Consider the following 57,671-nt stretch of genomic DNA (forward strand, 5'->3'; position numbering starts at 1 on the left):
CGGCTGACCAGGCCGCAGAGTGTCGGCGGCAACTACCGTCGCTGTCCGTTGACGTACAATTCTCGCGCCAAAGAGGTGCGCAGCCCTTCACATAGATCGCGCGAACCTCGTCGAAGAAGCTGGTTGCAAGGGCTCGTAGGGCGTTTTCAACGCGTCCCGGCTCCAGATCCAGGCCATCGAACGGGGCGAGGAGCATAAGGGGGACCGTCGCCGCTGCCGCGCGATCAGCGCCCATCGGGAATGTCGACTCCGGGTGGCTCATTTCGTCGATTCGAGGGCTCTCGGCGGCGCGCAAGACGGCTTCGGCAGCCCAGCCGAGATCGGATTGACTAACTATTGCAAGCCCAAAGGCGTGAGAGTGCAATGCGGCGGCGGCAACAGAGACGAGCGCATCCTCGGGCCAGAGGACGTCTTCAAGAGCGGATGAGTCCGCCTCAATCGCACGTGCAGTTGTTAAATCGTTGGCCAAGTTGTCGACAGGCCAGCCATCGGGATAATCGTTGAAGGGCCCATACCGGTTCTGAAGGCCATAAAGCAGATTGGTTGTCTGAAGTTCCGCGTTACGCGGAGCCAAGCGTTGCTCGAGTGGTTCCGGTCTTTCGAAGTAAATCACCGGTCGGTCGCCGACGGAACTGGTTCGGTAGTTCTCGATGCGGAACTCCGCAGCCCAACTTTCCGCCACGGCCAGGTAGTCAGAGTCGGTGTCGCTCGAGGTGTCGCGAGCGGATGCGACTAGTCTGTCGCCGAGTAATTCGAGTTCTTCGATGCGCTCGTTATCACCGGTGAGTCGGGCGCTGGCCACCATCTCTCCGACGATTTCATGAAATGTATAGCGTCGTCGGTCGGAACCGGACAACTTGTCAGCATCGGGGTCCCGTACTCGAAACCCATAATCACCGGTGACACGCGCACTCTCTAAGCGCCACACTGCCGGAGAGACTAAGAATCCGTCTAATAGGCGGTCTGCCGCTTCCGGGTGACGGATCAGGAAGCCAACAACCAAGCCCGGGACCGCCAAGTTGTAGCAGTCCGTGAGCAGGAGCTCCACGATTCTCTGCGCGGGAACATCGAACTGCTCAAGCAGAACGTCACTGAATCGCTCGAGCGCGAGAAGCGCGCTCATGCAGGCGTAAGGGCCGACGCTGGTGCCGCGATACCAGGCCCAGACGTGGCTGTCCCCAACGAACCGTCGCTCGCCGACGCCTGGGATGTTGAGAAGGACTGCCTCAGTATCTCCTGAGGCGGCGGCACTGTCCCGATACGAGGACGATTTGGCGACGCGGAACCTCGCCGCATGGTCGAGCATCCGATTGATGAAGCCAATCGTCTCGAAGGGCCGGCTGCTGTTGAGCAGGCTGAAGAATGGCCCGTAGTGCCACGCCGCCGCGGGGGAATCCACCCCGATCCCGTGATTGAGGACCCGGATTCCGTCGTCGAGTTCGCGACGCCCTCTCCGGCGGTCGCGAGGGTTCGGCAACTCGATGTAGTACGCCTCGGCAAGATGTAGCAGCAGATCAGGGCGTGCCTTCGACATGCTGTGTGACACGGTGAATGACTCAACGGCGGGATGCAGGCTACCGGGTCGATCTCTTGCCACGGCACGGAGCCATGCGTCGGATCGATCGTCGAGATCTGGACCGAGCGTTGCGAGCGCCTCGATCGAGAAAGCGTCATAGCGCGGTGGATCCTCCGCTAAGATCGCGTCACGAACGGCTTGGCGGAGCCCGTCGGGCTGGAGGCAAGAGAGCGCCAACCCACGTAGCCACGCGAGAACCAAGTTGTCGATGGATCTTCGAATTTTGTCACGTGCAAAGTGCCCGGTCCGTTCAACGGTGAAGCGTTCACAAAACGCCACCCGGACTATTGGCGCCAGCGCGAAAGGATCTCCCACTGTGCCGTCGACGTAGCGCCCCTCAGCGAGTCGGAGAAGAGTTGCCAGCGCAGCGCCGTCACCCTTGGTCAAGGTATCCCAGAGTTCACGAATGGCCGCGTCCGCATTGCCGAGGGTCAGAAGCGCTTCGAATGGAACTTCTGACCATCGCACTCCGTTGGCATCGGAAATCAGTGAGAACTGCGTACTCAGCGTGCTCCAGGCGCTTATGGTGTCACTTGTTAGCAGCGCTGCTTGACACCCGAGACGCGTCGCGCGTATGGCCCAGCGTGGCGCGCCAGCCGTCGCCAATATCTCCCAGCCCTCGCGGATGAGAAGTCGGCACAGTGCGAAATCGCGGAACAGGTCGGTCGAGAACTCGTCGCCCGGGGTCAGAGCGGGATTATTTGGTGACCGTGTGACCCCAACCGATCGCAACTCCGCGGCAGCACTTCCGGGAACGAAATCTGCAGGTAGGCCGAGACTGCGCTTCGCGACAGACAAAGCTGCCTGTTCGCGGTCGTCCGGTGAAGCAGTTCCACTCGTACGATCCTCATCTTTGCGGATCAGACTGCGCCACACCGTACTGAACACGTCGGCTTCGCAGAGGAGGGCGGCGGGGTCGAGTTCTTCGCCCGCACGTAGAAGGGCGTCGACGAGGCCCGGGCGACCGAGTAACCAGCTCGTGCGTCCGTCGCTGCCGAGGCGCGCGAGCGGCATAAATGTCGCGGCGAGTTGATTGCGTTCGCCCTGGGTCAGTGGACCAAGCATCAACTCAGCGGGCGGAGTGCTAGTTCCGACCAGTTCGCGTGATCTCCTGAGGACGTCTGCGGTCCGCCTGGATCCGTCGGTACGAGTGACAGCTACGACTCCAGAGCCGGCTTTCAAAGCCGCCGTGGACAGTGCCTCCAACATGGCCGCTTTGCCTTCAAGGACCGCCTCAGCGCCGTCGATCACGATGAGCTTGATTGCTCGCGCTTCGCCGGCAGCTAGTACGTCATCAAGCGAAAAACCCTCGAGCGAGACCTCGAAGTCTGCCACGCTCTGGGGTAAGTCGCGCAAGCTGAGTGTGGTCACTGCGGCGCCCGCGCGGCGAAGCGCCTCCGCAACTCGGAGAGAGAGCGCAGTCTTGCCGATATCGGGATCACCAGTGATGACCAGTGAACCTCCCGAGCTGCCGACCGACCGCATCGCCGTCTCGACGCGCACGCGCTCGGACAGCCGCTCAAGTTCCAAGGTTCGAGATCCAACCCGTAATGCGGGGCTGATCGAGTCACGAAGTCGCGATCCCAGACGGTCGATTGCGAGCCAGGCACTTGCGAACCTCGGAGACCTTGCCAACGCGTAATCGCTCAAGCTGCGTCGGATAACCGGCTGAGTCAGCACCGCCGCTTGTGAAGCCCAAGTCCCCACGAGTTCCTCGATGCGCGAGAAAAGTGCGTCCGCCGTGGCTGGTGTGCCGTCGAGAAGAACACGTTGCAGCGCATTCACTGCCACAGTGCGGTCGGTGCGGTCAGTTCTCTCTAGGTGAAGTGAGCGAACGCTGAGGTTGGACAGGAGTCGCCACGAGAGTTCGGGGATGGTTACACCGGTCGCCGACTCAAGGTCGTCTGCAGCTCGCTCAACTAGACCCTCGATGTGCCCGTATCGGCCGCGAATATCGGCATTCGTGCGTCCTGGTTGCGCTAGTCGGCCTTGAAACTCCGCTGCGCTCGAAACTGAGCGGGCAAGCTCGGCGAGTTCTGCGATCTGGGTGACCGCCTTCGCGTTGGTGGATACCGCGAGTACAAGCCTCCAACGTCCCGCATCGACCGCAGTCCTATGGTCGAGGATCAGACTCAGGAAGTCTCGGAACAGTGGGACAGTGGCTGAATCACTTCTCGTGAGCGAGGGGCTTCTGCGCACAGCGATAGACGCTCGGTGAAGTTCGCCGTGAGCATCTCGACCTTCTAAGAGGATGTCGTCGACGTTGCTCGTGTCACTGGCTTGTAGGCGGATGGAGTCGAGTGAGTACGAGTCCCCTAATTCGGTTATGGCGTCGCCGGCGAGGAAGGCGGCAATCAAGCAGGCGGCGTATGCGTGCTCCAGTCGGACCCCACCGCCACCGGTCGAATAGGGACTGGACTGGGAGCTTTGCTCGGTATGTGGCATCTGCCTGCCTTCCTCCAACAATGCGCTGAATGCCGGATGAGACACCGCCATCCGCCACGATATCGCCTGCCCAGTATCCTCTGGGCTGCGAACCCAATGGCCGCGACGTTCTTGAGTGCGCCGTCCGCGGTAGTGGTAGGAACACCCCAACGAGCGGGCGACTTTCCTGTCCGACGATGGCGCGGCGCTAGATGCGAGCGGCATCAGCGCGGCGCACTCAGCTTACTGAGCGTCGCCCAAGAGTCTCGCGTGCTGTGGCCGTGGAGCGACAGTAACGACTCCGTCCAGCGACGCTGAACGATGGTTTGTCGCGTATGCACTGATCGATCGCTTCCACTCTGATTCAAGGAGTCAGGAGGCCTAGCGTCCTTCGACAGCCTCGGATCAACGGCTCGGCAACTCCCGTTGGGGCAGTTCAATGTTTAGGACGTGGGGAAGTTGGAGGTGACGCTTTCGGGTCGCAACGCTTGGGGCGCGTGCTCGGCCCTCAGAGTCACAGGGCCACGCAGGTCAACTCAGCATCAAGCTGATCCGAGAGTCGTGCTATAGGAGCAGGTCGACCGCGGGCTAGCCTGACCCGCGGCGGGGACGCGCGACGCATGAGCGAAAACGCCCACGGGCGGTCGCTGCCTACCGTCGAACGAACGAGCGCTCCCGGGGACCATCGCCGCTGTAGCCGCCACGAGTTCCCGCCCGCGCATCGACCAACACTGTCACGACCACTCTCCTCACCACTCTCCTCACGCCTCTTGCAGATCGAGGCGGCGCACCTACTGCCCGATGGTGGAGGTGACCCGGGTGACGGTGTCGATGCGCGTGATGAGCGCCGGGGACGGCTACCGGTACCTGCTGCGCAGCGTTGCCGCTGCCGACGGGGACCGTTCGCTTTCGACCCCGCTGACCCGCTATTACAGCGCGAATGGCACGCCTCCAGGCCGGTGGATGGGGAACGGTCTCCGGAGCATCGGTGAGTGCGGCCTCGCGATCGGTAGCGAAGTCACGGCGGAGCACCTGCAACTCCTCATCGGATCGGGGCGGGACCCCATAACGGGTACAGCTCTCGGACGGGCATATCCGGCCTACCTTGGCCACTCGGACCGGTCAACATCCGGGATTGGCGGGCTTTCTGAGCAGCCAGCGGCGGGCAGCAGACTGGGGGCGGCCCCTTCGAAGCCGGGCGAAGAAGATGTGGCCGCTCGTCGGCGACGTGCTGTCGCGGGGTACGACTTCACGTTCTCGATCCCCAAGTCGGCGAGCGTCCTTTGGGGAATCGCTGATGCTCAGACGCAGGCGAAGATCGCCGATGCGCACCATGACGCAGTTACTGCGGCTCTGTCTTTCCTCGAGCGGGAAGTGGCGGCGACAAGGACGGGGGCGAGCGGAGTTGACGGTGCCATCGCTCAAGTCGACGTGCGCGGGATAATCGCTGCTGCTTTCGATCACTTCGACAGTCGTGCTGGAGATCCGCATTTGCACACGCACGTCGTCATCAGCAACAAGGTGCAGACGGTCCTCGACGGGAGGTGGCGCTCCCTCGACGGCAGGCCGATGCACGCGGCGGTTGTCGCGCTTTCGGAACTGCACGAGGGACTCTTCGCTGACGCAATGACTCGCGCCCTCGGTGTGCAGTGGGAGATGCGCGAACGGGGGAGAGATCGACACCCCGCTTGGGCTATCGATAGCGTTCCCGAGGCCCTCGTCGCCGAGTTCTCGACAAGGTCAAGGCACATCGATGTGCGGACAGATGCTCTCATCAGCGAGTACGTGACAGCACATGGTCGTCGGCCGAACCCGACGACCATTATGAAGCTCCGTGCCCAGGCGACAATCTCTACTCGGCCCGCCAAGGAGGTTCACTCGCTTGCCGAGCTCACCGCGGAGTGGCGCGACCGCGCCGAACGACTACTCGGCGCGGATGCCGCGTCGTGGGTAAGCCGTTCAGATGAAGGTTGTCGTCCAGTTGTCCGATCTGCGGACATGACCAGCGAGGCCATCGACGCCCTGGGCGTGTGCGTGATGACCGCCGTGAGTGAGAAGCGCGCGACTTGGCGACATTGGAATCTGGTGGCCGAGTCGGCCCGACAGTCGATGCGCTACCGATTCGCATCCGCCAGTGAGCGTGAGGAGGTAGTTGATCGCATAACGGCAGCGGCCGAGCGCGCCTCGCTACAGATCACGCCGCCCGAATTGGCGATCAGTCCGCCCGAGTTTCAGCGAAACGACGGCACATCGGTGTTTCGTCCGAAGCATTCAGCCGCTTTTACCTCGAAGGCGCTGCTCGATGCGGAGGCCCGTCTGCTCGCCCGCGCCGACCGTACCTCGGGTCCGCGAGTTGAAGCGCCAGGGCTACGAGCAGTGGCGCGGGTGAGGCTTCCCGGCGGGGGAGCTCTCACCGTAGATCAAGCCGAGGCGCTCGGGAAGATCACGCAGTCCGGGCGCCTCGTCGACGTGCTTGTCGGGCCGGCCGGTGCGGGGAAGACGACCGCCATGGCTGCACTCAGGTACGCCTGGGAATCAGTGCATGGCGCAGGAGCGGTGATTGGGCTAGCACCCTCGGCAGCGGCCGCGCAGGTGCTTGCCGAAGACCTCGGTATCGGGACGGAGAATCTAGCCAAGTGGTGGCAGAACCATCTGACTCACGCGTCGACCTTTCGCGCCAACCAGCTCGTCATCATCGACGAAGCGTCGCTCGCCGGTACCCTCCCCCTCGACCGGATCACGGCAATCGCCGCCGACGCCGGCGCGAAGGTCCTTCTCGTCGGCGACCATGCCCAGCTTCAATCGGTCGACGCCGGAGGCGCCTTTTCCCTCCTTGTACACCATCGATCGGATCCGCCTGAACTCTCGAGCGTGCACCGCTTTCAGCATGCATGGGAGAAAGAAGCGACGCTCGGGCTGCGAGATGGCGATCCGGAGATCATTGATGTGTATGCAGCACATGATCGCGTGCGAGGTGGGAGTACCGAGGCGATGGCGGATGCAGCATTCGCCGGCTGGCGCGAGGATGCGCGCGCAGGCAAGGCCACCGTGCTAATCAGTAATTCGAGCGAGGCTGTCACCTTTCTCAATCAGCGCGCGCGAAGCGAACTCGTCCTTGAGGGGCGGGTCAACGCGCTTCGGGAGGTGGCCCTGCAAGACGGTGCGGCAGCTGGTGTGGGCGACATCGTCATCACTCGTCAGAACGACCGTCAGCTGAGAGCGGGACACGATTGGGTGCGCAACGGTGACCGCTGGGTCGTAACCGCGGTGGGCCGTCGCGGCGCACTTGAAGTGCGGCGCCAGGGCCGCCGTTGGGGGAGCGCTGTGGTGCTGCCTGCCGAGTATGCGAGACAGCATGTCGAGCTCGGGTATGCGGTCACCTCCTACCGGGCGCAGGGCCTGACGACAGATACTGCTCATGTGGTTGCCGCTCCCGGCATGACTCGGGAGAACTTGTACGTCGCGATGACGCGCGGACGCGAATCAAATATCGCGTACGTAGCCACAGACCAACCTGACAGTGCTCACGCCGGCCCACGCCCTAGTAGCGATGCCGCCACGGCCGAGAGCGTCCTTCACGGTGTCCTGCAGCACGTCGGAGCTGAGCGATCGGCGCACGAAACTGTCATCGCAGAACAGGACGCTTGGGGCTCGATCGCACAACTCGCGGCCGAGTACGAGACCATCGCAGCCGCCGCGCAACGCGACCGGTGGAGGGCGCTGGTCAGAGGCTGCGGACTCACCGACCAGCAGGCCGCGGACGTCCTCGAATCCGCTGCTTTCGGCCCTCTCACTGCTGAGCTTCGTCGCGCCGAGGCTTACCATTTGGACCCTGCGGACCTGATGAAGCGAGTTGTGCGCGGCCGGGGGTTCGAGGACGCTCAGGACACGCGGCCGTTCTACGTGCCCGAGTTGGTGCCGCGACGGCGCGGGGGTCCGGCGCCGGTACTGGTAGAAGGCCGGCACCGGACCTGATCGCGGGGTTGATCCCGCGGGCGCGGGGGCCAATGGATTCGGTCATGCGCCAAGCGCTCGACGAGCGCATCTCTCTGATCGAAGCACGGGCAACGGTGATCCTGAGTGAAGCTCTGCGAACCAGGGAGGCGTGGGCTCAGGCTCTGGGGACCCGACCACAGCAACCTCCACTCGCCGGTCCGTGGCGACGGCACGCGCTCACCGTTGCTGCTTATCGCGATCGTTACGGCGTCGGTGGAGTGAGGCCGCTCGATCAGGCGCCGGAATCCGCGGTGCAGGAGTTGGAAGCGGCGCTCGCTCGCGCCGCGGTTCGAGCGGCGCGGCGCCTTGCGGAAACGGAGGCGACCTCCCAACCACCCCGCATGGGCCTTCCGCCTGTCGATATCCGGTTCTAGAGTGCTGTCACAGCAACCTTCACATGCGGGTCACCGCTCGTCGCGATGACATGACTTGGCTCCCCAGCCAGTCGGTCCAGGGTTCTTGTTGCCGAATTTGAGAGGGCTGCAGCATGTTCGGGGGTCATACGGAGTGCCACCGCCCGCACACATTACCCGCTGCGTCGATTGATGCCCACCAACATCGTTATCGACACCATTCGCACCCGCCGCGGACCCAAGTGGGTCGTTCCGGCCATGCTGCTGGCCGTGCCGTAGGCGCTCGCCGCAGCCTTCTGCGCGGGACTCGCCGGCTAACCAGGTTCCGGCTGGCTGAGCGTTCTCACACACTGCTGTTCGTTTGGGACGCGATGAAGTTCCTCGTCGCGGGACCGGTCACGCTCATGCGGCTGCTTCGCGCCCTCGCCGGGATGCGCGGGCTCGATACTTCACGTCCACACACAAGTCGGTAGGACTTGAAGCAGGGACGGCCGACCCGCCGCTACCCACGTCGACCGGTTCCTGACACACCGCTGCCCAGCGCCGAAGGCAGGTCCGACGATTGCCTCAGCCTCGACCGACGGTGTACCGCCTGGTTGCGACAGGAGTGCCTCATGCGGTCGGCGTGACAGGAGGTACGGCCGTATTCCGTCACGCACCCGTTCTGCCAGGTCGTCAGGCAAACCCATGCCCACGCGAGCAGGGTGATGAACAGGCGATCGGCTTCTCGAGCCCTAGCTCGAGCCCGAGCCCTCCGCCGGGCTTTGATGCAGGGACTGGGCGCATCGTCGGGAGATGTCGTTCGATCAAGCAAGTGCGGGAAGTGGATGCCGAGCACACTGCGAACGTGTCGGTGGGCGACGTAGGACGACTTCGCGCCGCAGTCAGGGTGCCCGATCATGTCGGTGTCGTCCAGTACCGTGAGAACCACACCTGATTTAGAGAGTGGCGCGGATGTCACAGCGGTTTGCTTCACACCCGCCTGACTGGGGAGAGCACCGAGACATGACGAGTTCCAATGCCGCTGCGGGCAACTTTGCCCTCGGCACGTTGCGGACGACCACCAGCCACACGATCGGCTTTCCCCACCTGGTAGAGCTCTTGCGCGAGGTGCCGTCGGATGCACCCGCGGAGCTGTACCGCGACGCGGTCGCCGACGGCAACGTCCTCGGTCGTCCGACTCAGGCTGGCCGGCAGCGTTCGTTCCGCCACCTGCGTGAGCTGTACTTCCTTGACCCGCGTCGCCCGGAATTCATCGCACTCAGGTACTACTGGGACATCGACCCGTTGTCACGCCCGCTTCTGGCGGGGTTGCTGGCTTTCACCCGTGACGAGGTGCTCCGCGCTTCCTTCTCCGCGATTGGGGACCTGCCCGCGGGTTCGAGCGTGACGTCGGCTGACCTCACCGCTGCCGTTGCAGCACAGTTCGGCAATGAAATGGCGGAGTCGTCGCTTGGAAAGGCCGGCCGTAACACCGGTGCGTCCTGGACTCAGACGGGTCATCTCGCTGGTCGCGTCAAGAAGGCGCGCAACGAGGTGGAGGTTCGTCCGGCAGCCATCGCGTTCGCGGCATACCTGGGGCACCTCGCAGGCGGGCGCGGCCTCGGCGTCCTCGACAACCCGTGGTCGCAGATCCTCGGAATCGCGCCTGGCCGCACATTGGAGGCGCTGCGTGACGCGCACGCCCAGGGGCTCCTCGACCTACTCGCGGCAGGCAAGGTGGTCGACGTGTCGTTCCCGGCCCTCGGCGGTAAGGCATGACCCGTGTCTCCGCTCTGGTCGATGCCTACAAGGCTGAGTTGTCCCTGACGTGGAAGGACAACGTCTCAGGTGGCGAGCGCGTCTGGATGCTCGTCTACCCGCCCGACTTGGAGCGCCAGATGCGGCACGCTCTTCCGAGCATGGAGCTGGCGACAACTCAGGCGGGCCGCGACTGGGTTGTCCTCGAAGTCACCGACGACTTTGGGCGCTGGCTGTCTTCTCACCGCCACGCGGAGGCGTTCTACGAGGAGCCGAGCGACCTCACACAGTCGATTCTTGATCAGTTCGAGACAACACTGATTGCGCGCGTCCGGCACGCCCTCGAAGCGGCCCCCGCGAACGCCGTTGTGGCACTGGTCGGCATCGGATCGATCTTCCCGTTCCTGCGAGCGTCGAGCGTGATCAAGTCCGTCGATTCCGCTGTGAACGGCCGACTCCTTGTGCTCTTCCCGGGGCTTCACGACCCCGAGACTCATTCATTCCGCTTGCTTGACGCGCGCGACGGCTTCAACTACCGCGCCCGCGTCATCGATCCGCAGAAGGACCTCACATGATGATCAACAACCAACTGTTCATCCGGCAGCCGCTGAGTTTCGAGATTCCGAATGACGGTGTCACCAACGTCGACCGTCCCGAGGACTCAAACCAGTGGAACGTCCTCAAGTACGAGCTGGAAAGCTTCGTCTGCGAGGGCGAGTACGAGCACGGCGTCCAGCGGATCCTCGACTCCTACACCGGCCACCGGAACCGGACGACGCAGCCCGCCGTCTGGGTTTCGGGCTTCTACGGCAGCGGCAAGTCGCACCTGGTCCGAGTGCTTCAGCACCTGTGGGCCGACACGAAGTTCCCAAATGGCGCGTCTGCGCGAGGACTGACTAACATCCCTCAGGGCATCCAGGACCAACTAACGGAGCTGACCACTCTCGGCCGCCGAGACGGTGCGGCGCCCTGGGCCGCCGCAGGTGCGCTGGACCGGAGCGGCGACACCCTCAACTCGGTGTTCCTCTCCATCGTCCTCGGGGCGGCTGGACTGCCCACGCGCGTCGCGCCTGCCCAAGTGGCGCTGTGGCTCGCGGGCAACGGGCACCTCGACGCTGTTCGCGAGCACATCACGGCCAGCAGCGGTGACTTCATCGAGGAACTGGCCGAGTACAACCTCAGCACGCGGCTCGCGAATGCCATCCTCGCCTCCGACCCGGAGTTCGCCGCATCGGCCAAGGACGTGCGTGCCGCGCTGCGTAGCCAGTTCCCGCCGGACACGCGGTCGTTCTCCACGGACGAGACCGTCGTGCTGCTCAAGAAGATCCTTGAGTACGTCGGTGGTGGTCAGATCCCGCCGTCGTTGATTGTTCTCGACGAGGTGCAGCAGTACATCAGCAGCGACGGGGGCCGTGCCATGGAGGTGCAGAACCTCGTCGAGTCCGTGTCCCGCGAACTCGATGGTCGCGTTCTGCTCGTCGCCACGGGTCAGCAGGAGCTAACGGCCGACTCGACGCTCCAGAAGATCCAGGACCGCTTCACCGTTAAGGTCGTGCTCAAGAACCAGGACGTCGATGCCGTTGTCCGTCGCGTGCTACTGAGCAAGGAGCCCGCGAAGAAGCCCGGTCTCGACAGCACGTTGGAGTCGGTCGCGGGGCAGATCTCTCGGCAGCTCATCGGCAGCAAAATCAAGCACACCGCCGGGGACGACAAGGACCTCGCCGAGGACTACCCGCTGCTGCCCGTGCGCCGCCGGTTCTGGGAGAGCGTGCTCCGCCAGGCCGACGCCGGCCGTGCCGGTCAACTGCGCTCCCAGCTCCGCATCGTGCACGAGGCGAACCGCAAGGTCGCGCCCGAGTCAGTGGGTACCGTGGTTGGTGCAGACTTCCTCTACGCCCAGAAGAACGAAGACTTGAACGGCGCAGGGCTGCTCCTCAAAGAGACGCAGACGCTGATCCAGGAGCAGGGGCAGAAGAATGCCCTGCGCGGGCGCATCCTCGGCCTTATCCACCTCATCGGCTTGCTTCCGACCTCCGGTCACGGTGACATCGGTGTGCGCGCCACGGCAGACCATCTCGTCGACCTGCTCGTCGAAGACCTTGCCCACGACGGCGACCGACTTCGGCAGGAAGTCCCTGCCGTGCTCCAAGCCCTCGCCGAGGAGGGCATCCTTCAGCAGGACGGCGAGGAGTTCCGTCTTCAGACCAAGGCGGGCCGGGAGTGGGACGAGGCCTTCCGTAGGCACCATGCGCAGGTCACCGACAGCGAGGTGAGCACCGAGCGCGACTCGCTGTTGCTCTCCGAGGTCACTCGGTCGCTACCCGCTTCGATCCAGCAGGGTCGGGCCAAGGAATCGCGCAAGCTTGCCCTGCACGCTGATGCCTCGCTCCCGCCCAATTCCGAGGCGATCCCGGTGTGGCTCCGCTCGGAGTGGGACGAAGGGATTACTGCGAAGCAGTTCGACGAGGCCGCCCGCAGCCTCGGCGTCGACTCGCCAATTGTCCTCGTCCACCTTCCCCGCCTCCAGGCTCCCGCATTCGCGGCGGCAGTGCGCAACAAGGTCGCCGCACAACGAGTGATCGACCAGCAGGGGATTCCTCAGGACGACGAGGGTAAGCAGGCGCGAAGCGCGATGCTGACGCGACTCAACCGCGCAACGGACCAGGTGAACACCCATGTCCGCGAAGCCATCTCGAAGGCGAACGTCCTCCTCGGCGGGGGTAGGGCACCGAGCGGAGTCGCCCTGCGCGAGCGGATCGAGGCTGGCGCGCAGGACGCCGCGACCCGCCTGTTCCCGCGGTTCGGTGAGGCCGACGACAACCGGTGGCCGCAGGTAATCGCACGGGTCAAGAGTGGATCGGGGGCGGACGCCCTCAAGGCCGTTCAGCACGACGCTGACCCTGAGCAGCACCGCGTCGTCAAGGAGGTACTCAGACTCATTGGCCCGGCCGGGACTTCAGCGAGCGAGATCGAAAAGGCCGTCACCTCGAAGCCCCTCGGCTGGCCAAGGGACGCGCTCATGGCCGCCCTCGGTGTGCTCCTCGACACCGGGTTGATCCGCGCGACGCTCAACGGAAGCGACGCGACCACGGCCGACGTGCTCAAGCAGACCCGCCTCGGCAATATGCAGCTCCGCCGCGAAGTGACAGTTTTGAAGCTCGCGGAGAAGATTAAGGCGCGCCAGGTGTTGAGCACCCTCGGGTTCCCGACCGACAACGAGGGACTCGTCTCGGCCGTCGAACAGGCTGTCAAGTCGCTCGTGCAACGTGCGAAGGACGTGAGCGGACCTGCACCGCTTCCGGACATCAACGTCCCCAGTAACATTCAGCTCATCGTCAGCAGCTCCGGCAACGACCGCGTGCACGCCTTGCTGGGGGCGAAGGATGACATCGCGAGCTTCAACGACAGGCTCGGGGAACTTGAGCGCCGACGCAAGAGCCGGACACCCTCGCTGGAGCTGGCGCGTTCGCTCGCTACGTCCGCCGCCGGGCTCGAGACCGCGTCGGCCGTCCGCGATCGCCTCGACGCACTGGTCGCAAGCCGGGACCTTCTCGCCGACGTAGACCCTGTCGCCCCGGTCGTCAGGGACCTGGCCGACGCGCTTCGCGACGCGATCCACGCAGCCGCGGTAGCGCTGCGCGACGCCCGCACGAAGGCCCTCGAAAGCCTCGAAGGGCAGCCCGTCTGGAACGCCATCGACGAGGCGCAACGCGAAGCGCTCCTTTCGGGACATCACCTCGCCGCGGAGCCGGAGCCAAACTTGGCGGATCCGTCGGCCGTGTTGGCGGCGGCACAGGCACGACCTCTCCAAGGGTGGACCGCTGAACTCGACGCGATCTCGCAGCGCGCCTCGCGCGCCCTGGAGGCGGCCATCCGACTCGCGACCCCAACGGCGACGACCGCCGAGGTCACCGTGTCGACCGCGAGCTTGAGCAGCCCGGATGAGGTGGAGCACTACATCTGCGACCTGCGCAAGCAGCTCCTCGACGCCCTGAGCGGCAACAACACCGTCGTAGTGAAAGGCTGATCATGACCCCGGCAACGATCACTGTCTTGAACTCCGACCAACGGCGTTTCCTCGACGCGCAGACACAACGCGCCCGCGAGGGGGCACAGCGCGCAGCCGAGGACGCTCTGCGCGCGCAGGCGGTCGGTGAGCAGAGCCGACCGTCTTACCTGAGTGACGAGCAGAACGAGCTCCGCTTGGCGTTGCGCGATAAGGCACGGCAACTCGGCGATGACACCTCGCGAGCGAGCGCACCCCTCACAAACCTGATTCATGACGTCGCTTACGAGCAGTGGCACCGCTTGCTGTTCGCGCGCTTCCTGGAGGTCAACGGACTCCTACGCCATCCCGAGTTCCGCGAGATCCCGTTGTCTTTGGAGGACTGCGGTGAACTCGCATCGGACCTCGACGAGCCCGACGCGTGGGCCGTCGCCGCTCGCTTCGCGTCGGAAATCCTGCCCGGCGTGTTCCGCTTGACCGACCCTGCTATCCGGGTGCGATTCGCGGCAGAGCACCGGAGCGCGCTGGAGCGCCTCCTACTTGAGATCCCGGCCGAGGTCTTCATGACTGAAGATGCACTGGGCTGGGTCTACCAGTTCTGGCAGACGGCCGAGAAGAAGCGGGTTAACGAGTCCGGGGTCAAGATCGGCGGCGCCGACCTGTCACCCGTCACGCAGTTGTTCACCGAGAACTACATGGTCCGCTTCCTCCTGGAGAACTCACTCGGCGCTTGGTGGGCTGCTCGCCATCCCGAATCGCCGCTTGTTCCAGCCTGGGAGTATCTCCGTCGTAACGAGGACGGCACTCCCGCCGCGGGCTCGTTCAGCGACTGGCCAGATCGCGCCGCTGATGTGACCGTCATGGACCCCTGCTGCGGTTCGGGTCACTTCCTCGTCGCGATGTTTGGGATGCTCTGGCGAATGCGCGCCGAAGAGGAAAGCCTCTCGCCGGCGGAAGCGCAAGATGCGGTGATCCGCGACAACCTCCACGGTCTAGAACTCGACCCGCGCTGCACCCAAATCGCAACCTTCAACGTCGCCCTCGAAGCGTGGAAGCAAGGCGGCTTTCGTGAACTCCCTGCACCACGGATTACGTGTTCGGGCGTGCCTGTTCGTAGCACCAGAGGGGAGTGGCTCGCTCAAGCCGGCGGCGACGAAGAGCTGTCAAAGGTGCTTGGACGCCTTCACTCGCTCTTCCGCAGCGCGGACATCCTGGGGTCGCTGATCACACCGAGGCCCAGTGGATCGGACGGCGCACTCTTTGGCCCGGAAATGAGTATCGGATCCAATTGGGATCAGGTGCGGACCGCACTTGGTGAGATCCTGAGATCCGAGCGACACGATACGACCGTCTTGGGGCACACGGCCGCAGACATAGTGCATGCGGCCGGCCTTCTTGCCCGCCAGTACACACTTGTGGCCACCAATCCGCCCTATCTCCAGCGAAACTCGATGGATGTCTCCCTTGCGGAATACATCGACGAGTCCCACCCGTTCGGGAAGTCCGACCTCGCGACCGCATTCATAGAACGGTGCCTGACTTTTGCAGGCGAACGCGGCACGATCGCGCTGGTGTCACCTCAGAACTGGCTGTTCCTCGGGTCCTACGCGAAGTTTCGGCGGGAATTGTTGCAGAATCGTCGGTTCGACTCCGTGGCCCGCCTTGGCGCTGGTGCTTTTCGCCAGATAAATGGCGAGGTGGTCAAAGTGTCACTTAGTGTCGTGAGCGCGGCGCCAACGAGTGCCGACCATCACATAGGTGGTGTCTTGGCGCACCGGGTGGCCGGAGCAGACAACAAAGCAGCCGCTTTGCGGGATGGTGAGTGGTTGCGCCCCTTGCAAGCGGATCAGTTGCGCAATCCGGACTCTCGGATTACCTTGACCCGAATCTCGCCGGAATCGTTGCTGGAAGGACTTGCTGACGGGATGGCGGGCATCCAGACGGGTGACTACCCGCGATTCGGTCGAATGTTCTGGGAACGCCCGCTACCGCACCCGGACTGGGAGTTCCAGCAGAGCACAGTTCGATCTACAACCCCGTATGGGGGCCGCGAGCACATTCTGTGGTGGGAGGGGGGCAACGGGCGGTTCCACGACTTTGTGGCCGAGCGGCTTGGCGAATGGGGCGTGGGTGCTTGGATCCGAGGCGTGGGACTAGGCGGGAAGCGAGGGGTCGCGATATCGCAGATGGGAAAGCTGCCCGCCACCATCTATACGGGTGAGCTATTTGACAACAACACTGCGGTGATCTTGCCGAAGGACCCAAGTGATCTTCGTATGATTTGGGCCTACTGCTCTAGCGAAGAGTTTGCTGCGGACGTCCGTGAAATTGACGACAAGATGAACGTCACGAATGCCACCCTTGTCAAGGTTGCCCTCGACCGTGAACGTTGGCAGCACGTTGCTGATGGGATGGGGCCGCTTCCACGACCCACGTCAGATGACCCGACTCAGTGGTTGTTCAGAGGTGATGTTCGCACTGCGACCCATCCTCTTCAGGTGGGCGTCGCACGCCTGCTTGGCTATCGCTGGCCCGAGCAGACACCTGACGATCTAGACCACTTCGGCGACCAGGATGGCATCGCGGCGCTTGTGTCCCTTCCTGGTGAGCCTGATCTTCCGACTCGCTTCCGTCAGCTGCTTGGTGCTGCATACGGTGACGAATGGTCAGGCAGTCTCGAGCGTCAACTCGTCACCGACGCAGGTGGCAAGACCGGGAGGCTCGAGGATTGGCTTCGCGACTCGTTCTTCGCCCAGCACGTCAGGGTTTTCGACAATCGACCGTTCCTGTGGCACATCTGGGATGGTCGGAAGGACGGGTTCTCGGCGATCGTCAACTATCACAAACTCGACCGACGGACGCTGGAGAAGTTGACCTTCACGTCGCTCGGCGCGTGGATCGACCGACAGAAGCACGAGGCTCGCGCAGAACGGGCCGGGGCTGACGCTCGGCTCGCGGCCGCGGAGGATCTCCAGCGCAAGCTCAAGCTCATCCTCGAAGGCGAGCCGCCCTACGACATTTACGTGCGATGGAAGCCCATGGCCGAGCAACCGATCGGCTGGGAGCCCGACCTCGACGACGGTGTCCGACTCCATATCCGGCCGTTCGTGACGGCGGACGTGCTCCGGTCGAGGGTCAACGTCCACTGGCGCAAGGACCGCGGGACGAACCCCGACGGGTCCGAACGGCACAATGATTTGCACCCGACGCTCGACAAGCGCCGTGCAGCCCGCAAAGCCGCGGAGGCTGCCGCGTGACGCTCGTCCGCGCCGTCGTCGCCAATGCGCTCCGCGACGCTGCAGCCTTCAATTCGGGGGCGACCTCTGTCCCCGCAGCGGTGCTGTGGGCCGACCCCGACCGCACATGGGAGCCGGTCATCCGCAGCCTCCAGGAGGCGGTGCCCATCCTCGTTCTCGGTGAGTACGACCCCGTAGCCGCGCAAGGCCCGGCGCTCTGGCTCCGAGCGGTTCTTGCCTCGCCCGAGTCAGTGGAACTCCCGCCTCATCTTGCCGAACGCAACGAGCGCAACCCGTGGGTGATCTACCTGCCTGGTGTCAGCCGCACCTCTGTGGCCGAGGCGCCCAGCGTCGACGACTCTTTCGCGCCGCTCGCAGAGATCGCGATTCGCTCAAACTGGTGGCCGTCCGCGCTCGGCCAGACGCCGTGGACGCCGCACTCGTTCCTCGCATCGAGGCAGGGTGCAGGGCTCGACCTCGCCGGCGACGCCGCGACGAAGGCGGCCCTCTCGCAAGTGCTGGATAAGTTGCTTCTCGAGAACATTGACGACCTAAGAGGCTTGGGGCGGTTCGACTCGGCCCGCTTGCACCGCCTCGTGCTCGATGACTCGGTGCGTACCCTCCTCGAATGGATGAACGACTCCGAAGCCGTGCGGACCTCGCTCGAAGGTGCGCAATGGCAGGCCCTTATCGCCTTCTGCAAGTCTGTTTATGGCTTCAGCCCCGAAAAAGACGGCCCACTTACCGCGGCCAGGAGCCTCGGAAGCCGAGCCGGCGAGTGGAGTACGGCTTGGAAGCGGTTTGCAGAGAACCCAGCCCGCTATCCGAACATCCCCACCCTTCTCGACCAGGCGCGCCCTACCGCCGAACCTCTGTTCGGAGACACCGACCCATATCCGGACTCGTGGCCCTCATGGAATCGCGCCGAAGAGGACATGCTCCGGGCGGCACTGGTCACGCTCTCAGCTCATGCGAACCCGTTGGACAGGATCGTCGAACTCGCTGCCGCCCACTCGGCGCGGGAAGACAACGCCTGGGCGGCCCTCGGGCAGGCACCGCTCGCGCGGGCTGTTGGGCACCTCGCCGAACTTGCAGGTCGCGTCGTAACCGCCCCGTCTGCGACCGACCTGCAGGCTCAGGTCGCTTGGTACGGAGATGAAGGCCACACGATCGACGACCTTGCTTTGCGGGCGGTCGCGTCGGCCAGGACAGCGCGGGACCGGTCCGCAGTCGCGACAGCGCTCGGCTCGCTCTACGACCCCTGGGTTGACGAGTCAGCGCGAGCATTCCAGAAGACGGCGGTAACAAGCTACGCAGGTCAAACCGGCCTCGATATCGGAGCGGGAACTGTTGTCGTGTACGTGGACGCGCTGCGATTCGACCTGGCTTCACGTCTGGCTCGGCGGCTGTCGCCACTCGTCGCTGCTATCGAGACGCGGTTGGCTGCGTTCCCCAGCGTGACACCGACGGGGCAGCCGGCGGTCGTCCCCATCGCGTTCACCGCGGGTGGCGGCACGGCGTTCGACGCGGCCGATGAGCAGGGCCGATCCCTCAAGGGTGCAGTCCTGCGCTCGGCACTCGCAAGTGCGAATGTTCAGTTCCTGGAGTGGGACGCCGCCGAGGTCGGAGAACCGACCGGAAAGGGGTGGACGCAGACGAGCACGATCGACTCGCTCGGCCACTCGCAACGGCACGCCCTCGCCGATCTTGTCGACCAGCAGCTCGACCTCGTTGCCGAGCGCGTGCGCGGCCTGCTCGACGCGGGCTGGCGGAAGGTTGTCATAGTCACCGATCACGGGTTCCTCTTACCCGGTCTGCGAGCGCAGAAGGTCACCCTGCCGTTGCAGGTCACGGAAGGTGACGCGGCGCGCAAGCCCCGTGTGGCCCGGTTGAAGGCTGCAGCGGCGCGCCCAGACTTCCCGATCCTGCCCTGGACGTGGGACTCGTCCGTCGACATGGTGAGCGCACCGGGAGCCGCGGCGTTCGAGGCGGGCCGTCTCTACGAGCACGGCGGGTTGAGCCTCCAGGAGTGCGTGACTCCCGTCGTCACCGTTAGGCGCGGCGATCCCCACGTTGCCTCCGTTCAGATCGATGCCGTCCGGTGGACCGGACAGCGATGCCGCGTCGACTTTGGCCCTGCCGAGGCCGACGTAGTCGCCGAGATTCGGCTCCAACCCGCCGACACGTCGAGCGTCATTGGGGGCCCGAAGTCGCCGGCGGAGCCGGGCGAAGTCAAAGTGCTCGTCGATGAGCAACAAGCCCCCAGTGGGGCTGTCGCATGGGTCGTGCTCCTCAGTCCGAGTGGCGCGGTTCTGGCTCAGACACAAACCACGGTAGGAGGCGAGGAGTGACCGAGGCGATCACGCTTGACGAGATCGACGGGACCGCATCCTTGGTGTTCGAGGGCTACGTCGTCCGCAAGGATCTCGCGCAACAGTTCAAGGGGGCGTATCCCGTCCCGACTTACGTGGGCGAGTTCCTCATCGGCCGTTACTGCGCCACGACTGATCCCGAGGAGATCGAAGAGGGGCTCCAGGTCGTGCGACGGCTTCTCGCTGACCGCACCGTTCGGGCAGGCGAAGAGGAGCTGTTCAAGTCGCGTGCCCGCGAGCGCATGACCGTCAAGCTCATCGACCTCGTCAAGGCCCGACTCGATGCGAAGTCGAACGCCTACGTCGCCGAGCTGCCGAGCCTGGGGCTCCGTGACGTGCGCATCGATGACGCCGTCGTGCGCGACAACGAGCGCATGCTCACCGGCGGCTTCTACGCCGAGGTCGACTTGTTCTACGACGCCGCAATCGCGGAGGAGAACAACGGCAAGCCCTTCGCCATCGGGTCGCTGCGCCCCATCCAGCTCTCAACCCGCGACTCGCTCTCACGGCTGGCCGAAGGCCGCTCACGGTTCACGACGGAGCAGTGGAAGCACCTACTGCTCCGGTCGGTGGGCTTCGAGCCCGCACAGCTCAGCGAGCGAGAGCAGGACGTCCTGCTGTTGCGCATGGTCCCGTTCGTGCAGCGGAACTTCAACATGGTCGAGCTGGGACCGCGCGGCACTGGCAAGTCGCATCTGTTCCAGCAGATCTCGCCCTACGCGCACCTAATCTCGGGCGGCAAGGCCACCGTCGCCCGGATGTTCGTCAACAACGCCACCGGCCAGCGCGGTCTAGTCGCCCAATACGACGTAGTCTGCTTCGACGAGGTGTCGGGCGTCTCCTTCGACCAGAAGGACGGCGTCAACATCATGAAGGGCTATATGGAGTCGGGCGAGTTCTCCCGCGGCCGTGAGTCCATCCGCGCCGACGGATCGATAGTGCTCGTCGGCAATTTCGACGTCGACGTGGCCCACCAGCAGCGCATCGGTCACCTGCTGTCGCCGCTACCGCCGGAGATGCGCGACGACACTGCGTTCATGGACCGTATCCACGCCTACCTGCCAGGCTGGGATGTCCCGAAGCTCAATCCGACATACTTTACACATCACTTCGGTCTCGTCAGCGACTTCCTCTCCGAATGCTGGTCGCGACTGCGCGACCAGTCACGCCTCACCGCAATCCAGGGGCGCGTGAACTACTCGGACGCGCTGTCAGGTCGTGACCTGTCGGCGGTGAACAAGACCGTCGACGGGCTGCTCAAGCTCCTGTACCCGGACGCCGAATCGTCGATCGCTGATGAGGACCTGGAATGGGCGGTGCGCATCGCCCTGGAATGCCGTCGCCGTGTCAAGGAGCAGCAGCGCCGGATCGGGGCAGCCGAGTTCCGCAACACGCAGTTCGGCTACCGGCTCGGCGAGGGAGTCGAGCAGTTCGTCTCCACGCCCGAACTGGCAAGCCCCGACTCGATCGGCCTCGATCCGCTTCCGCCCGGCCAGGTGTGGGCGATCTCCGAGGGTAGCGGCGATGTCGGCCCGGGCCTCTACAGGATCGAGGCAGCGGATACGCCGGGATCGGGTGCACGTGGATTGCTCAATCAGGCAGCGCCCGCGACTTTACGCGAGAGCTTTAAGGTTGCCGAACAGAATCTGATCGCCCAAGCGCGCCAGCTCGTCGGGGATCGCGACCCGCGGGAGCACAACCTCACTGCTCAGATCCGGGCGCTCGACACCGCAAAAACGGGTGCTGGACTCGGACTGCCAATCCTGCTTGCACTCGCTTCCTCGATGCTGCAGCGGTCAACAAGGGGAGGGTTGATCGCGGTCGGAAACCTATCGCTGGGCGGCGGAGTCGAGACCGTGCTGAATGCTGCGGCGCTCGCCGAGCACGCCATGGAGAAAGGCGCGACTTCCCTCCTGCTGCCCGTGTCCACGCGCCGCCAACTTCTTGACATCAGCGACGAGGTCGCCACGAGAGTTTCCTTCATTTTCTACAGCGACGCTCAGGACGCTCTCGTGAAGGCTCTTGACGAATGAACGAGCACCTTCTTGTGGCCGTGCGGTTCTGATCCGCAAAAGCGGCAGGAATGAAAAGGCTGGGCGATTCTGCACGAGCTTGTGCCGTTTGAGCCGCTAAATTTCACCATTACCCGGTCGAGGCTTCCGTCGACCTCGTCTGGCCACGGGTCGCCACGGCTTTGACGATGTCTGGGACCACCCGGACGTGTGAGACACCGACAGTTGACCGACCGCTGGAACATTGCGGGTGCCCCAGAGCGTGTGTGCTGTGTTTCCCAGTGAACCAGAGGCCGGTAATCGCGGAGCGGCGGAACGTGCCGACCCGCCCGACGTGCGCCACGTGCACGTCTACCTTCCACGAATGAACACCGCTCATCGGCATTTCGTCCTCGTACATGACCAGCGATTCGTACCAGTTCATTGTTTCGGTCATGAGGATCGCGTGGTGCTTGTGTTCGTCGTATCGCAGCAGTCGAGACCCTCCCGGCGTGCTGCTCGGATCGATGAAGTGTCCCGTCAGATGGAGAGGATCAAAGCTTGCCGAGTCGAAGTGCTCGAATCTGCGAACGGCCGGTACGGCACCAAGACGCACCCCCTTGTGGTGCCAGTGTCGCGTCATGGGCGTAGTCGGGGCCGCATTCCTGACCATCCGATTCCGTAAGTCAAAATGCGGTTGTCGGCGCAGCAGCCAAGCGAAGTAGACGTCCAATCCATCATCCTCGTCCCAGACCGCACGTATGAATCGAAGCGTGGGATCGTCCGTGCCTTGGCCCCCCGCGTACCAGCGCTCGAGGCCTCGGTGTGGCTCCGCCCAGCCCAGCCGGTGTAGAAGCAGGTAATGCAAGGCGCCCCAGTATCCGAGGCTTTGTGCGTGCAGGTCTCTCGGTTCAGGTGCCGCTGGAACCCGTGCTCCGCTTCGAGGCGCCGCCAAAGCCTGAAAGCAACCGGCGATGCCCCATGCCCAGCGCCAATCGTCACCGACCAGCCATCTGTCGATTGGCTTGTGGTCGTCCGTTATCCGCTCGCGGACGATCTCGAACTCGCGGGTATGCATGAAGTCATCCTGCCCGAAGCCGTGGTTGTCGTTCGACGCCCTACACCGGCGTTGCCACGGTCCGAACTATGGTCATCGGTTTAATTGGCCGCCAGCCAGCTCGACCGAGTCGTATCTTCGCCTAGCGAACAGGTCTGAGTGCGGCGTCAGATGAGTGATGTCGAGAGAATCGGCGGACGTCAGTCGTCCTCGATCGGTCGTCAGCTGGATCGACTGACCAACGCAGCGTGCTTAGGCCTCATCTTCTGGGCCGGCTCAGAGTGCCCCAGCGAGTAAGCGACCGACCGCGGCGCCTAGCGGAATGGGGACTGCGTTGCCGATCTGACGCGCAATGTCGGTGCGCGAGCCCACAAAACGATGATTATCGCTGAACCCCTGCAGGAGCGCTGCCTCATAATGCGTGATCGCGCGATCCTCCTCAGGGTGAAGGTACCGACCCTTTTCAGGCTTGAAGAATTCAGTGCGGATCGTGACAGAGGGACGACCCCAGTGCAGCCGGCCCATCACATCGCCGGAACCGGACTTGTGCTTGGTCCAGCACGCCGTCATCAGTTCCGGGTAGGGCTCCAGATGGCGCCGGTTCCCTCCTGTTGGGATGACTGCGAACCGTTTGAGCGAGAGGTCCGTGTATCGGCGGCTCCAGTGCAAGTCCCTGATGTAGAAGGCGCCCGCGTACTCCTTGCCATTGAAGCCGGTGCGCCGTTCCTGGAAGACCTCGTCACGATCGGGCCTGCGGGGAACACGCCCAAGGACGTCCTTCACGGTCACGTGTGGCCGCAGTCCGGTCGCGTGAGGCGTGGCCGAATGAGTCGGGACCGGAAGTCCTGGGAATCCCAGATCCCGGTGGAAGCCGATCACGACCGTTCGCCGTCGAGACTGAGGTGCACCAAAATCCGCTGCGTTGAGTACTGCGGATTCGAAATCGTAGTCAGGCAGAGTGCCGCCATTCGAGGTCTCCTCCTTGAACTGCCGGTACTGGGGAGACTTCGTGAATTCGGCGACGTTCTCGACCACGAAGTACTTGGGCGTCGCACGTCGGATCGTCCGCGCGTACTCCTTCCAAAGGAAGTTCCGCTCGTCCTCCACGTCTTTCTTACCCAGGCTGGAGAACCCCTGGCACGGCGGACCGCCGACGATCACGTCAGCGGCCGGGACCGTCTCCTGGTCGAGCCAGGTCTTAATGTCGCCCGCGTAGACGAGTCCTCTGCCGTATGTCGCCTCGAAGGATGCCGCAGCGGTCTGATCCCACTCGACAGCGCCGACCGTTCGAAAGCGGTCGGATCCTGCGTGGAGCCCCGCCGTCAGCCCACCAGCGCCGGCGAAGAGATCAAGGACGGTGATCTCAGAAGGCATGTACTCATCGTATAGATCGGGTACGACTTGTCCTTCGCCGGCGCGCCGGCACGTCGGTCCAGGGGACCGGGATACATCTGGGGGCGGCCCCCGTCGCGAAGCTCCCGCACGGCGGCCCGCCGATCATGATGCCGTCTTTGCAGTCCCAAGCTCTGGAGGTTGCAGAGTGCCAATTCTGGTGAAGCCGACCAGAATGACCGATCCAGATTCAGCGCGAGGAATCGGGTCCCCGTCGAGCACGCCCGGCCGCGCTGCGGCGGAGGTCCCGCAACAGCCGCTTCGGAACCTGAACCGGCCTACGGGGGCTGTCGAGTAACTGCCAAGCCACAGCGAATGGCGTGCGTCCGTTGGCCTCGGCGATTTCGGTTACCTTCGTGCCGCTTCGGAAAGCGACGTGTACCCGTTCACGCTCGTCGGGCGACCAGGGCAGGCCGTGGCGGGGAGCGAGCGACGAGTCATCATTCGTTGCTTCCGGACCGAACAGGTGCTCCGCGAGACGACGAACGATCTCTCGCTCCTCCATGCTGCCCGTGGCCAATCCGATCACGGCGATCGTAGCGCCAGCGCGGTAGCGGGCCACGAGATCCGCATCGCTGCCGAGGGCGACCTCGACGGCCTCGACCTGCCGCGACTGCCCTCGGCTCGGGACAACTGGTCGGTCCTCAGTGGATGCCGCCACGACCGTGCCCACTGGTTCACGCGGCTTCGGGGAGAACCGTCCCAGAGCGCCTATGGTGAGCTTCTCGAGATCGAGCTCGCAAAAGTCGGCGAAGAGACTCACCGCGGTGGATGCGCGAAGCCCACCGGTGTCGAGATCGCCGAGCGAAGTCAGCGCCTTCTTCTCGATCTGACGGATGCGTTCGCGGGTGACGTCGAATCGATCGCCAATCTGGTCGAGAGTGTTGGGCGCTGCGCCTCCGAGTCCAAAGCGGAGTCGCAGCACCTCGGACTGGCGGTCAGGAAGCTCTTCGACCAACTGGTCGATTCGGGCTGCGATGTCGGCCGCCTCTACCAGCTCGATCGGTTCTATCGACCGAACGTCGACCAGTAGGTCTCCGACGGTCACATCTCCGTCTTGGACGCCGACCACTTGATCGAGCGAGATCGTCGTATAGACGTATCCCAATGCCGAATCGACGTCGTCGACACTCATTCCCGTCGCCCGTGCGATGTCTCCCGCCGTGGGCTCGGCGTCGGACTCGGCGATGAGCCGTGACCTTGCTCCCAGAATCTTCGAATGCTGCTCATGCATGTGCACGGGAATGCGGATCAGGTTGCCCCGGTCTGCGCAGGCCCTGCTGATCGCCTGACGAATCCACCAGGTCGCATACGTCGAAAACTTGAACCCCTTCGTAAAGTCGAACTTGTCGACCGCACGCATAAGGCCCTCGAACCCCTCCTGCGCCAGATCGGCGAGCTCGAGCCCGCGGTTGCGGTACCCGCCGGCGAGTGAGAACACGAGGCGCAAATTCGAGTTGATGAAGCGATCGCGGGCGCGCGTCCCTGCGCGGACGAGCGTGCGCAGTTCGGGACCAAGACTCGACGAGCGTTCGGTGTCAGTCAGCAAGCCGAGCCGTTCTTCGGCGAGGAGGCCCGCCTCGATCGCCCTGGCCAAAGCCACCTCTTCGTCGGCCGTAAGCAGTGGATACCGGTCCAGCCGAGCACGCAAGTCGGAAATCACGTCGTCGGTCAGTCGCACATGCCCGAGCTGCTCGGTACGCTCACCCGCGTCGGTGATCGTTTCCTGCGCTTGTGGGCGGATGACAGGGAGCTCCTCAGCAGGGAGCACCTCAAGAGGCAGTTCCAGAGCATGTGGCACTTCACGCCGGTGACGGGCTTCGAGCGTCCTGGCGAGATCGAGTGGGCTTGGGGCCGGAGATTGCAGCCCCCCTCCGCCGATCCACGGATCGTCGAACTCGGCGAAGTCCAGTTGCTGGGGGACTGACGCCACCCGCGCGAGGTCGGGAGCGGTCGTGGGCCTGGTCTGTCGGGACGCATTCGACTCGTCCGCTGGAGTGAGCGGATCGAATGATCCGGACGGCAACGCGCTGATCGTCGCCAAGGCGACCACACCCTGCCAAGCTTCGATCTGGTCCAGCGTCTGTTGCTGCGGGCGATCGGTGGAGAAGTGGCGTTCCACGAGCAAATAAAGCGAAAGCGACAGCGCATCGGCCGCGGTCAGTGCCCGGCGATATCCCGCGTTCATCCAGAGCGTGCGGCTCGCATGGTCGAACTTGAACAGGCGTTCGTCGTCGAGCACGCACCAGCGGATCGATGCAGGGGCCACTGACTCCCTAACGCCCAGCCCTTCACGCAGTGCGTCGCGTAGTACCGGGGTCAGGCCTGTGTCGAGATCAGTGACCGGCTTTGGCCCGACCTTGCGGGCGTTAGACGTCCGTAGCGTTTCCGCGGCGTCGGTGACGAACTGGCGGAAATTGACGCCCTCCAACGATACGGCGGTCTCCAGCGCCTGCACGAAGTCGGCGCGGAGTACAACCCCGCGCTTCTCGGGGTTGATGACGATGCTGCGCTGCGCTCCGTCCGGCAGGTCGATTGCGACCCGAGCGAGCTGCGTCTCAGAGCCGTGATCCTCCAGCAGCCCGAGCCAGCCGCCGGACTGCAGTAGCCGGTCGTTGCGATAGATGTACATGCCCTGCCACTCCGCTCGGGAACGGCCGAGCATTCGAGCAGTCGAGCCCGTCGCACCTGGGGGCATGATGTAGCACGCCGCCGCTACCGGAGTGCCGTCGGCGAGTTCCGCATCGATGCGCGCCGGATACCCGTTCCGGCCTGACGCATGGAAGTCGAACGGGTCGATCGGGCTCACCACCCGCGGCGCGCCAGCCTCGTCGAAATCAAGGTCGAACTCCTCAATCTCGATACGGAGACGTGACCCGGCGATCAATCGGTGGAAGGTGAGCCCGAGCTCACCGCGGAGTGCAGAGATCACCTTGTCGAGCCAGTCTCGACGCGCCGAAGGCTGGGCCGCGTGCGAGACCCCGTCGAGGCCGCTCCATTCCACCACCGTGCCGGTGGAGTCCAGGCCCCTGTAGGTTTTGGCGTGGAATCCGGCCCAGGCGGCGCTCTCAGTGAGCACATCGATCGAGAAGTCGCCTCCGATATCGTTACGCAGCATCCGCGCACCGGCGACAGGTGCGAAGCCTGCATTCGTGTACACCTGCAGCGTGTTTGCCTGACTCATCGATGCGGCCTTCAGACCGAGCCCGAAGTGTCCAAGCGCTCCTGCGCCGTACGCGCGCCGCTTACCGAGCGTCATGGCGTCCATGAGCTGCGATTCCGTCATACCGGTGCCATCGTCTGAGATGCGAAGGCCGACGACCTCCGCGTTGCGCACAAGAAACCGGATGCCAATGCGCTCGGCACCGGCGTCAATCGAGTTGTCTACGAGGTCGGCGATTGCGCTGCCGAGCGAGTGGCTTCGTCCGATGGCGCCAAGCACTGATGGGTCAGGTTCCAGGCGGATGACGCGGGCAACGTCAGGTTCAGCCGACGAGGCGGCGGCTAGGACGCCGGCATCATCGAGCAGTGGTTCAGGCATAACCGGATGTTATTGCGAGTGGCCGTCGTGTCGACAGTGCGTAATTTGGTTTGTGCCCAGAAGGGGGGCGCTCGCGTAAGCGACAAAACACTGCGGGTGCGATAGAAAAGATGGTTACGGCCAGCATCGGTGCCCCGTCAGCAAAAAACCCCGTACTCGGATCACTTCGGGGTCGTAGCTCGATGCTCTCGACGAAGAGAACAACAGCTTGAAGCGCACACTGACTGCCCGCTGTTCGGAATGAGATCAGCACGTAACGCGCGAACAACAAGAAGGGGACAGATGAGTGAGAATGCGCATCCGAAGCACCTCGGACCCGGCACGGTCGAGGCGTACTTCCGAGCGGGAGCGCCTGCAGCCTTCACAGTCTGTGATGACCCCGAAGCGATCATCACAATCGATCCGGCTCGGGTCGAGCTCCGGCTGATCACGCCTGCCGCCGGCAGCGAGCCCGAGGTGACGGCATTCGAACGAATCGCGCTTCGACGGGTCTTGCGACCGTCGGACACACGCGAGTGGTTCGAACTGGCAGTCGATGCCACCGACAGGCATTACGAGGCCTACATGCTCATGGAGTCGATCGCCGATCAACTCCGGTCAGGCGGGACCTTCCGACGCTCGGTATCCGAATCGCTCGAGAGCCTGAAAGACCTGCTCACGAAGCGGAGGAAGCTCACCGACGAAAAGGTCTCTGGACTCATCGGAGAGCTGCTGGTCCTCGACCACGTCTTAGGCGTGCACGACGAGGAGGCAGCGATCGCTGCCTGGCTGGGGCCGCTCGCTGAACAGCACGACTTCGGCTTCTCCGACTTCGACGCAGAGGTCAAGACGACGCTCTCCGAGGAAAGGTCGCACGTCATCGGTAGCGACACACAGCTTGAGCCTGTGCCCGGGCGACCTCTGCACCTTATCTCGGTGCAGATCACCCGAGCTGGCGCCGCTGCAGAAGGGTTCAGCCTGCCGGACCTCATCACCTCGGTGCGGGCGCGACTCGACAACGCGACCCGTACATTCAACTACGCACTCGACAGGCTCGGTTGGGACGACGGCGACGCTGACCTCTACCGCACACGGTTCCAGCTCCGGTCCACGCCGCAGGCCTACCTCGTCGATGATCTCTTCCCCGCGATCACCTCGAAGCGTTTGGACGAAGTTGTCCCCAACCGGCCTTTCGTCGCTGGTGTCTCATACCGTGTCGACGTCACACACTTGCCCTACGCGAGTGCCCCAGACCCGCTGAGCGACTTCTGCAAGGAGCCCGAGTGACCCAGATCGACCCCCGAGTCGCCGACGCAACAAAGTCCGCGCTCAACAACATGCGAGACGAGGGTCCGGCGGCGCTCGTGGACCTCGTGGCGTTCAAGCTGAAGAAAACTGACGCTGTTGTCGACGAGCCGGCGGTGCTCGCGTCCGTGATCGTGCCCGAACTCAACGACGCAACCCGACGCGCGATGCACATGTCGCTCGCTCAGTGGGACGCTCAGACCGACCCCGGCTGGGGTGCCGGCACCGCGGCATCGACGGCGGACCGGCGAGAGCGGATCTACGAGCTGCTCGAGTTGGTGTCGCAAACGGGGGAGTGCCTCGATGCTGAGTTCCCGAGCGCGGCCCGACTGGACACGATGATCGTCGACCCCGAGCACTGGGAGCCTTGGTATGACGACGCGCGTCGATCCGCACACGACTTCTACTGGAGGGCCTATCGTGGCGTGCTCGAAGGTAAGGGGTGGAATCCGGCGGCGATCGCGAATCTCGACAAATCGACGAGCGACATCGTGGGCCGGCTCGCCGATCCCAGTGCCGAGAGGGGGTACCAGACTAAGGGTCTCGTCGTCGGCCATGTCCAGAGTGGCAAGACCGCGAACTTCACCGGCATCGTTGCCAAGGCTATCGACTCCGGGTACCGCTTGGTCATAGTGCTCACCGGCACGATCGAGCTGCTTCGTGGGCAGACCCAGCGGCGGCTCGACATGGAGCTCGTCGGTGAGGAAAACATTCTCGCCGGCGCGGATCCGACGGATGTCGATGCGATCCGGCACATCGATTACATCGGAACCGGCGATGTCGACTGGGGGAAGGGCAAGTTCCTTCGCCACGGCGTTGACATCCACGCGCTTCCGAATGTGCCCGAAATCAAGCGTCTCACCACGATCGGTAAGGACTACCGAAAACTCGGGCTCGGCCGCGACACGCTTGACTTCCGCCGCACCGGAGAGCTCACCAACGTGGGAAAGCCGGTGTTCGACCCCGAGAACATCCACGGAGTCGACGCCCGGATCGCGGTGATGAAGAAGAACCCCACCGCGCTCAAGAACCTCATCCACGACCTCAAGAACATCCGCGCTGACCTGCGGGAGATCCCGGCGCTCATCATCGACGACGAAGCCGACCAGGCGTCGGTGAATACTGTGAACCCCCGGTCGAAGACGGCGGTCGCGAAGAGCAGCACGATCAATGGGCTCATTAAGGACCTGCTCGCGCTGATGCCGCGGGCTCAGTACGTCGGCTACACGGCGACGCCCTTCGCGAACGTCTTCATCTCGCCCGATGACTCAGAAGAAATTTTCCCGAAGGACTTCATCGTCAGCCTCGAACCTTCGGACGAGTATATGGGTGGGCGACAGTTCCACGACCTGTTCGGGCTCGACGCCGAGAGCAAGGGAGACCCCGGCGCTTCGAACGAGGCTGCGTTCGTGCGCAGTCTCATCGCGGATGGCGACACCGATGCCGATGCGGAGCGTGAGGAGATCGGCGGTGCGATCGACGCGTTCGTGTTGAGTGGTGCGATCAAGAAATGGCGCGAGTCGATCGACTCCAAGCGCTTCGGTTACCGTCACCACACGATGCTCGTGCACGAGTCCGTGAGGACGAGCGAGCATTCCGACCTTGCTGACCTTTTCCGTTCGGTTTGGTCGGAGCGCGCGTACACCTCGCCGATTGGTTTCGCCCGTTTGCGGGCCCTGTACGCAGACGATTTCCGACGCATCACTGAGTCGCGGCCCGAGTGGGAGAACCTCCCGTTGCCTGCGGCGTTCGATGAGCTCAAGTCGTTCATTGGTGAAACCGTCGATGCCGTCACGGCCGACAACGATCCCGTCGTCGTCGTTAACGGCACGAAGGAAAGCGACTATAGCGCTATGGATTTCCAGGTCCGGCCTTATTGGCGGATCATGATCGGTGGCGCCAAGCTCAGTCGCGGCTTCACGGTTGAAGGATTGACCGTGTCCTACTACCGGCGCCGCACGACCGCCGCCGACACCCTCATGCAGATGGGGCGCTGGTTCGGATACCGTCCGGGTTACCACGACCTCGTCCGCCTCTACATCGGCCGTGACGTCTTGGACGGCAATCACCGCTCGTTCGACTTGTACGACGCCTTCACCTCCATTGTCGAAGACGAGGAGGAGTTTAGAGATCAACTCCGTCGCTTCTCGGAAGTGACTGAAGACGGCAAGCCGGTCGTGCGCCCCATCCACGTGCCGCCGATGGTGTTCCAGCAACTTCCTTGGTTGCGGCCGACAGGCGCGGACAAGATGTACAACGCCGTCATGGACTATGAAGGCGACGGAGGCATCGTTAAGGATTTCAACGCACACGACTACCGCGAAGACGGTAGCCGGAACGCGAAGCACTTCGAAGCCGTCAAGCCGTGGCTGGCGAAGCTCGAGACGCAGGCGAAGGAGTTCTCAGGTGTGAAGGGTACGTCCTACAGGGCACGGACCGGGATTCTTACGACCGACGAGGTCACCACGGCGCTGAGCAAGTTCGAGTTGCAGTCGCGTGACCAACTACTTCCGACCATCAACATGATCGAGAAGGCTACACGGGAAGGGCACATCCGAGACTGGGCCGTGGTCGTCCCGGAACTTCCGCAGTCGTACCAACGGGAAGTCGACGAGGTTGACATCTCGTTGATGCAGCGCACACGTCGGCAGGACCGTCCGGGCTTTGCAGGCAGCGAGCGTCGCCACCGTGCCGCGCTCGAAGTCGTCTCTCAGAAGCCTGATCGCGAGGTGGAAGCCGGTGACGCAGCCGCGGCGCTCAGCACGCCCACTAGGGGTGCGATCCTGCTGACCTTCTCGATTGATCCCGAGGTCGACCCCGGGACAAGCCCTGAGGAGTACACGGAGCTCGTGAAGCGCGCCAACTGGCCCGACCGTGTAGAGCCGGCTGACGTTGCCACACTTCTTTCTCTGGCGCTGCCGTATGCGGCGGCACCGCGGGGCCGCGTGGGATTCCGCGTCCGTCGGGAAGATCTGAAGGATCTGCCAATCGTCAAGATCTGACTCCGTTGGCGCCGAGAATCGATTCATGGCGACTGAACGACCGTCTAGGGCGGCGTCGGAGGGCGTCCGCCGTTCGATGCAGTCCAACAAGGGCCGCGACACGAAGCCGGAGCTCGCAGTGCGGCGACTGCTGCACGCCGCTGGGGTGCGGTATCGGGTGAATTATCGTCCGATACCGCGGCTTCGGCGAACTGCGGATATCGTGTTCACGAGGGCAAACGTCGCCGTGTTCATCGACGGCTGCTTCTGGCACGGCTGTCCGGAGCACTACCAGCGGCCGGCGGCAAACCGCGACTTTTGGGACTCCAAAGTCACGCAGAACGCCACACGCGACCTGGAGACAACCCGTCGACTTGAGGCGGAGGGTTGGGTGGTGCTCCGGTTTTGGGAACACGAGTCGGCCGCGGACGTTGCGCGAGCAATACTGGAGCGCGTTCGTCCGTAGGGACGGACCCTGGTCAAACGCCAGCGCGCGTGCACGGCGAATGCCTTGTCGTTCGCCTCTGGTGCAAGTCCCGCGGGGATGTCGGAGAGGCGGGATAGCATCACGGTGACGGACGCGGGCACAGATGGTTTCCGCATGGCGAAGGGCTCAGCGCGATGGCGGAACTACGGCGACTCGATTTCGGCCGGCTCAAGGATGTCGCTGACACAGCGGGTCGCAAGGTCGCGGACACGGCGAATTCCGGCTGGGTGAAGAGCATAGAGGTCGCAGACGGCGTCGGGCAGGGGATTAAGAAGTCCGCCGATCAGACAGCCGCTACGTTCACTGCCCTCGGTCAGAGCGTTGCAGGTCGCTTGCAGGGCAAGCATAAGAACGGTGTCGACCTATCGACGCTGAACACTGAGGCCAAGCTCGCGTACTGCCGCGTTCTCGCTCGTCTCACTCTTGCGGACGCCGCGATCGACCCTCGCGAGATCGCGAACCTCTATCTGTTCGCCACCACGATTCAGCTTGAGCCCGATGCGCGCTCAATTCTTCGCAGCGAAGTTACGGCGCACAGTCTTAGCAGCGGTAGCGAGGCCCTCGCGGACTCGGCTGTTAGATATGCGATCGCACTGCAGGGCCAGCTCCTCGACGAGGACATCGACGCCGTGTTCGCTGCTCTCGTCAGGGATCTTCTCCGTATCGCTCGCGCGGACAAGCATCAGTCCGAGGAAGAGGATCGGCTGATCGCGAAGATCGCAGAGGTTCAGTTCGGGGCGCACGCCGACGACGTGATCGTAGCCACGCGGGCCCTCGTCACCGCGGAAGAAGATTATCTATCGGGGAAGATCTCAACCGGCCAGCTAGAGACCGTCACCAAGGATGTCGTCGCGAAAGCTGCGGCCTTCAGCGCGCCGATCGCCGCTGTCAGCCTCGCGGGAAGCGTCAGCGGCCTTGGAGCCGCGGGGATCACGTCTGGGCTAGCGGCGCTCGGCTTCGGTGGATTGCTCGGCCTGAACCCAATGACGACCGGTATCGGCGCCGCAGTGCTCCTGGGAGTGGGTGTGTACGCAGGCACCCGATGGGTGCTCGGCATCAACGAGCGCGAACGCCAGCATCGTCGCGAACACCTGATCCAGCAGGTTCTCAAGAACCACCAGCAAGCAATCGGTGACCTCACTCAAGACATCTCAGGGCTGGCAAGCCGAATGGACGAGCACCTCACGCAAACCACACAGAACGAGCACCGACTCGCCACTTTGCGCGCCGACCTTGCAGCATTCAAACTCGCACTCGCAAGCCTGCAAGCCAATCGCAACGCATTCGAGCAGGGTGAGCCTGTCGGTGGCCAGTGACCCCCTCGCCGCAGTCTCGACGGTGGCGGCATACCAAGATGTGACTCTGACCGAACTCCGCAACGTCTTCGATCGCGTTGACTTCGACCTGCGCGATGCACTGGAGCGCGAGGATCGAATACATGACTCGGTCTCGAGTCTTGAGGGCGAGATCGGCTCCGTCAGAGACCAGTTGGCGGCGTTGGGCATCGCAGTCCTGGACGTCCCACAGGACACCGCGCCGGCGAGTAGGGCACCCTCCGACGATGCATATCAGCAGTCTGGACGTGTGCTCCCTGTAGCGCCGGTGGGACTCGACTTCTCCGACCTCACTGCGCTTGCCGAAGCCCGTCTAGCGCTCCTCGGTGTCGACCTGAGTCGCGACCCCCTTCTCCAGGTACTACCGGAGGGGCAGGTCAAAGCGAGCTTCCAGAAGTACGACGCCCAGTTCGGAGACGTAAGCTGGACCGAGACGGACTGGGCTGTAGTCCTCGCTGCTGGAGTCGTCGCGACGATCCTCGACATTGTGCTGGTACGAATTCCCGCGGACCGCAAGTTCCTGGGCGAGAAGTATCGGGGCTCTCCGTTGACAGAGTGGTTGAACGATCACAGCGCGGACTTACACGAGCGCTTCGGCAAGCCGCTCGAACGCTTTGCCAAGGTTCCCTACGACGCGCCGACGACAAGAGCCACCAACGATGCGGTGCGTGGCATGTTCCCGAAGGTGCACAGGCTGATGAGTCCTGGGCACGACCCGATTCTCGGCTTCGTGGTGGGCGTGGGCGATCTCATGGACGGGAGTGGCACGTACTTCGATGAGTTCGGAAAGGTCGTACGGGTGGCCACCGACATGGCGCCGGTCGACCTTTCGTCCGCGCTGCTCAAGCAGGTGGCTCACCTCATATCCGATGTCTTCACGCCCGCAGGTATTCCGGCCCCGTTGTTCAGCCTGCTTCACCTCGTCAAGTCGGAGTCTCCGTTTGCGCTGGTGAAGGACGGACCCATAGTGCCTTGGAAGGACGTGGCCCGCGACATGTATCGACACGGTTATGACTTCCGTCACTCGCTGACCATGGGAATTGTCCCTGCGGCCGTCGAACTGATCATCCGGGGATACTGGCAGCTCGACGCCCTCGCAAAGGAGAAGAGCGCCGATCAGCGCAAGCTAGAAATCGCCAAGCTCCGGTCGATGCTCCTGCTCGGCCATACTGTCGCAACGTCGGGAACGCTGGCCAAGACGGGTCTCGTGTTCGGGATGAACCCGGCCGCGCTCAACTATCCGCAGTTGCTCGCGATGGTGCCCGCAACGATCGCCTGGCTCAAAGAGGCGATAGCTCGCGAGCAACGTATCGGAAGCGCGCTCGAAGCCGAGTGGCTAGCCCTCATAGCCGAAGGCGCCCAGGGCAGCGGTTAGAGCGCCAGGCCTTCGGAGGCCATGGTCGGTCGTCTCGCGCGAGCAGGGCGAGGCCGCGCTTCTCGTTGTCCGCGACGATGCGCTCGGTATCGGCGACTTTCAGTGGCGGGCTCATGCGGGCGCGCCAGAACTCGCCCTTGGTCGGGTCGGTCGTGCCAGGGACTGGGTCTCGAGTCGAGATCGTGGCATTGTCTCGGGTGCGCTGACGAGCTGAAGCAGGGCGCCCGCGACGGTGAAGGAAGGAACCTCGTGAGCGCTGGCGCCGAGCCGACTGCCATCAAGCTCCCATTTGTGCCCGGCGAGTTTCTCGCCACCGGGGACGTCCCCAAATCACTTGGGGGACGAGATGCTGCTCACCCATCCGTCGTCAGCCGCCTCGAGTTCGGATACGAGTCGTTCGACCTCGACCTCGACCTCGACCAACCCCGGGCCTGACCATGATCTTCTCGCCACCGAACTCGAGACAGCGACAGACCGGGCCATGATGCTGATCGCCCGCTTGCATGCCTCGGGCCAACGCTCACCGCACTGCACCGACGGCCCCCGACGGCTTCCGGTGACATGGCGAGCCTGCGGGGCGTGACCATAAACGTTCCAAAAACCCCTCTAGAGGAGGCAAATGGGCCCGAATCGAGAGGCGGGGTTCAGTACGATGGAGGCACGAAAACCGCGGAATTCCGCGGAACTTCGCCTTTTCGTTGGTTGGGTAAACCGAACCTGATGGCTTTCAGTCGTTCTTGGTTCGAGTCCCGTTACCCCAGCCACATCGTAGTTACTCAAACCCTGGTCAAATGAACTGGCCTCGTTTGAGACTGAAACCGAACTCCCCGCTCGCGAGCGGGGAGTTTTGTTTTGCTCTGACACGGCGTTCTGACGTGCATTTGCGACGCGTCCGTGGATCTCGCGGATGCGTGCGTTGGCGTCGTGGCGTTCCGCTTCGATCTTGATTCCCTCGTCGGCCACGTAGACGACGAGGCGGTTGAAGTACGCGGTCAGGAGATCGCGTCGAACGGCGTCGGACGCCCTGCCATAGAGCGTCCCAGGGTCCACCAGGAGGGCGAGGAAGCTCAAGACGCTCTCTGCGGTGTACTGCAGTCGGTCGACGGTGAATTCAAGCTGTTCCTCGACGGCCGCGCGCTGCATGGCCGTCTTCTCGATGCGTGCGCGGATTTTGCTCATCGGGAGCGCGCCGGTGGCTGCAAGCTCGATGAGTCGTTCCTCTTGAGCTTCGAGCTTGTCGAGCTGCTTCTTGAGCTGCGTTTTCGTGTCGCGGTCTTGCGCGAGAATGTTCGCGACGGAGGCGCTGACGGCCTCTTGCATGCCGGTGAGCACGTCCTCGGAGAGTCGCTCTTCGGACACCTTGGGGACGATGGCGGCCTCGATCTGTTCGACGCGCACGTTCACCATCGAGCAGAGTTGCCGTTGGTGGGCGGCGCAGATGAGGTACTCGTAGGTCCCGCCGCGACCTGTGTTCTGCGAGTACAGGAGACGGCTGGTGCGCCCGGCGTCGCGGCATTCGCCGCAGAAGAGGAGCCCCTTCAGGTAGTGGAAATGGACGATGTCTCTCGTGCCGTCGCGCTTGCGCGAGTCGAGGACTGCCTGCACCTTCAGGTATGTTTCCTTCGTCACCAGCGCCTCGTGGCGCCCGACGTAGAGCTTTCCTTTGTAGCGGTTGATCCCGGTGTAGTACGGGTCGCGCAGGATCGTCGCGAGGCGGCTGGTGCTGACGGTCTTGGCCGAGTTGCTCGGCGAGGGCCTGGTCTGGAGTCCCTGGGCCTCGAGGAGCCGCTGGAGCCGGGCGATGGAGTATCGCCCGGTCGCGTACTGCTCGAAGGCCCAGGCGACCAGTGGGCCGCGTTCGGGGTCGACGTCGATGGTGTTGACGAGGCGTCCGCCGAAGTCCTTTCGTACGTTGAGGTATCCGAGCTTCGCTCGCCCGACGCTGCCGCCCTGCTCCACCTTGTGTGCCATCTTCACGGCGACGTCCTCGCCGTTCATGCGGACCTGGACTTCGTTCATGATGTCGGTGATGGCTTCCATGGCGTCGGCCATGTAGCCCTCTCCGAACTCCTCTTTGGCGGAGATGAGGCGCACGCCCTTCTCCAGGAGCTGTCGCTTCGTGATGGCGGCGTCGGTGAAGTTCCGGAACACACGGCTGCGCATGTAGATCACGACGTACTTCACCTCGGGGTGGTCGTCGACGTAGCGCAGGAGCTTCTTGAACTCGGTTCGCTTCGCGATCGTCTGGGCGGACTGCCCGGGCTCGATGAACTCCTTCGCCGCGGGCACGCCGAGCTCGCGCACCTTGCGCATCGTCTCGACGCGTTGGGTGGCGATGCTGTTCCCGTCCTCGTCGAGGTCGGCGGCTGTGTGCAACTGGCGTGGTGTCGACACACGCAGGTACGTGACGGCGTATGCGAGCCCGACGCGCGCGTCTTCAGCCGCACGAGCGGCTGGAGACTGCAGAAGATGTTCGAGCCCGTCGAGTGAGTTGACGGGCGCCTCGGGACTTGCGATTCCGGGGTTTGGTGGCGTCATTGTGAGGTTCCCTCCGTTTAGGTCCTCCGCATTTACGCTCCGTTGGCCCGGGAAGTCCAGTCCCTTTTCGGCGCTCCCCGCGGATCCCCCTCCTGCTACCGGGGGTGGGTCGCTGTTGTAGAAATCACCTCGGTGGTCATGGCTGCTCATGGCATCCTCCGTCGTTCGTGATGTCGGTCTGGTTTGCCTTACCCCGTTGCACCCGGGTTGCGGCGTACGGGCGCGTGAGGGGCGGTGCCCCGGTCAGGGGCGCGTGGCGGCCCGTTCGGGCGACGTCGGGGCTCGTGTGGCGGCGCTGGGGCCTCTTCGGGCGCGGCGGCCACCGTGTGGCGCCGGGTGCGCTCCACGTCGTACTGCTCCTGGGCAAGGCGCAGGAGCGCCCGGCCCAAGTAGTGCAGATCGATCTCGTGTCGACGGTCAGGTTCGATTCGGATCAGGCGCTTCGTGAGCGTTCGGCCGCCCTTGCGGGGGACGCGATGCGTGCCTACTGGTCGCATCTCGTCGCTACTTGACGAAGGCATGGAGCACTTCCTTCCCTTCGACGACGTCGTATATGTCGCGGAGGCGAGCCATGAGCGGTTCGTAGTTCCAGTCGAGGGCTTCGGGTTCGACGCCGTTGTCGATGCACCAGTCGGCGAGGCTGTTCTCCCAGTCCTCGAGCGGGCTGAGGGCGCGCAGCGCGGCCTCTTCATTCGCGTAGGTTCCGGCGAAGGCTTCGTGGAAGCTCTCCATGATGTCGTCGGTCCCGACGTTCACGTCGGGCAGCGACAGGAAGGCTTGCAGCGCCTCGTCTTCGGGGAGCTGGAGCGTGGTGAGGAGCTCGACGAGGTCGTCCTCGTTGCCGCTGTGCCAGCTGGCTGGGACGTGCACCACGTAGCGTTGGCCTCCGACCGGGATGCTGGTGCGGACGAGGAGCTGGTCGAGCTTCGGTGGCAGGTGCTCGTTCATGAAGCGGCGGCCGGAGCCGGTGCCTTCTTGCTGGACGAGGTAGGTGCCGAGCCAGTCGATCATCTCCTTGATGATCGGATCGGCTTGTTCGTCTCCGTAGAGGTCGAGGTACTCGTCTCGCAGCGACAGGTACGATCCTTCGCCGGTACGGCCGAAGCCTGCCAGGGCGCTTTCGCGTCCGTAGGCGCGGCCGAGGACGTGGGCGATGCAGCGCGCGGTGCTGTGGTCGATCTCGGTCTTCTCGGCGATCGCTTCGGCGAGGCCGTCCGCGATGGTGTCGAGGTAGCGATCTCGTGCCGAGTTGAGCCGGCGCCAGTCGGGTGTTTCGCGCTGCGGTGCGGGACGGGCTTCCGGGGTCATGCGCGGTTCGTGTTCGCTCATGGTCGGCCTCCTTTCGTGATGACGTAGTGGCCGAGCGCGTCGACCCAGCCCTCGCGTTCGATGGGCACCGTGACGTCGCCGAGTTCGCGGAGGGTGGCTTCGGCGTCGAGTTCGCCGGTGCTGGCGAAGCGTTCGAGGGCGGTGCCGGGGCCGTTGTGCAGGGTGGCGGCGAGCAGCCGGGCGATGCCTTCGTCGGCGACGGTGGTGTCGCCGTAGCTCCAGTCGTCGAGGATCTGGAGGGCGGTGTCGGCTTGGTCGAGGCTGGCTGGAACGATGCGTTCGAAGTCGAGCGCGAGTTGTGTTGAGGGAGCTTGTTTTCTTGAGGTGGTCATGGTGATACCTCCTTTCTTGAAGTTGGTGATGGGGCGAGGAAGCTCGCGAGTGCGTCGAGCGCTGCGGCTTCCTTGCAGATGGTGAAGAGGTCGGCGGGCAGGTCGGCTTCTCGTCTGATGGCGGTCGAGAGCTTGCGTGCGCGCTCCGGGTCGGGGGCGACCCAGAGGACCGCGGGGAACACGCCGCTGGCCTGCTGCTCGATGCCGGTCTGCCGGTACTGCTGGTAGGTGCGGCACTTCTTGATCACGGCGGGCAGGTGTTCGGTGCCGCGGTCGATCTCCACGAAGACGTGCGCTTCGACTTCCGTGTTGGCGACGACGACGAACAGGTCGGGCTTGAGCGTCGCGACGCCGACCGGACCTTGGAAGGGCCGCCAGCAGGACGGTTCGGTGACGAGCTCGAGGACGTCGAGCTCTCCGCGGAGCTCCGCTTCCCTCAGCTCGACGGCGACCTCCGCCACGGCGAGGGTGTGCGCCAGGAAGTCACGGGACGGGGTGACGTAGCGTCGCCGGCCTGGTTCACCTCTCCGTGCTCGGAGCAGCCGTTCGCCGGTCGCAGCCAGGTGCCAGGTGGTGGCTGCCGAGCCGCGCAATGGGCCGCCGACACGTCGCGTGATACGGGCGATGAAGCCGTGGGCTTCGAGGCGCAGCAAAACGCGGTTGGCCAGGCGCGTCGCGGTCGGGACGGTGGCGTGCAGGCCCAGGGGTCCGGCCGGGAAGTGCAGCCGCTGCACGAGGCGCGTCGACAGGGCGCGGAATCGTTCGAGGTCGTCGAGGATGCGACTGTCGCGCTCGGTGAGCAGGCTCTCCAGGTGACGCACCTTGGTGGGCGTCCAGACGTCGGACATCAGAGACCTCCTGGGGTTCGCTGGAGGAGCGGCCCGGCACCGCTCGAATGAGCGGGAGTCCCATCCCAAAGGGCTGGGATGAGGCCGGAAACAGGCCGAACGGCGCACCGTGAGGCGGCTGCGACTGGCGCACCGACTGGGGCACTTCCCTCCCTTCCGAACATCGCTCGCAGCGCCGTCATGCTCGCCTCCGCTTCACCGGCGACGAGGAATCGAACGAGGCTGCGGGCGGGAGGCCCACGGGCGACGCGGGCCGCGTCGCGTTCGGCGCCTGGGTTGCGGCTGCGGACTGCGCCTGCCGGAGCGCGGCACGGATCGACTGCCCTTGCCCTGCCCGCGTGGGCGGGGCGAGGGTGCGGGCGGAGAACCAGCCGCTCGGGCCCTGACGGGTGAGTACGGTCGCGTAGACCTCGTACTGCGGCAGTTCCTGGATGTCGGCGGCGGTGAGCGTCGGGCTGGAGCTGGCGATCCGTTTGGCTTCTTTCGCGCTGGTGGCGTAGACGACCTTGCTCTTGGTGTTGATCTCGATCGCGTCGGCGAGCTCGCTGCCCATCTGGTAGAAGCCCTGTCCGAACAGGGCCCAGCCGATGCCGTACGACCGTGAGATCTCCAGCGCGGACTCCAGCGGCACCGGCAGGCGGAGGAACTTGCGTACCTCGTCGACGTAGACGAAGCCGGGGCGCTTCTTGGGGTTCGTCTCGCTGGCCCGCTCCTGTGCGGCCATGAAGACCTCGGAGCAGATGAGCCCGCCGATGAGCTGCGCCGTCTCGGTGCCGGCCAGCGCCTCGTTGACGGCGACCAGCACGATCCGGTCGCCTTTCCAGATGTCGCGGAGCCGGAACGGCGGATCGGGCTGTCCGAGGATGGCGGTGGCGCCGCGGCGCATGAGGTAGCGGCGGAGCTTGTTCATCGGGGCGGCGATCTCGTTCTCCTGCTGGGCAGGTTTGAGCGTCTCGTAGCGCGCCCAGAACCGGGCGATCTCCGGTTCGCTGGCCACGGCGGGCGTGACGCTGCGGCGGAATGCCGGGTCGGTCAGAAGGCGCGGGATGTCCAGGAGCGCGTGCGGGACGTCGCGCCGTTGGCCGTCGATGGCGAGCGTCAGCGTGCTGGCATACAAGATGTCCTCGGTACGCGGCCCCCAACCGTGCGCGAAGACGCTCTTGAAGACGGCGAGGATGCTGTCGGCGACCGCGTACGCGTCGCGTCCGCGCGCATCGAGCGGGTTGAACCCGGCGGTTCCATCGGGATCGGACGGGTCGTAGAGGACGACCCGCTCGCCTTCCTCCGGCGTCAGCAGATCGAGCACGTACTCGACCCCCTGCCCCTTCGGGTCGATGAAGCAGACGGGCCGCCCTGCCCGGACGTCGGCGAGCAGCCAGGGAACGAGCACGGCCTCGGTCTTGCCGGAGCCGGTCGGCCCGATAACGGACGCGTGGCTGGTGCGCGCTTCCGGCGTGACACCGACATGCCGCTCCGGGCCGGGTGCCGTCCCGACGGCGAAGACGCTCTCCTTATCTGAAACGGCCGTTGGCACCGGGAGACGTTTCGGATGGAGCGGATCGACGCCGGGAAGGTCTGCCTCCCCGAGTGGCCAGCCCAGGAGCGGGGCGAGTTCGCGGGCGGTCAGTTCGAGACGCGCTTGCGTGGGGCTCGCGTCGTCGAGCCGTGCCGACGAGTCGCGGGCGAGCTTCGGCCTGACGCCGACAGCGGCCAAGCCATGGAGGCTGCCGAAGAGCCCATGGGCCAGCGCAGCGCGGCGTTCCCGGTCGGGGCCGTCGACGCCGATCCGCAGCGCGACCTGGAACCGGGCTTCGGCGGCGTGCTCTTGGATCCTGCGGCGGACGTCGGAACCGGCGGTCTTGACGCCGTGCCAGAGCCTGGAGCCGACCGGCTGGAGCGGATCCGGAAGCTCGGGGTTCACATGGCGCGGGGCGAAGGCTCTGCCCAGCACCACCTGGAGGACGACAGTCTCGCCCTTCTTCCGTGCCGCCAGGGCGCTGTACAGGTCGGCGGTCACTGTCTCGGGCTCGGGGGAGCCGGTCGGCATCCCCTGCTGCCTGGCCTCGACACGACCGGCTGACGCGACCGGCATTCGGGTCGCGCCGTCGAAGCTGACCCCGGGGATGAAGCTGCGCAGCAGGTGCTTCAGATAGTGGACGCTCGTCGGGGTGCAGCCGAAGATGTGCTGGATGCCGTCGTCACCGGCGCGCACTTCCAGGGCGAGCGGCCTCGGGACGTCCGACCCCGCCAGACGGGCCAGCAGGTTCGTGACGGTCTGGGGGTCGATCGGACGCGGCAGGTAGAGACGCGTGAAGACGAGCGGCTCAGGCATCGCCGGCCCCCTCGCCGAGCGGCTGCCGTGCGGGGCTTTCCAGCGCTCGATCGCGTGCGAGCCGAGCCTGATGTTCGACTCGGGCGTCTGCCTCGCGTTGGGTCTGGCCGAGCGCGATGTTGGTGACAACGCGAGCGATGCCCTCGGGGCTTCGATCGCTTCGGATGGTCGTCACGTAGACATGCCGATATCGGCGGTTGTACAGGCGACGCTTCGGGGTGTGATTTGTCAAGATTCACCTCCTTTCTAGTTCGGATTGACAGGAGCTCGCTCCGTGGCTGCGGAGGCCTCCGGAGCGCAGAGCGGATTGCCCGTTATGAGGCAGACCAGGCCTTTTGTCAATACCCGTTGTTCATTCCACAACGCGCGGCCAGGGGTGAACGTGCTCATGCTCACCACCACCTGTCCCGCTGCCACCGGATGAACCAGACGGCCGCCCAGATGAGCCCGCCGAGGGCGGCTGCCAGCAGCAGCCACCCCCAGAACTGGGCCAGCAGCTGCACGGCCAGCCAGAGCGCGACCACTCCGGCGAGGGCCAGCAGGCAGGCGCGGAAGAATTTCTGCATGTACGTCTCCGGCTTCTCGTCGTCGGACTTCTTCTTCTCGTCGCCCCAGAACACGGCTCACCTCTCGCCTTTTCCGTCGCGCGGGCCGGGATCCGGGTCATCGTCCTGGCGGGCGTAGTCGCTGGGCACGAGGTAGCCCCAGGGGGCGAGCGAGACGTCGCTGTCGATCTCGTTCCCCCATACCGACCAGTTCGGAGCGGGCGGACGGCGCCGTGCGAACAGTTCGAGCTTCTTCGCGTCGCGGCCCGAGACCCGGTCGATGATGCTGTACATCTCGTCCGGCTTGACGGAGTGTTCGTGCAGCGGTGCGAAGACCCAGGTCGGCTGGCTTCGGAACTGCACGGGCGCCTTGCCGCGCGTGCCGAACAGGACGTGCTCGGTGGCGTTGCGCAGGTAGTTGCCGAGCGTGAAGCGCGGCTTCACCCACGTCAGCGGCGAGCGCGGGGTGAAGCCCCACGCCTCCATGACGTCGTAGCCGACGCGAAGCGTCGCGTTGGTCACCCACAGGTAGAGGTGGGCGTTGTCCTCGGCGAGGGCCCGCACGGCTTCGCCCATGGCCTTGATCTGGTCCAGGGTCATCAGGTCGTAGTGCTTCTCGGCCCCGAGGCCGCCCTTCTGCTGGACGTCCCACGGCGGGTCCGCCGCGATGACGCCGTAGCGCTGGGCCGGAGTGGGGGCCTGCTGGCCGGGAGCGGTCGGGAGCGTCGCCGCGGTCGTGGTAGTGGCGGTCATGGTGAACCTCCTTTCTCGCCCGTGGTTACGGCGGGCGGACGGATGAGTAAGAACGGGTCGGGCGTCGTTGTCAATGCGCCGGTCGCGGCGCGACGGGGGCGAGATCCCCCAGCGCAGCGACTGCGACTGGTGCAGGCACGAGACGGGAGGACGGTCGGGGTCGGTCATGGCAATACCTGCTTTCCGTGCGGGCCGTGCAGCAGCGAGTGCCGTGCGGCGCGTCGGGTGGCGGTTAGGCTGCGGTGCAGCGCGGCGGCGAACGCGCCGGGCGGGTCTCCGGGGCTGAGCGGCGTCGTCGTGACGTTGTCCGCGTCCACGAGATCGGGCGGCACCTGTCCGCCGAGCACGACCACGTGGATCAGGCCGGGGAAGGCGCGGAGCCGGGAGAACACTTCGGACGGGTCGGCGTCAGTCAGCTCGAAGTCCGACACGATGGTGCCGATGACGTCGTGGCCGGCGTGGGCGGTGGCGAGGCGTTCCATCTGCGCGAGGCTTGGCAGCAGGTCACTGGTGCCCCAGCCGCCCGGGTTCCGCAGCGACGGGTCGAGCGTGCGCTGCACGTGCCGGTCGTTCAGCGCCACGACGCCGCTGGCGCCCAGCGGGTGGTCGAAGTGCAGGACGGCGAGCTTCGAGCGGCTGCTGAAGGTCCAGTCGGCAACGAGCTTGATGGCGCGCCGCGCTTCCTCGAAGCGGTTGCCGACCGGGTCATTGCCCTGCGGGGCGGTGACGGAGCCGGAGTCGTCGAAGTTCACGATCACCAGACAGGGGTGCTTCGGCTCGAGGCCGGGCCAGCCGAGTTCGATCCACGGTTCCCGCTCAGGCGGGAAGTCCCGCACCGCGATGACGCCGCCGGGAAGGATGCCGGAGGGCTGGATGTACGTGGTCACGGGGTACCTCCTCGGCGGGCGGTCTGCCCGATCGCGGTCGGTTCGGCGGCCGGGCCGTTGCCGGCCGTCTGCGGGTTGCGGCGCAGGATCCTGTAGTGCAGCGCCGTCATGTGATGCCCGGCCGCTGCGCCCCGGTGCCCCTGCTCCGCCTGGATCGACCCGCTGGTCGCGAGCGCCTCCTCGCGACCCTTCAGCGCCGGGTTGTCCGCGAGCTTCTGGTGCCGGGCAGTCTCGTGGGTGTGGTCGGCTGCCGCGTTGTCGATGAGGTCGGCGACGGCGTCGGCGTAGCAGAAGCTCTCGATCCAGCTGGCGGCCGCGATGGCTGCGGCGATGCCGCCGAACACGAGCCCGACGAGCGGGTCTTCGATGCTGGCCCGGAGGGCGAGGATCGCGCAGGCGACCGTTCCCGCCACCGCCCCGGACACCGAGAGCAGCGCCTTCACGTACGGCCAGCCCCGATCCGGCGCCTCGAACAGATGCCGGTACGGATCCAGCGCTTCGGGAAGGTCGGTGACCATGACAGTGCGACGAAACCGGTCGCGGACGTCGCGCACCTCCGCGCCAGAGATCCCGGCGGTCACGGTTGCCGCGGCGGCCGAGAGCGCCATGATCACCGCGATGGCGGGGATCTCGCCGAGCCAGATCGCGGCGGTGGCGATGCCGGCGATGTCCCCAACCAGGAAGGCCGCCTTCGCCATCAGATGCCAGGGCTTGGCCTTCGGCGGCCGACGCCGGTACGGGGTCAGGACGGCGAGCACGGTGACGTAGGTGCTCGTGACGGTGTCCACGACGGCACGGTGGCCGTCGAGCAGCCACCGCGCTGCCGCGGCGGCGGGAGCGAGTCCCGCTGCCTCGACGTTCGTCTCGCGGGACTGCTCGACACCGGCCGCGGTGTGCAGCTCCCGCTGCTCAGCCGTCAGCTCGTCGTACTCGAGGCTGACCCAGAGCTTGCCGACCGAGCTCGGCTGGGGTGTCGCCCCGGCCTCGTCGACCCGCAGCAGCGCGATCTGTTCGGCCACCGCGTCGGCCGCGCTGGCTCCTGCCAGCGGATCCAGTTCCCGGGCCATGGTCAGCGACCGTCCGTGACGACGAGGACTTCTTCGGCCCCGGTGCGCTCCAGTAACCGGGTGTAGAAGGCCTTCATCCCGGCGATGAAGTCGCTGGACAGCGGGTCGCCGGCCACCCGGCCGATGCCCACGACCGCGACGGTCGCGCCCTGCAGGTCGGGCACGGCGACGGTGTCGGCCAGCGCGGTCGCCTCCTGGGGGGAGAGCACGCGGTCGATCACGACGCCCTGGTTCGTCAGCCCGTCGGTCAGGGCCGTGGCTTCCAGGTACATGTCCGGGCGGAGGGTCTGCACCTCGTCGAAGAGGCGCAGCAGGCCGGTGACGTCCGTGCCGCCCTCGGGCAGCAGGTCGACGGCCGGCTCGTAGTTCTTCGTGACCTTGGCCATCACCTCGTCGACCAGCCCCGGGACGCGACGCAGCCGGGCCAAGTCGGTGGCACCCTCGGCGGCAAGGTCGCCCTCGTAGATCGGGGCGGTGACGGAGTTGGTGCCGAATGCCACGACGGTCAGGTGTCCGCCGCAGACGGCGACCCGCTCCGCCTGGGTCTTCACGTAGGCGAGGTACTCCCGGGCGATGGTGTCGCTCTGGGCGGTGCCGGAGCCGTCGACGGCCTGGTAGCTGTTGAGCAGCTGGCCGTCCGGGCACGACGCCAGCACGGACTGCAGGCGGCCGAGGTCGCCCGGGGGCGTGGCGGTGCAGCCCGCCAGGATGCCCGTAGACAGGGCGAGCGAGATGCCGACGGCGAGGCCGCGGCGGGATACTGAAGACGTCATTGACGTTTCCTTTCCTTGATCTTTCGCAGGTGATGGGGGTGTTGCTGACGAGGGGTGGCGCAGTTGGCGCTGTGCCACCCCTGCCCTTTCCGGAGAAGGTCGCCAGAAGTCTTAGTTCGCGTCGAGCTCGTCGCTGAGGAACGCGAGCGTCGTGCGCAGCTTGTCGGTGAGCGACTCGATCTCGGCGAGGAGGCTGCCGATCCGGTCGCGGGCATCGAGCCACTCGTCGAACTCCACGCCGGCACCTTCGGGCACCCCAGTGAGCGGGAGAGCGGTGAGCGCGTCGGCGAGGGCGCTGCATGCTTCCTCGACCGCGTCCTCGACGTCGGCGATGCAGAAGTCCGCGGGCTCCCGGGTCATGACTGGCTCCTCTCCGCGCGGAGCTTCTTCTCGATGAGGTCGAGGAGCTCGGTCAGCTCGTCGACATGCTCGAGGCCGTCCTGCACCACCGGCGCATGCACCGCGGGCACCGGGCGCGAGGCATCGAGGTCGCGCAGCGCGAAGCTCAGCTCGGTCACGGCCGAGATGAGGTGGGGGATCGGATCGGGGCGAGTAATGGTCATGGGGCGTCCTTTGGCGGTCGGCGGTGGTGGCGTACGGCGAAGCTATGGGCGGCTCAGGCGCCGCGACATGCGCCGACCGGTAACGGGAGCGGAAGCGCCGGACGCGCCAGCGGAAAACGCTCGGGAAAGGCTCAATAGGATCGGGAGATGACCGACCGCGCCCGTCTCGACGAGGAGTGCAGTGCGCTGTTCGAGGGCGGGAAAGATCTCCTCGCTCCAGGGCGGCTCCCGGTCTTGTGTGAGCTCGTGAAGCAGCGCACGGGCATCGACCTCGACGAGCTGTCGGTGCGGACGGTGCTGGCCCAAGCGCTGCTGCGCGCGGAGGCGCAGGCCGAGGTGGGGCGCCACGGCGCGCTTGTCGGCGCGCGTGCCTACCTGCTGCTCGACGGCGGACCCGACCCGGCGGAAGCGGCGCAGATCCGCCTCAAGCACCGCCAGCCGGCGGCCCGGGCAGACTCGCAGGCGTTGCGGTTCTCCTGGGCGTACTGGCAGCAACTGCGGCAGCTCCGTCGGGGCCGGGCCGTGCCGGTGCCGCACGAGCGCAGCGGCCGCAACCAGAGGAATGCGTATGCCGCCGCGCTCGCGGACAGTGTCTGGGCACTCCTGGAATCACCAGCCGGACTGATCTCCGCGGTGCGGGCCGTTCCCGACGCAGAGGACCAGTACTCGGCGGCGCTCCAAGGCGTGATCCGGGATGCGGCGCTCTACGTGACGGACGTGCGGCCCGACCCAGCCCTGCTCGTGCATCGCGAACTGGAAGCGGCACTGCTGAAGGCACTAAGAGACGGCGGCAGGCCGTGGCCGCGGGTCGTGGTCGGGGACGCCGGGTTCGGCAAGAGCACGTTGCTCTGGTCCTTGCATGCCAGCCTCATTGAAAACCCCGAGGTGGTACCAGTGCTGCTGAGCGCGGGCTGGTTCGTCGAGTACACCGACAAGCACGACGTCACCGACGTCGCAGCCCTCCTTGCGGAGCCGCAGGAGCGTGGACGACGGACGGTGGTGTTGCTCGACACCGTCGACGCCCTCGTCCACGACGACCGATCGCGGCGTCGGCTGCTGCGACTCATCGATGCGCTGTTCGAGGCAGGCATCCCTGCCGTGTTCGCATGCCGCCCGCGGGAAGCCGCTTCGCTCACGCACACCGAGCTCCGGACCCACCCCCTCGGCGCATACTCCGACACGGAACGCGACGCCGCCGTGCGAGCGCTCGCGCGCCAGCACGTGGAGAACGCGGACGAAGAGCGCATCGCGCGGGACATCGCGTCGGCAAACGCCCGGGGGCTCCCGGTCGAGGATGTCAGCCGCAACCCGCTGCTGCTCTGGATGATGTTTAGCCTCGCTGCCCCGGCCGCCCCAACATTGGCGGACATCGACGTCACGAGCCTCTTCCGCGGCTACTGGGATCGCCGCATCGCCCAGGACATCCGCAGCACCGTGGAACTCCAGTACCGCGCTGCCGACCAGGACATGTCGGACACCGCGGGCGCGACCGCGGCGGTTCTCCTCACCGTCGGGGCGCCAGACCTCGCGCTTGATGAGCTCCGCGCTGGCGTGAGCACGATCGCCCGCCATCAGAGGGCGAGCGGCGACCTCGAGGTGCTCCGCGAACGGGGCGTGCTTGCCGACCTCGGGCCGCACGTCGGGTTCTTCCACCAGACCCTTTTCGAGTACGCCGCTGCGCAAGCACTCTTGACACGCGACCCGGCGCAGGCGCTCGCCATGCTCGCCGCCCGCGCCACGAGGGCAGGCGGCGACCTGTTCGTCGCCGCGGTGTGGGAACAGGCCCTTATCCTCGCCGGGCAGAACCCGCTTCATCGCCACCACCTGAGCGCCCTGCCGGATCAAGTGCTGGCGTCAGGCAGCCCCGTCGCGGAGGCCGCGCTGCTCGTCGCTTGGGCGCACCACCCGACAGCCGTCCAGCTTCCCGAGTCTCTGCCCGCGCACGCGGAACTGTCCGCGGTGGTGCGTGCCGCGCAGATCATCCCGGCCGTCTCCGCAGGGACGGCGCAGGAGCGCGTGGAGCAACTCCTGCTGCTGCTCGCGTCCAGGGACGACAAACAACTGTGGACGGAGGGGCTCGAAGGACTCACCCGGCTGGTCGCTCGCGATCCGACAGTCAGGAATGGGCTGGCCGACCTGATCCGGGACGCGCTCCACAGCCCGCACGCCGACTTCCTCGCCGCCGTGTTCGACCTTGCCGCCGCGATCGCACCGCGCGACCCCGGCACGATTCGCGCGCTCGTGCTTGCCGAGGCGGCCGACCCGACGCACGGCACCCTCTCCGTCATCCTCCCGGAGCTGGCACGGCTCTGGCCCATCCTCGGAGACGCAGACGCGCTGGGGGCGGCCACGAGGATCGTCGCCGATCGCGGCTGGGGAAACCAGTTCCTCCCCGCGCTCGGAAGTCTGATCGCCGCCGAATGGGAACGGCAAGGCGCTGACGTACAGCTCGAGCTGGTCAGCGCGACGACCGCTCCCGGCGCTGACGCTCCCGTATCGCGCGCCGTGGTGTACGCGGCAGCGGAGTACCTCTCCCGCGCGGCCGACCGAGCCGACACTGCAGAGCTCGTCCGCATCCTCGTCGAAGGGCTGCCTCCCGGCCTGTTCGATGTCGGGAAGGAGGCGCTCCGGACTCTGCTGGGCAGCGAGTCGCCAGCGGCGCTCCAAGCAGAGCGGCGCATCCGCAGTCTCCTCAGCACCGTCGGCGCGGACGCGCAGCTGAACCGCCTGACCCCGATGCAGCTGTACCTTCTGGAGATGCTGGCGTTGAGCCAGCCGACCCCAGGCCTGCTGCCGCGAGTGCTCCCTGCCCGGCTTGGCCCGCGCGATTGGTCAGCTGCGCCCTCCCTTGCCCGGCTCGCGCCCGGGGCAGCCGATCAAGGGCACGCCGCCGCCCGCCGCTTCCTGCAGCACCTCGCAAAGTCCGACACCGCGGCGGACACGGTGCTCGATGCGGTGCTCGCTACCTCGACGATTGCTGCGCCCGTCCATGACGAGGTGTTCGACCTGCTGGTCGTGATCGCCCTCAAACACAGGCGCACCGCCAGCGCCGACACACTCGTCACCAGCGCCTCCTACCGAAGCGCCCGGGTCGGCACCCACGCCCGGCGCATCCTGACCTACGCCAACGAACGCCTCGACACAACCGACGCCGCCGACTCCGAACTAGGACTCGTCGCAGCGATCATGAGCCGCGCGGAACTCGACCTGCAATGGGACGGCATCCATCGGCTGCTCGAACGAGTCCACGACCCACGGCGGCTCGGACCCCTCCTAGAAGCGCTATGGGTACAGACCCCGCCCGGCGACACCACTCCTCAACTCGAATTCCTCTCCCGCTTCATCCACGTCGACCCGGCCGCATCCACCCCTGTCACCCGCGCCAGCTCAGACGTCCCCATCACCGTCGCCCTGTCAGCGGCAAAGGCACACCAGCGCATCCTCGGGCACCGCGCCACCGCGTCCCCAGACGCGTGGCCGACCCTGCGCGCGCTCACCCTGTACGACGTCGAAACCGAGGACATCTTCTTCAACGGCAGCCGTTTCGTCGTCGCGTGCGACTATCTCATGAGACTCGCGGACGACCGTCCGGCCGAGACCGGCCCGTTCCTCCACGACCTACTGTCCGCCGCGGTCGCGGGGACATTCGTAAGCATTACTCCGCGACTGTGGGCCCGCGAGACCGGCGCCGTCATCGCGAAGTGCCTCCGGGCGGGCAGCATCGCGGTGCGCGACCTTGCTGACCTCTGTCTCGGCCCGCTGGATGACGACGTCGCGAGGCTCATCATGAGCGTCCTCGCGGATACCGACTACCGGCAAGCAAGGCCCGCGCTCCTCGATATCGCGCGACGCGCGCAGGATTCAACGACGCGAGCCAACGCGACAGCGATCGTGCGCGACCACGACCGGCAGCACGGCACCGGCGCCTTCCCCGAGATACAGGCACTCTTCGCCGCACGGTAGACCGCCGTCTCCGGCGCGGCGACTCAGGGAGCGACGCGCACGGCCAGACCGGCGGTGATGAGTTCCTCGATCGCCGCCGCGAGATCCACCGGGCTCTCGACGGCATCGTCATACGGGTCGATGGGAGCGCCCTGCTGCGCGAGCAGGAGCGCATACAGCCCTCGCGCCATGAGCGACAGATCCTGGTCCGCCAGGATGTCGGGCGGGATGCCGACGTCTCCAGCATCGTCACGGACCGCCCGAAGTCCGGCCCCTGCGATCCAATCTGAAGCGCTCTCCAACCCTGAAGACTACCGCCGCCGCGAGACCGTAAGCGGCAGATATGGTGTCACGCTCCACCTGCGCAACGCTAATTGCTATTGACAAAATGCCTGATAAATGCGATAATCCGTACAGTTGGGGCGCTGATCAGTGGTCAGTCTCAACGAGAACCGCTCGCCGCATCCGACGGCTGGAGCGATTCGGGAAAGCTCCCTTCCCGCCCGTCGGGTGCAGGAGTGGCGACGTCCGGGGAAAGGCGTCGCTGCTCCTGCAACCGCAGGGACAAACACGTCAACGAGCTGGGGAGAACCATGACCACTGAAGCAAGCCCGCGCACCGGACCCTGGACGATCCATCGCAACGACGACATCGTCGACGTCCGAACCGAGCACTACCGCATCCACCAGAACGGCGGCGGCCTCGTGGCCCTCACGGCCCACGTCGCTCCGTCCGTCTACGTCGCACCAAGAGCCATGATCAAGGACAACGCCATCGTGGTCGGATCGGTCCGCCTCTTCGACCGCACCGTGATCGAAGACCGGGCCGTCGTCGCCGACGCCTGCACCCTCCGGGGTGAATCCAGCGTCGGCGGCGAAGCCATCCTCCGGGGAAGCGTGCAACTCAGCCACGAGGCCCGTGCGGACGGCAACGCGAGACTCAGCGGAGGGCTGCACCTGCAGCACTTCGCGCGAGTCAGCCAAGGCACGCTCGCCGGCGGCATGACCGTCCAGTGAGCGCACCACCTCGAGCCCGCCTCGAGCGACAACAAGAAGAGCCCGCACGGGCGACTTCCGTCGCTCGGCGGGCTCTTCTCATGTTGCGGTCGATTGTCGGTGGCGTGGCCCAGAATGACCGCCAAAATGCACGCAACCCTCTTTGGCAGTTTCGTCTTGTCAGGACTGCTGCGCGACGACGCACCCGAGGAAGTGCGCGACGCCCGTAAATGTATCTCCCGAGTCGGTCCCGATGCGGAGTATCTGGATGCCGTTGAGGACGCTGGTCGCAGCGACCGTGACCATCAGGTAGGTAGTCGTTGGCCACGTCCCCTGACCTGCCGACGTTGGGAACCCGATCAGGGATGGCGACGCCTGGTTGTTCGCCCAGGCGCCCGCCCCCGTGAGAGAGTTGCCCCAGTGCACCATGGACTTCCCCAGCCCGCCAATGCTTCGTGTGCGGCTACGTATGCCCATGAACTGTCCCGAAGGGGTTATCTCGTTGGGTGTCGTGAATACCGCGTAGATCGCGTGCGAGTTCCAATACGGCGGTACTACGAACGAGGCCGAGAGCGTCACGTCTGTGTCGTTCGGGAGAATCAGGCTCGGGAGCCCGTTCGCGCTGCCTGCTGTCGCCGTGTCGGGCTGGAACGCGGGTGCGGGCACCCACAGCTGTCCGAACTCGTTCGTCGGTGATGCGGGAGTTGTCGCGAGGGACGACACCATGTGCCCAATGACAACGCTCGCCCACAGGTCGATGCCTGCCTGGTTCGGGTGTACGTTGTCATTCATCAGCGTCGTGTCCCGACTGGGCACGGCGAGGAACCGGTCGAGGATATTGATCGTCCCCATGCCGAGGTTCCCGGCAAGCTCCTCGATGGTCTGCTGCCGCAGGATCGCGATCGCGTAGTCGGAGTCGACAGCCTTCCGCGGGTTCTGAATGATCGAGATCATCCCGGCCCTCGGGAACGCGTCGCGCACGGCGCGGACCATCGGGAAGTAGATACCTCGATAGAACAGGCCGGACGCACCGGTGTTGTTGTGGCCCATGTTGAAAATGACCAGATCCGGCGTTGCGGGGATCATCGTCGTGAACCGGCTGATGGTCGCGATCGGGTACGAAAGGTTCTGACCCGACGCGGAGCCGTTGTAGATCGACAGGGTGAACGGCCCGCCGGCGTTGCCCGTGCCAGTTCCCGTCTGGATCGTTGTCCACGACCCGTAAGCGTGCGCCGATGAGGCGTCCCAGTCCTTCACCTGAGCGGTGTAGGCAGGGAAGCTCGTCGCGAGCCACTGAGCGAGCTGGCGCGGCCATCCAGTAGTAGCGGACGGCACAAGACCGGTACTGTCGCCGATGATCTGCAGCACGACGCTCACACCCCCGCGGCGAAGTTTCGCGAGGAATGATGCCGCGGCTTCCGAGCCACCGCTGAGGCGTGCCGGAATCGAGGCGAGCGGACGCCCCGTGGAGTCAATGGGAGGTGTATCGAGGATACCCATCTCAGCTCACCACCATCTGTGGGACGTTCGTCGCTGCACCGCTAGAGTTCCGAGTGATCGCGGGTTGGGTGAAGGTCTTGGTGACCGGCGATCCGTAGGTGATGGTGTAGGCCAGCACGGCGTTGGTGCCTGCCTGCCGCGACGTAATCGCGAGCGTCCCAGGAGTGCCGTCTGGCCACACCACGGCAGCGCTCGTCACGAGGTCCGAGGCATCGAGGGCGACTGCTCCGACGACGAGTAAATCGGGGTTCTTTGCCGCAACCTTCATGCTGACGTACGAGGATGACAATTCGCTCGAGTCGGCAATGGCTTGCATCGGAATTTGTCCCGAAGGAACCTTCGTGGTCGCATCGAGGGCCGCTACTCCGGACGCGACACCCTTCTGGCTCGCAGCGAGCGCGGCGTCCGCCTTCGCACCCTGGGCAGCTGTCGCATACGCGGCTGTCAGGGACGCGTCAGAGAGTCGAGCTGGCAGCTGGCTGTCGGGAACATGGCTATTCCCGTCGAGCGACGCCACGCCGTTCGCTTGCCCGAGGCTGGCGATTTTGTCGGTAGAGACGGCACCGTCTTGAATCTTGGCCGATGAGACGGATCCGTCACCAAGCTTGCCCGAGCTGACTGCACCGTCTGCGAGCTTCTCTTCGGTGACGCTGCCATCCGCGATTCCAGCGGACACTTGGTTGAGCTTCGCGCGCACACCGGCGTCCAGCTTCGCCTCTTGAATCGTGTCGTTCGCCAGCGCTGCATTCGTGACGGACAGCGGCTTCAGCTGCGCCGGGCCAACCGTGTCGGTCTTGAGTTTGCCGTCAACGTCGTGCGATTGGCTGAGGTAGTCATTGAGAACTTCACCCCAACTTCCGCTGTCACCTCCGACTGTCGGTAATCGTGCCATTCATTTATCCTCCTGATTGATTGATTGATGTTGCGCACCGGTGACCTCGTTCACTCACTGCGGCGGGCCCGTCGAGGTCGAGTTGTTTGGAGACCCGTTCCACATCCAGCCAGGGGAGTCGCCGTCGCCGTACGCCGTAGAGAGGCTGCTGCCGCCTTGGAAGATGAGGAGCGAGTCTGCGTAGTAGACGCCGTCTGCGCCCACGAGGTTGTAGATCATCAATGTCGTCTGGCTCGGGCCCGTCGTGTAGGTAGCAGACGCTCGGCGCCACGATCCGGTGGAACCTAGCGCGGACAACGCGACCTGTGAGCCGTAGCTCGCGTCTACCGCGAACCACTGCGGAATCGCGCCGGACTCCACGTAGGTAGACACCCCGATGCGATAGGCGGTGTTCGGGCTCACCGCAATGGCGTTCGACTTGATGCCTGAGGTTCCGCTGCCCCCGGTCCTCGTAAATCGAGCGGATCGCGAACCCGAGTCGGCTCGAGAGGTGTCAATGGATACGCCGCCGCCGCTCCCGCTTCCTGCAGTGCTGAATGCCAACGTGCCCGACTCGCTAGATGGATTCGGCACGAGATTCGTGATCGGCGCGACCCCATTCAAACCATGTCCCGCGCATGCGCCAGCGGTAGCCGAGGTGATCGCGTTGGAGACGAAGAACGAGACGTTCTGGCTTGTCGCAGTTAGGCAGAAGGTCTTCGGATTGCCAGTGTTGTCGACGCGGTACTGGTAGCTCGTCGAGCCTGAGTCAGAAACGCCCGCATCACTCAACGCAGCCGGGTACTGCTCGGCGTTCGTCACCGCGTAGGCCATCACCTTCTTGGCAGCCTGCTGCGCTGCGGAGGATGCTGCCGATGCTTTCGCGCGGTTGTTGATGCCGTTGTAAGCGACGATCGTGATGGCAGCCAAGATCGCGATCACTACCACGACGATCAGGAGTTCGACGATGGTGAAGCCTCGGCGTCGGTCTCGAACGTCCTCACCCAGAACAGCTGACGAGTGAGCACGCTCGAAATCTGCGCCGCGGAGTGGCTGAGACCCTAGATTCGGAGTGGTGCGTGATGCCGTGCGCGCCATAGCTGCGCCTGACTATGAAGCATGAGTGCGACCGTGACAAGGTCGCTGGCGTTGTAGAAATGGCTACGTGCGCTGTGGAAAACGCAGGGGCATCAGAGCATCGGGGGAGCGGCACAGATGCCCAACATTGGCGACGACGACGTGTTCGAGAACGCGTACATGCATGATCTGCGGGCGAAGCTCTCGAAGCGTGGCGTGCTCGTCGAGTACGAGTTTGACCGCGCAGCCATCGATGTCGGCGTGCACATGTGGGTTGAGACGGACGACGGCGCGCACGATGTCAGCGGTCCTCGCGTCTGGATGCAGGCGAAGGGCTACCACGCGGAGACTCTGACCGCAGAGGAATTCGCGGCAGCCGAGGCGGTCAAGACTCATGCCGTCTCGATGGATCATGTGCGGTTTTGGTACAACGCCCCCGAACCGGTCTATCTCGTCGAGTACGTCGAGTCAGTCGACACCTTCTTTGCGGACGATGTTCGCGACCTCGTCGACAAGCGTGGAGGCCTAGGCAAGGTAGTCGAGGCTGGTGCGACCACGACGTTCCACATCCCGAAATCGAAGACGCTGGATGACGCACTCGATCGGATGCCAACGCATCGTTCCATGCGGATCGACGGGCCGGCCTGGCGTGGTCGTCCACTCGGACATGGGATCGATCCGATGCGGAGCGAGCTCGCGCCGATGGCACCTGACCTCTTCATCCGGGTAGTCACCGCACTCCTCAACGCGCACGATTTTCGAGTGCACGGTGGCGACGGGAAGCTTGCTCCACTCAGCGGCCTTGCCACCGATCGCCCGACCGTCGCTGTCGGGACGCTCTATCTCACGTATGAGTGGGTGCTCCCGCTGTTCACGGAGTTCGGGTTCGACGACGGAACTGACTTCCGCATTGAAGGCGGTCCGCTCTACGCGCTGGCGAGGTGGTGCTCGTCGTCGACCCGACCGGGACGGCGACGCCGGAATCGGTCGCAGCGAACTATGACATCCCCGGTCTGACCAGCCAGTACGAGACGGATCGGGTGTTGGTGCTCTCGAACTCGACCATCGACTTCAAGATGATGGGGCAATGGTCTCGCGCCTATGAGAGCGACAACCTCGTCTGCGATCCGCAGTTCCTCGACAGCCTAACGTTCAACGTCCTCACCGCGACGAACGTCTTCCTCGACTTCCATGAGTGCCTCGCGTTCCGCTTTCGGAACTACCTGTAGTCAGTTCAGATCCGGCGCCGCCAGCGCGATGCCGGATACTAGGTCCGGGCGTGCCGCGTCGGCCGTTCACTGACTCGAAGGTGCTTCTATGTCGACCCCTCTGTACCGCGAACGTAAGGCCGGCCCCGCTCCCCGTGTTCACGACGAACTGCCGGATCACACGAAGCGTGGACTGATCGCGGTGCTCGCAGGAGCCCTCGACTCGGATCAGCTTGCCAAGGTCTTTCCCGAGCAGTGCAATGACGGCAACGGCATCTGCGGAACGAATCGCTCGCGGGCCACAGATCTGATGGAGGCTTTCGTCGCCGACTTCAATTGGCCGCCGCGCGAGGACATCGACGATGACGTGCTCTTCGATCTCATTGAGTTCTTTGCAGCGCGCGTTGAGCAGCCGAAGCAGGTCCACTGGCACTCTTACTTCTCTCACTACGAGCTGGAGTTTGATCGCCGCGCTGGGTTCATCCAGTTTCGCGATGACGTCAACGCGATCCTGTCGGCCGGTCGGACGGTGTATGAGCTATCGGGTGTGCAGGTGGAGCGCGTCGGTACGCCCGAGATCCAAGCCGCCCTCGCAGACCTTCGTCCCGACAGTGGCGATGAAGGAGTCGACACCCTCATCACCGATGCGCGGCAGCTCTACCTGTCGCCGAAGGGGGCGGATCGCCAGACGGGTCTCGAGAAGCTCTGGGACGCGTTCGAGCGACTGAAGACCATCGAGGTCGGCAAGGACAAGAAGGCTCAGATCGCCGAACTCCTTCAGCACGTCATCTCAGAGCCTCTCCGGGCTGAAGTCGAGAAGGAGATGCGCGCGCTCACCGACATCGGCAACAACTTCCGCATCCGGCACCACGAGACGTCGAAGCACCCAATCCCAGACTCGAACGCCAGCGACTACCTGTTCGCACGCCTCTCGAACCTGATCATCTTTCTGCTGAAGGCGTCCGA

The 57,671-nt window shown here is 65.0% G+C and carries 38 protein-coding genes (2 of these 38 running past the window's edge); 17 read left to right on the forward strand and 21 right to left on the reverse strand.

Annotated elements, in window-relative coordinates:
• Positions 1–4,072 carry the 5' portion of a P-loop NTPase family protein gene (locus DAI20_RS18455; RefSeq protein WP_159084957.1) on the reverse strand. It extends 959 nt beyond the left edge of the window, so only the first 4,072 of its 5,031 coding nucleotides appear in the window; the start codon lies at positions 4,070–4,072; its stop codon lies off the left edge, out of view.
• Between the two features lie 747 nt (positions 4,073–4,819).
• Between DAI20_RS18455 and mobF the strand changes: the two genes are divergently transcribed.
• The 7 genes from mobF to brxL all read left to right on the forward strand — a co-directional run bounded on the left by mobF (position 4,820) and on the right by brxL (position 21,736).
• Positions 4,820–7,975 carry a MobF family relaxase gene (mobF, locus tag DAI20_RS07405; protein ID WP_306766464.1) on the forward strand — a complete coding sequence of 1,052 codons (3,156 nt, stop codon included), beginning with the start codon at positions 4,820–4,822 and terminating at the stop codon, positions 7,973–7,975.
• A 1,379-nt stretch (positions 7,976–9,354) separates the two neighbouring features.
• On the forward strand, positions 9,355–10,110 hold the full coding sequence (locus DAI20_RS07415) for a BTB/POZ domain-containing protein (protein WP_108249953.1): 756 nt from the start codon (positions 9,355–9,357) through the stop codon (positions 10,108–10,110).
• Complete coding sequence (locus DAI20_RS07420; protein WP_108249954.1) at positions 10,107–10,664, forward strand: BREX protein BrxB domain-containing protein; 558 nt, start codon at positions 10,107–10,109, stop codon at positions 10,662–10,664. The genes DAI20_RS07415 and DAI20_RS07420 overlap by 4 nt, the downstream gene beginning before the upstream one ends.
• Positions 10,661–14,116 carry a BREX system P-loop protein BrxC gene (gene brxC / locus DAI20_RS07425; RefSeq protein WP_108249955.1) on the forward strand — a complete coding sequence of 1,152 codons (3,456 nt, stop codon included), beginning with the start codon at positions 10,661–10,663 and terminating at the stop codon, positions 14,114–14,116. Before DAI20_RS07420 ends, brxC begins: the two co-directional genes overlap by 4 nt.
• A 2-nt stretch (positions 14,117–14,118) precedes the next feature.
• Complete coding sequence (locus tag DAI20_RS07430; protein ID WP_205781384.1) at positions 14,119–17,352, forward strand: Eco57I restriction-modification methylase domain-containing protein; 3,234 nt, start codon at positions 14,119–14,121, stop codon at positions 17,350–17,352.
• Positions 17,349–19,682 (forward strand): BREX-1 system phosphatase PglZ type B, encoded by a 2,334-nt coding sequence (gene pglZ, locus DAI20_RS07435; RefSeq protein ID WP_108249956.1) that lies wholly within the window; start codon positions 17,349–17,351, stop codon positions 19,680–19,682. The genes DAI20_RS07430 and pglZ overlap by 4 nt, the downstream gene beginning before the upstream one ends.
• Positions 19,679–21,736, forward strand: coding sequence for a protease Lon-related BREX system protein BrxL (brxL, locus tag DAI20_RS07440; protein ID WP_240605965.1), 2,058 nt, complete (start codon positions 19,679–19,681; stop codon positions 21,734–21,736). Before pglZ ends, brxL begins: the two co-directional genes overlap by 4 nt.
• 109 nt (positions 21,737–21,845) lie before the next feature.
• On the opposite strand, the gene DAI20_RS18460 is transcribed toward brxL, so the two are convergent.
• The 3 genes from DAI20_RS18460 to DAI20_RS07455 form a co-directional block, all read right to left on the reverse strand.
• Entirely contained in the window at positions 21,846–22,772 is a 927-nt protein-coding gene (locus DAI20_RS18460) for a hypothetical protein (RefSeq protein ID WP_159084958.1), read from the reverse strand.
• Between the two features lie 255 nt (positions 22,773–23,027).
• Positions 23,028–24,125 carry a DNA cytosine methyltransferase gene (locus DAI20_RS07450; protein WP_108249958.1) on the reverse strand — a complete coding sequence of 366 codons (1,098 nt, stop codon included), beginning with the start codon at positions 24,123–24,125 and terminating at the stop codon, positions 23,028–23,030.
• Between the two features lie 208 nt (positions 24,126–24,333).
• Positions 24,334–27,684 carry a sigma-70 family RNA polymerase sigma factor gene (locus tag DAI20_RS07455; protein ID WP_108249959.1) on the reverse strand — a complete coding sequence of 1,117 codons (3,351 nt, stop codon included), beginning with the start codon at positions 27,682–27,684 and terminating at the stop codon, positions 24,334–24,336.
• Positions 27,685–27,966: 282 nt separating this feature from the next.
• Between DAI20_RS07455 and DAI20_RS07460 the strand changes: the two genes are divergently transcribed.
• The 5 genes from DAI20_RS07460 to DAI20_RS07480 all read left to right on the forward strand — a co-directional run bounded on the left by DAI20_RS07460 (position 27,967) and on the right by DAI20_RS07480 (position 35,145).
• Complete coding sequence (locus DAI20_RS07460; protein WP_159084959.1) at positions 27,967–28,950, forward strand: PD-(D/E)XK motif protein; 984 nt, start codon at positions 27,967–27,969, stop codon at positions 28,948–28,950.
• On the forward strand, positions 28,947–31,970 hold the full coding sequence (locus tag DAI20_RS07465) for a Z1 domain-containing protein (protein WP_205781385.1): 3,024 nt from the start codon (positions 28,947–28,949) through the stop codon (positions 31,968–31,970). Before DAI20_RS07460 ends, DAI20_RS07465 begins: the two co-directional genes overlap by 4 nt.
• A 25-nt stretch (positions 31,971–31,995) precedes the next feature.
• Positions 31,996–32,415: a very short patch repair endonuclease gene (locus DAI20_RS07470; RefSeq protein ID WP_108249961.1), complete on the forward strand. Its 420-nt coding sequence runs from the start codon at positions 31,996–31,998 to the stop codon at positions 32,413–32,415.
• Between the two features lie 155 nt (positions 32,416–32,570).
• Positions 32,571–33,752, forward strand: a complete 1,182-nt coding sequence (locus tag DAI20_RS07475) for a TerB family tellurite resistance protein (RefSeq protein ID WP_108249962.1) — start codon at positions 32,571–32,573, stop codon at positions 33,750–33,752.
• Positions 33,730–35,145 carry a hypothetical protein gene (locus DAI20_RS07480; protein ID WP_240605966.1) on the forward strand — a complete coding sequence of 472 codons (1,416 nt, stop codon included), beginning with the start codon at positions 33,730–33,732 and terminating at the stop codon, positions 35,143–35,145. The genes DAI20_RS07475 and DAI20_RS07480 overlap by 23 nt, the downstream gene beginning before the upstream one ends.
• A 606-nt stretch (positions 35,146–35,751) precedes the next feature.
• On the opposite strand, the gene DAI20_RS07490 is transcribed toward DAI20_RS07480, so the two are convergent.
• From DAI20_RS07490 to DAI20_RS07550, 13 genes are all read right to left on the reverse strand, one after another.
• Positions 35,752–37,683: a recombinase family protein gene (locus tag DAI20_RS07490; protein WP_159084960.1), complete on the reverse strand. Its 1,932-nt coding sequence runs from the start codon at positions 37,681–37,683 to the stop codon at positions 35,752–35,754.
• Positions 37,684–38,187: 504 nt separating this feature from the next.
• Positions 38,188–39,012 carry a hypothetical protein gene (locus DAI20_RS07500; protein WP_108249966.1) on the reverse strand — a complete coding sequence of 275 codons (825 nt, stop codon included), beginning with the start codon at positions 39,010–39,012 and terminating at the stop codon, positions 38,188–38,190.
• Positions 39,009–39,344 (reverse strand): hypothetical protein, encoded by a 336-nt coding sequence (locus DAI20_RS07505; RefSeq protein ID WP_108249967.1) that lies wholly within the window; start codon positions 39,342–39,344, stop codon positions 39,009–39,011. Before DAI20_RS07505 ends, DAI20_RS07500 begins: the two co-directional genes overlap by 4 nt.
• Positions 39,341–40,192, reverse strand: coding sequence for a replication-relaxation family protein (locus DAI20_RS07510; RefSeq protein WP_108249968.1), 852 nt, complete (start codon positions 40,190–40,192; stop codon positions 39,341–39,343). The genes DAI20_RS07505 and DAI20_RS07510 overlap by 4 nt, the downstream gene beginning before the upstream one ends.
• 178 nt (positions 40,193–40,370) lie before the next feature.
• Positions 40,371–42,524 carry a type IV secretory system conjugative DNA transfer family protein gene (locus DAI20_RS07515; protein ID WP_108249969.1) on the reverse strand — a complete coding sequence of 718 codons (2,154 nt, stop codon included), beginning with the start codon at positions 42,522–42,524 and terminating at the stop codon, positions 40,371–40,373.
• On the reverse strand, positions 42,517–42,756 hold the full coding sequence (locus tag DAI20_RS18465; RefSeq protein ID WP_159084961.1) for a hypothetical protein: 240 nt from the start codon (positions 42,754–42,756) through the stop codon (positions 42,517–42,519). The genes DAI20_RS07515 and DAI20_RS18465 overlap by 8 nt, the downstream gene beginning before the upstream one ends.
• A gap of 160 nt (positions 42,757–42,916) precedes the next feature.
• Positions 42,917–43,144, reverse strand: coding sequence for a hypothetical protein (locus DAI20_RS07520; RefSeq protein ID WP_108249970.1), 228 nt, complete (start codon positions 43,142–43,144; stop codon positions 42,917–42,919).
• A gap of 3 nt (positions 43,145–43,147) precedes the next feature.
• A complete protein-coding gene (locus DAI20_RS07525; RefSeq protein ID WP_108249971.1) occupies positions 43,148–43,822 on the reverse strand; it encodes an MT-A70 family methyltransferase in 675 nt (224 codons plus the stop codon).
• 164 nt (positions 43,823–43,986) lie between these two features.
• Entirely contained in the window at positions 43,987–44,709 is a 723-nt protein-coding gene (locus tag DAI20_RS07530; RefSeq protein ID WP_108249972.1) for a hypothetical protein, read from the reverse strand.
• Positions 44,706–45,776, reverse strand: coding sequence for a hypothetical protein (locus DAI20_RS07535; protein ID WP_108249973.1), 1,071 nt, complete (start codon positions 45,774–45,776; stop codon positions 44,706–44,708). The genes DAI20_RS07530 and DAI20_RS07535 overlap by 4 nt, the downstream gene beginning before the upstream one ends.
• 2 nt (positions 45,777–45,778) lie before the next feature.
• Complete coding sequence (locus DAI20_RS07540; protein WP_108249974.1) at positions 45,779–46,549, reverse strand: hypothetical protein; 771 nt, start codon at positions 46,547–46,549, stop codon at positions 45,779–45,781.
• A gap of 111 nt (positions 46,550–46,660) precedes the next feature.
• Complete coding sequence (locus DAI20_RS07545; RefSeq protein ID WP_108249975.1) at positions 46,661–46,909, reverse strand: hypothetical protein; 249 nt, start codon at positions 46,907–46,909, stop codon at positions 46,661–46,663.
• Positions 46,906–47,112: a hypothetical protein gene (locus DAI20_RS07550; protein WP_108249976.1), complete on the reverse strand. Its 207-nt coding sequence runs from the start codon at positions 47,110–47,112 to the stop codon at positions 46,906–46,908. Before DAI20_RS07550 ends, DAI20_RS07545 begins: the two co-directional genes overlap by 4 nt.
• A gap of 147 nt (positions 47,113–47,259) precedes the next feature.
• Between DAI20_RS07550 and DAI20_RS07555 the strand changes: the two genes are divergently transcribed.
• Entirely contained in the window at positions 47,260–51,075 is a 3,816-nt protein-coding gene (locus tag DAI20_RS07555) for an NACHT domain-containing protein (RefSeq protein WP_108249977.1), read from the forward strand.
• Between the two features lie 23 nt (positions 51,076–51,098).
• Here the strand turns inward: DAI20_RS07555 and DAI20_RS18470 are convergent, their stop codons facing one another.
• Positions 51,099–51,356: a hypothetical protein gene (locus DAI20_RS18470; protein ID WP_159084962.1), complete on the reverse strand. Its 258-nt coding sequence runs from the start codon at positions 51,354–51,356 to the stop codon at positions 51,099–51,101.
• 291 nt (positions 51,357–51,647) lie between these two features.
• Here DAI20_RS18470 and DAI20_RS07560 point away from each other — a divergent pair, with 291 nt between their 5' ends.
• The gene (locus DAI20_RS07560; RefSeq protein ID WP_108249978.1) at positions 51,648–52,070 is read left to right on the forward strand and encodes an LbetaH domain-containing protein; all 423 of its coding nucleotides are present in this window, start codon (positions 51,648–51,650) and stop codon (positions 52,068–52,070) included.
• Between the two features lie 159 nt (positions 52,071–52,229).
• Here the strand turns inward: DAI20_RS07560 and DAI20_RS07565 are convergent, their stop codons facing one another.
• From DAI20_RS07565 to DAI20_RS07575, 3 genes are all read right to left on the reverse strand, one after another.
• On the reverse strand, positions 52,230–53,426 hold the full coding sequence (locus tag DAI20_RS07565) for an SGNH/GDSL hydrolase family protein (RefSeq protein WP_159084963.1): 1,197 nt from the start codon (positions 53,424–53,426) through the stop codon (positions 52,230–52,232).
• Positions 53,427–53,550: 124 nt separating this feature from the next.
• Complete coding sequence (locus DAI20_RS18475; RefSeq protein WP_159084964.1) at positions 53,551–54,441, reverse strand: hypothetical protein; 891 nt, start codon at positions 54,439–54,441, stop codon at positions 53,551–53,553.
• 54 nt (positions 54,442–54,495) lie between these two features.
• The gene (locus DAI20_RS07575) at positions 54,496–55,518 is read right to left on the reverse strand and encodes a prepilin-type N-terminal cleavage/methylation domain-containing protein (protein ID WP_108249981.1); all 1,023 of its coding nucleotides are present in this window, start codon (positions 55,516–55,518) and stop codon (positions 54,496–54,498) included.
• A 117-nt stretch (positions 55,519–55,635) separates the two neighbouring features.
• Between DAI20_RS07575 and DAI20_RS07580 the strand changes: the two genes are divergently transcribed.
• The 3 genes from DAI20_RS07580 to DAI20_RS07590 form a co-directional block, all read left to right on the forward strand.
• Entirely contained in the window at positions 55,636–56,514 is an 879-nt protein-coding gene (locus tag DAI20_RS07580; protein ID WP_108249982.1) for a DUF4365 domain-containing protein, read from the forward strand.
• Positions 56,515–56,540: 26 nt separating this feature from the next.
• Positions 56,541–56,726, forward strand: a complete 186-nt coding sequence (locus tag DAI20_RS07585) for a hypothetical protein (protein ID WP_159084965.1) — start codon at positions 56,541–56,543, stop codon at positions 56,724–56,726.
• An 88-nt stretch (positions 56,727–56,814) separates the two neighbouring features.
• Positions 56,815–57,671, forward strand: the 5' portion of a protein-coding gene (locus DAI20_RS07590) for a hypothetical protein (protein ID WP_159084966.1). Its footprint extends 16 nt past the window's final position; 857 of the gene's 873 nt are visible here — the first part of the coding sequence; its start codon is at positions 56,815–56,817; the stop codon falls past the right edge of the window.

It is taken from the genome of Planctomonas deserti, assembly GCF_003067705.1.
GTDB lineage: Bacteria > Actinomycetota > Actinomycetes > Actinomycetales > Microbacteriaceae > Planctomonas > Planctomonas deserti.

Coding starts and splice junctions, on each gene's coding strand:
- DAI20_RS07415 (WP_108249953.1), top strand. CDS start 9,355: ATGACGAGTTCCAATGCCGCTGCGGGCAACTTTGCCCTCGGCACGTTG.
- DAI20_RS07420 (WP_108249954.1), top strand. CDS start 10,107: ATGACCCGTGTCTCCGCTCTGGTCGATGCCTACAAGGCTGAGTTGTCC.
- brxC (WP_108249955.1), top strand. CDS start 10,661: ATGATGATCAACAACCAACTGTTCATCCGGCAGCCGCTGAGTTTCGAG.
- DAI20_RS07430 (WP_205781384.1), top strand. CDS start 14,119: ATGACCCCGGCAACGATCACTGTCTTGAACTCCGACCAACGGCGTTTC.
- DAI20_RS18460 (WP_159084958.1), bottom strand. CDS start 22,772: ATGCATACCCGCGAGTTCGAGATCGTCCGCGAGCGGATAACGGACGAC.
- DAI20_RS07450 (WP_108249958.1), bottom strand. CDS start 24,125: ATGCCTTCTGAGATCACCGTCCTTGATCTCTTCGCCGGCGCTGGTGGG.
- DAI20_RS07455 (WP_108249959.1), bottom strand. CDS start 27,684: ATGCCTGAACCACTGCTCGATGATGCCGGCGTCCTAGCCGCCGCCTCG.
- DAI20_RS07460 (WP_159084959.1), top strand. CDS start 27,967: ATGAGTGAGAATGCGCATCCGAAGCACCTCGGACCCGGCACGGTCGAG.
- DAI20_RS07470 (WP_108249961.1), top strand. CDS start 31,996: ATGGCGACTGAACGACCGTCTAGGGCGGCGTCGGAGGGCGTCCGCCGT.
- DAI20_RS07475 (WP_108249962.1), top strand. CDS start 32,571: ATGGCGGAACTACGGCGACTCGATTTCGGCCGGCTCAAGGATGTCGCT.
- DAI20_RS07490 (WP_159084960.1), bottom strand. CDS start 37,683: ATGACGCCACCAAACCCCGGAATCGCAAGTCCCGAGGCGCCCGTCAAC.
- DAI20_RS07500 (WP_108249966.1), bottom strand. CDS start 39,012: ATGAGCGAACACGAACCGCGCATGACCCCGGAAGCCCGTCCCGCACCG.
- DAI20_RS07505 (WP_108249967.1), bottom strand. CDS start 39,344: ATGACCACCTCAAGAAAACAAGCTCCCTCAACACAACTCGCGCTCGAC.
- DAI20_RS07510 (WP_108249968.1), bottom strand. CDS start 40,192: ATGTCCGACGTCTGGACGCCCACCAAGGTGCGTCACCTGGAGAGCCTG.
- DAI20_RS07515 (WP_108249969.1), bottom strand. CDS start 42,524: ATGCCTGAGCCGCTCGTCTTCACGCGTCTCTACCTGCCGCGTCCGATC.
- DAI20_RS07525 (WP_108249971.1), bottom strand. CDS start 43,822: ATGACCGCCACTACCACGACCGCGGCGACGCTCCCGACCGCTCCCGGC.
- DAI20_RS07535 (WP_108249973.1), bottom strand. CDS start 45,776: ATGGCCCGGGAACTGGATCCGCTGGCAGGAGCCAGCGCGGCCGACGCG.
- DAI20_RS07540 (WP_108249974.1), bottom strand. CDS start 46,549: ATGACGTCTTCAGTATCCCGCCGCGGCCTCGCCGTCGGCATCTCGCTC.
- DAI20_RS07545 (WP_108249975.1), bottom strand. CDS start 46,909: ATGACCCGGGAGCCCGCGGACTTCTGCATCGCCGACGTCGAGGACGCG.
- DAI20_RS07550 (WP_108249976.1), bottom strand. CDS start 47,112: ATGACCATTACTCGCCCCGATCCGATCCCCCACCTCATCTCGGCCGTG.
- DAI20_RS07555 (WP_108249977.1), top strand. CDS start 47,260: ATGACCGACCGCGCCCGTCTCGACGAGGAGTGCAGTGCGCTGTTCGAG.
- DAI20_RS07560 (WP_108249978.1), top strand. CDS start 51,648: ATGACCACTGAAGCAAGCCCGCGCACCGGACCCTGGACGATCCATCGC.
- DAI20_RS18475 (WP_159084964.1), bottom strand. CDS start 54,441: ATGGCACGATTACCGACAGTCGGAGGTGACAGCGGAAGTTGGGGTGAA.
- DAI20_RS07575 (WP_108249981.1), bottom strand. CDS start 55,518: ATGGCGCGCACGGCATCACGCACCACTCCGAATCTAGGGTCTCAGCCA.
- DAI20_RS07580 (WP_108249982.1), top strand. CDS start 55,636: ATGCCCAACATTGGCGACGACGACGTGTTCGAGAACGCGTACATGCAT.